This window comes from Streptomyces sp. NPDC002181 (genome assembly GCF_042890485.1).
Lineage (GTDB): Bacteria > Actinomycetota > Actinomycetes > Streptomycetales > Streptomycetaceae > Streptomyces.
Genome location: NZ_JBIASC010000010.1, coordinates 113404 through 169300, shown reverse-complemented (window position 1 = coordinate 169300; position 55897 = coordinate 113404). Strand labels below are relative to the sequence as shown.

Sequence of the window (55897 nt, the reverse complement as noted above, 5' to 3'; positions counted from 1 at the left end):
CCGCGCCGGTCGCGTTCTGCGCCGAGTTGACCTGGAGGTGGACCGGCCCCCAGGTCCAGCCCGGCACGATGGTCGCCGCTGCCTCGCCGGCCAGGCCGTACGGGTCCTGCCCCTCGAAGTACGCCGTGTCGAACAGCTTCGCGGCCTCGGCCCGCATCTCGGCGTTGGCCGGCAGGGCGCTGCTCGGCGACTTCAGCGAGCTGAGCCGTGCCTTGACCGCCTCCGGGTCGGTGGTGACCCACGTGATGAACTCCGCCGCGGCCTTCGTCTGCTTGCTGCCCTTCGGCACGATGTACGAGGTGCCTCCGTACATGCCGGTCGCGGGCTTCCCGTCCCAGGTCGGAAGGGGTGCGATGCCCCACTTCCCCTTCAGGTCCGGGTAGTTCGCAAGGAACGTGCCCGCCGTCCAGGCGGCTCCGATGACGGTCGCGACCTGCCCGGATGAACGTTCCTTCGCCTCGCCCTCGCCCCACAGCGGGGTCTTCGACGCCAGCCCGGAGGCCATCAGGCCGTTCCAGTACTCCGCCACCTTCCTCGACGCGGGGTCGTTGATCGCCACCTTCCACTTCTCGCCCTCGGTCCCGTACCACCGCGCGCCCGCCTGCCAGGACAGGCCCGCCAGCACCGCCGGGTCGCCGCCGCCGAAGTTCGTGATCTTCACCGAGGGGTCGGCCTGGTGGATCTTCTCCGCGGCCGCCTTGTACTCGTCCCACGTCTTCGGCACGGCCACCCCGTGCTTCTCGAAGATGTCCTTCCGGTAGAAGAGTTCGAGCGGGGTGACGTCGAACGGCACGGCCCACGTCCTGCCGCCCAGCTTCACCAGTGACTGGACCGCCTCCGGGAACTTCTCCGAGACCAGCTTCCCCGAGGTCCCGCTCAGGTCCTCCAGATTGCCGCCGCTCGCGAACTCCGGGAGCGCCGAGTAGTCCATCGTCGCCACGTCCGGCGCGTTGCCGCCCTTGACCGCGTTGGCCAGCTTCGCCGCCCCGTCCGGGCCTCCCGGCACCGCCGAGAACTTCACCTGGATGTTCGGGTGCGTCCGGTTGAACGCGTCCGCCGTCTGCTGGGCCCCCGCGGACGAGGACCAGTAGGTGACGGTGACCGGCTGGTCCGGGGAACCGCCGGCCGCCCCGGCCCCGCCCGGCTCCCCGCCACACGCGGTGGCGAGCAGGGCCAGGGAGGCGACCGAAGCGGTCAGGACGAATCGGGGCATGCGGGAGGAAGGTGATCTGCGTGACATGGAGTGGCTCCTACGGACGACCGCGGACGGCGGCGGATGGGAGAACGCGGCCCATCTTTTGCGCGAACAGGCACACCGTCAAGAGCGAACGCGCAACTCGATCGAAATGATCGCCCCGGAGGATCCGTTCCTGTTCCTTATGAGCGGATCGTCAAGCGCGGGAGCAGCTCCAGGTGCTGCCGCGGTCCGTCGCCCGCCCCCTGCCCCCCGCCCGGCGCGGTCAGCCGCTCCAGCAGCAGCCCCGCCGCCCGCGCTCCCACCTCGCGCTTGGCGGGCGCCACCGCCGAGAGGGGTACGTCGGCCAGCCCGGCCACCTCATCGTCGTACGTGATCACCGCGAGGTCCTCCGGCACCCGCACCCCGCGCGCCTGGAGCCGCGGGATCAGCATGATCGCGTCGGTGTCGCTGTGGATCAGGGCGGCGCTCACCCCGCCCGCGGTCACCGCCTCGCACAGGTAGTCCAGCGTCCGCGCGAACAGGTCCGCGTCCGAGAAGGGACCCGGCCCGGCCGCCGGCCACGGCGGCGCCGGCTCCAGGCCCAGCGCGGCCACCGCCGCCTCGTACCCCGCCCTCAGCCGCGGTGTCGTCGGGGTGGCGCGCCCGGCCAGCGCGATCCGCCGGTGCCCCCGCTCCATCAGGTGCTGCACCGCCGCCGCCGCGCCGTGCGCGTGGTCGGAGGCCACCCGGTCCAGGGCCGCCGCCGGATGTCCGGGCGGGGCCCACCGCTCCACGAGCACCGTCGGAACCGGCAGCTCCGCCGTCCACGCCCCCTCGCCGGGGCCCGGCGAGCCGGCCTCCCAGTTCGGGGTGAGCAGCAATCCGTCCGCCCCGGTGGACAGCAGCCGGTCGGCCTGCGTCCGGTCCTCGCCCGGCAGGTACCGGGTCAGGCCCACGGTCAGCCGTGCGCCCCAGGCCTCGACCACCTCGCGGGCTCCGCGCACGACATCGGCGTAGTAGTACTCCGTGGTCGGCACGACCATCCCGACCACGAGCCCCTCGGCCCCCGCCCGGCTCTCCGCCGGGGCCGCAGCCGCAGCCGCGCCCGTCCCCGCGCCCGCCGCCGCACCCGTCGCCCCGGCCGTCGGAGCGCCCGGCCGCCCGGCCTCGACCCGGCTGATCACCCCGTGCATCCGGTGGATCTCGCCCCGCGCCGCCATCGCCTCGATGTCGCGCCGCAGGGTGACCGGCGAGACGCCCAGCTCCCGCGCCAGGTCCGCCACGCGCACGCTGCCCCGCGTCCCGACGAGCGCGAGCACCTGCGCCTGGCGCTGGTCCACATGTGGTCTCACGGATCTCCTACCCCCTGCGGTCTTCCGACGGCATCCCTGTCCGAGCCGTGTCCTCGCCATCATAGAGAACCAGATCGATCGATTCGATCGATTCCGATCAACCGGTCATTGACGGGGTGCGCGCGGCGTTCATATATTCGGCGGCGTCCCGCACCTCACGGCATCACGACCCTCTCCCGGGAGTCAGCGCATGCTCACGTACGACCAGGACGGATTCCGGCGCGCAGGGCGCCCCCACCGCATCGTCTCGGGGGCCCTGCACTACTTCCGGGTCCATCCGGACCTGTGGGAGGACCGGCTGCGGCGGCTGCGCGCCCTCGGTGCCAACACCGTCGACACGTACGTCCCGTGGAACTTCCACGAGAGCGCCCCGGGCAAGGCCGACTTCACGGGCCCGCGCGACCTCGGCCGCTTCCTGCGCACCGCCCAGGACCTCGGCCTCGACGCCATCGTCCGCCCCGGCCCGTACATCTGCGCCGAATGGGACTTCGGCGGCCTGCCCGCCCGGCTCCTCGCCGTCGACGGCCTCCACCTGCGCTGCTCCGACCCGCGCTTCGAGGCCGAAGTCGACGGCTGGTTCGACCTCGTCGTCCCCGAGCTGCTGCCCCTGCTCGCGAGCCGCGGCGGTCCGGTCGCCGCCGTCCAGATCGAGAACGAGTACGGCTCGTACGGAAACGACACCCGCTACCGCGCCCACGTGGAACAGGCGCTGGTCGAACGCGGTGTGGACTGCCTCCTGTTCACCGCCGACGGTCCCGAGGACGCCATGCTCCAGGGCGGCACGGTCCCCGGCCGGCTCGCCACCGCCACCTTCGGCGCGCGGCCCGCCGAACGCCTCGCCCACCTGCGCCGCTACCAGCGGAGCGGCCCGCTCGCCGCCATGGAGTTCTGGATCGGCTGGTTCGACCACTGGGGCGGGGACCACCACGTCAGGGCCGTCGACGACGCGGCGCGGTCCCTCGACGAACTCCTCGCCACCGGCGCCTCCGTCAACCTCTACATGGCCCACGGCGGTACCAACTTCGGCTTCTGGGCCGGCGCCAACCACACCGGGTCCCGCCCCGGAGACCCCGGCTACCAGCCCACCGTCACCAGCTACGACTACGACGCCCCCATCGGCGAGGCCGGCGAACTCACCCCCAAGTTCCACGCGTTCCGCGAGGTCATCGGCAAGTACGTGCCCCTGCCCGACGGCCCGCTGCCCGAGCCGCCGCCCCGCATCACCCCGGCCCTCGCCGTCCCGGACGGCACGGCCGCGCTCCTGGACCACCTCGACGTGCTCGGGGGCGAGCCCGCGGCGCGCCCCGCCCCCGAGTCCATGGAGAAGCTGGGCCAGGCCCACGGCATGATCCACTACCGCACGACCGTCACCGGACCGCGCCCCGCGATGCCCGTCCGGATCGACGGCCTCGGCGACCGCGCGTACGTCTTCGCCGACGGCGAACCCCTCGGCGTCCTCGACCGCAACCGGCCCGACGAGGGGCTCGACCTGGCCGTCGGCGAGGCCGGGGTGGTGCTCGACCTCCTCGTGCGGGCCCAGGGGCGGGTCAACTACGGACCGCTGCTCGACGACCGCAAGGGCATCTGGCGCGGCGTCCGGCACGGCCATCAGCAGCTGTTCGAGTGGGAGATCCGGCCGCTCCCGCTGAGCGACCTCACCGGTCTCGGCTGGTCGCCGGAAGCCGCGGGAACCCCGGACGGCGCGCACCGCCCGGCCTTCCACCGCTTCACCCACACCCTCCCGGGCGCCTCCGCCGACGGATTCGTCGACGTCTCCGGCTGGAGCACCGGCCTCGTCTGGCTGAACGGCTTCCTCCTCGGCCACTACGACACCCCGCGCGGCCCGCAGCGCACCCTCTACGCCCCCGCCCCCCTCTGGCGGGCCGGCCGGAACGAGATCGTCCTCCTCGAACTGGAGCGTCCCGGGGCCGACCTGCCGTTGCGCGACCGCCCCGACCTCGGGCGCCCCACCGTCGTCACCCTCGACTGAACCGGCGGCCCGGCGGCGTGCCGAGCGCATCCCGACGGCATGCCCAGCGCGTCCCGACCGCATCCAGGCGGACCCCGGAGAGCCCCCGCGAGCCCCCGCGCACGTCCCGACCCTCCCCTGAGAGAAGCTCTTCCCGTGAAGCGAACGAGCACCCGCCTGGCCGACGGCCGCGAGATCCTGTACTACGACGCCGACGACGGCGCGGCCCGCGCCGTCCCCGACACCCGCCCCCTCGACGCGTCCTCCACCGCCTCCGAGGTGCGCCGCGATCCGCTGCTCGGCGACGCCGTCGTCATCGCCTCCCACCGCCAGACCCGCACCTACCACCCGCCCGCGGACGCCTGCCCGCTGTGCCCCTCCACCGAGGGGCGCGCGAGCGAGATCCCGGCCCCCGACTACGACGTCGTCGTCTTCGAGAACCGCTTCCCCTCCCTCGCCGGCGACACCGGCCGCTGTGAGGTCATCTGCTTCACCCCCGACCACCGGACCTCCTTCGCCGAACTCGACGAGGAGCGTGCCGCGCTCGTCCTGGCCGCGTGGACCGACCGCACCGCGGAGCTCTCCGCCCACCCCGGGATCCGGCAGGTCTACTGCTTCGAGAACCGCGGCGCAGAGATCGGCGTGACCCTCGCGCACCCGCACGGCCAGATCTACGCCTTCCCCTTCATCACCCCGCGCACCACCCGCATGCTCGCCACCGTCGCCGCCCACCGCGCCCGCACCGGCGGCAACCTCTTCGAGGAGGTGCTCGCCGCCGAACGGGCCGAGGGCACCCGGGTCGTCCTCGAAGGGGAGCACTGGACCGCCTTCGTGCCGTACGCCGCGCGCTGGCCGTACGAGGTCCACCTCCATCCGCACCGCCGCACCGCCGACCTCACCACCCTCGACGACGCGGCCCGCGCCGAGTTCCCCGGGCTCTACCTGGACCTGCTGCGCCGCTTCGACCGGCTCTTCGGGTCGCCAGCACCCACCCCGTACATCTCCGCCTGGCACCAGGCCCCGGTGTCCGGCGAGGGCCGCGCCGACTTCGCGCTCCACCTGGAACTCTTCACGGTCCGGCGCACCGCCGACAAGCTCAAGTACCTGGCGGGCACCGAATCCGGGATGGAGGCCTACATGAACGACGTCCGCCCCGAGGACGCGGCCGCGCGGCTGCGGGAGGTGGCGGGCCGATGAGCACGGCCGCGGACGGATTCCACCGGCTGTACGGATCCCCGCCCGAGGGGGTCTGGGCGGCCCCGGGCCGGGTCAACCTGATAGGCGAACACACCGACTACAACGACGGCTTCGCCCTCCCCTTCGCCCTCCCGCACCGCACCGAGGTGGCGGCGGCCCGCCGCCCCGACCGGATCCTGCGGATCCACTCCGCCGACGTCCCGTCGGGCGCGGTCACCGTCCACCTCGACCGCCTCGACCCGGCCCGCCCGCCCGCGGGCCCGCAGAGCTGGGCCGCCTACCCCGCCGGAGCCGCCTGGGCGCTGCTCGACGCCGGACTGCCCCTCGGCGGAGCCGACCTGCACATCCGCTCCGACGTGCCCACCGGAGCCGGACTCTCCTCCTCCGCCGCCCTGGAGGTGGCCACCGCCCTCGCGCTCACCGACCTGTACGGGATCCCGCTCGCCCGGCCCGAACTGGCCGCGCTCGCCCGCCGCGCCGAGAACGCCTACGTCGGCGTGCCCTGCGGGGTGATGGACCAGATGGCCTCGGCCTGCGCCACCGCGGGCCACGCCCTCCACCTCGACACCCGCACCCTCGAACAGCAGCACATCCCGTTCGACTGCGCCGCGGCCGGACTGCGCCTGCTGATCATCGACACCCGCGTCAAGCACACGCTCGGCGACGGGGCGTACGCCGACCGCCTAGCCTCCTGCCACGGCGCGGCCGCCGCGCTCGGGCTGCCGGCGCTGCGCGACCTCCCGTACGAGGACCTGGAGCCCGCGCTGGCCCGCCTCGGCGATCCGGTCGGGCGCCGACGGGCCCGCCACGTGGTCACCGAGAACGAACGGGTCGTACGGGTGGAGGAACTGCTGCGCGCCGGACGGCTGCGCGAGACGGGCCCGCTGCTGACCGAGGGCCACGCCTCGCTGCGCGACGACTACGAGGTGTCCTGCCCGGAGCTGGACCTGGCCGTCGCCACCGCCGGGGCGGCGGGCGCGTACGGCGCCCGGATGACCGGCGGCGGCTTCGGCGGCTCGGCGCTGGCCCTGATCGACGCGGACGCCGAGGCGGCCGTGGCCCGGGAGGTCACGCGGGCCTTCGCCGCGGCCGGGTACGCACCGCCGCACGTGACGGCCGCGGCCCCGGCCGCCGGGGCGGAGCGCATCCTCTGAGGAGCGTGCGGCGGTCCGCCGGGGCCGCCCTCGCCGGCGGGCTCCCGGAGCAGGGCCCGCCCTACAATCGTCACTTCGCCGATCACGTGCCGACGACTGCGGAGGAACCACACGCATGCGCTACATCCCGCTGGGCAGTTCAGGTCTTCAGGTCTCCGCCGTCGGCCTCGGCTGCAACAACTTCGGGGGCCGCCTCGACGCACAGGCCACCCGCGCCGTCGTCGACGCCGCCCTCGACGCGGGGATCACCCTCCTCGACACCGCCGACATCTACGGCGGACGCGGCGGCTCCGAGCGCCACCTCGGCCAGGCCCTCAAGGGCCGCCGCGACCAGGTCGTCCTCGCCACCAAGTTCGGCTACGCGGGCATGTCCATGGAGTACGGGCCCGCCGCCGGATCCCTCGGCGGCCGCGCGTACGTCCGGCGGGCCGTCGAGGAGTCCCTGCGCCGCCTGGACACCGACCACATCGACCTCTACCAGCTGCACAGCCCCGACCCGGCGACCCCCGTGGCCGAGACGCTCGCCGCGCTCACCGAGCTCGTCGCCGAGGGCAAGATCCGCTACATCGGCCACTCCAACTTCAGCGGGTGGCAGCTCGCCGCAGCCGCCCACGTCGCCCGCGAGACCGGGGCGGCGCCCTTCGTGTCGGCGCAGAACGAATGGTCGCTGCTCCAGCGGTCCGCGGAGCGGGAGCTGGTTCCGGCCGCCGTGCACTACGGCCTCGGGGTGCTCCCGTACTTCCCGCTCGCCAACGGCCTGCTGACCGGGAAGATCCGCCGGGGCGCGGCCGTCCCGGCCGGCTCCCGGCTGGAGGGCCGCGACGGCTACGTCACCGAGGAGCGGCTCGACACCGTCGAGGCCCTGGCCGCCGTCGCCGACAAGCACGGCCGCAGCATCCTCGAACTCGCCATCGGCTGGCTCTCCGCGCAGCCCGGTTGCTCGTCCGTCATCGCCGGCGCCACCTCGCCGGAGCAGGTACGGGCCAACGCGGCCGTCGGCGACCGCCCGCTGGAGCCCGAACTGCTGGCGGAGATCGACGCGATCGCGGGCGCCGCGGCCTGATCGGGACTCAGGCGGGGGCGCCCGTCAGGACCTCGACCCTGCCCGTGTCCAGCGAGTAGTACGCGCCGACGACGCCCAGGGAGCCCTTCTCCACGAGGGGCCCCAGGTCGGCGTTGGTCCGCAGACCGGCCGCCGTCACCTTGATCTGGTGGTGGGTCATGGTGGAGACGGGGTCCGTGCCGGGGTTCTTCGCCGTCAGCTCGTACGCCGGCACCATCGCCTTCGCGAGCGCCTCCAGGTTGCCGGGCAGCGGCTTTCCGGCCTCCAGCGACTTGTACGCGGCCTCGACCGCCCCGCAGCGCTGGTGGCCGAGCACGATCACCAGCGGGGTCCCGCCCGTCATGGGCCCGTACTCGACGGAGCCCGTCACCACCGGGCCGATCGCCTGCCCGCCCGTGCGCAGGACGTACAGGTCCCCGAGCCCCGTGTCGAAGATCAGCTCGGGCGCCACCCGGGAGTCGATGCAGGACAGGACCACCCCGAAGGGGTCCTGCGCCTCGGCGACCAGCTCGCGCCGCTCCGGATCCCGGTCGGGGTGGTCGAGGTTGCCGCTCACCCAGCGCCTGTTGCCCTCCATCAGGCGGGCGTACGCGGCCTGCGGGGTGGCCGGCCGCGGCTGCGGGGCCGCGGTCGTCACCTTGCGCACGGGTGCGGCCGAGCACCCCGAGAGGGCGCCGGCGGCGGCCGCGAGGCCCGCGGTGAGCACGGCCCTGCGAGCCGGAAGTCCTGCTGTGCGCATCGGTCGTACCCCTCGGTGCCGCGCAGACGCGTCCGTACGTCGTGACGACCGCGATTGTTCAGCGCACGGGGGCGACGGGGTGGCAGGCGCACGCGCCCGCCGCCCCGAATGCCGCAGACGGCCCACCCTCACGGCCCACCCTCACCGCCCCCGCCCGCGGCCCGCGCTCAGGACACGATGTCCTTGCGCGAGAACCCGCGGAACGCGAGCGCGAACAGCACCAGGGCGTACGACACCGACACCGCCGTCCCCTTGATCATCCCGCCCCACTCCAGGTGTGGCTGGAGCGCGTCCGCCCACGCGAACTGCCAGTGCGCGGGCAGGAACTCCCGCCACGAGCCGAGCGCCGTGACCGCGTCCAGCACGTTCCCCACGATCGTGAGGCCGACCGCCCCGCCCACCGCGCCCAGCGGCGCGTCCGTCCGCGTCGACAGCCAGAACGCCAGCCCGGCGGTGACCAGCTGCGAAACGAAGACGAACGCCACGACCAGAGCGAGCCGCGGCACGCTCTCCGCGGCCGTCAGCGAGCCGCCCGTGGGCAGCTTCAGGGGACCCCAGCCGTACGCGGCCGTGCCCGCCGCCAGCGCCACCACCGGCAGCAGCACCATCGCCGCCAGGCTGAAGCCCAGCGCCACCACCAGCTTGCTCCACAGCAGCCGGGCCCGCGGCACCGGTGAGGCCAGCAGGTAGCGCAGCGAGGACCAGCTCGCCTCCGAGGCCACCGTGTCCCCGCAGAACAGCGCCACCGGCACCACCAGCAGGAACCCGGCCGACACGAACAGGCACGTGGCAGCGAAGTTCGCCCCCGAGGCCGTCGCCGTGTCGATGAGCGTGATCCGCCCGTCCCTGCCGCCCCCGCCGTCCTGACCGCCGCCCACCGCGAACGCGATGATCATGATGAAGGGCAGTGCGGCCAGCACCCCGCCCATCACCAGCGTCCGCCGCCGGCGCCACTGCCGCAGCGCCTCCACGCGCAGCGGCAGCGTACGGTTCGCCCGGTAGCCGGGGGCCACCTCCGTCACGGTGCTCACCGTGCTCATGCCGCACCTCCGATCAGGGTGAGGAACGCGTCCTCCAGCCGGCGGTGCGGACCCACGGCGCTCACCGGCACCTCCAGCCGTACCAGCTCGGCGATCAGAGCGGTGGCCGTCGCGCCCTCCAGCCGTACGAGCAGCCCGTCATCGGCGGCCGTCACCGCACCCACTCCCTCCAGCGCGGCGACCTTCGCCACGGTCCCTTCGTCCACCGGCCCGGCCAGCGCCACCAGCAGCGTGTCCCCGCCGCCCGTGATCTCCTCGACCTCGCCCGCCCGTACCAGCCGCCCGCGGTCCATGACCACCAGGTGCGTGCACGTCTGCTCGACCTCCGACAGCAGGTGGCTGGAGACGATGACCGTCCGCCCGCCCGCCGCGTACCGGATCATCACGTCCCGCATCTCCCGGATCTGCGGCGGGTCCAGCCCGTTCGTGGGCTCGTCGAGGATCAGCAGATCGGGCATGCCGAGCATGGCCTGCGCGATGGCGAGACGCTGCCGCATGCCCTGGGAGTACGTGCGCACCGCGCGCTCCAGCGCGTCGCCGAGCCCGGCGATCTCCAGGGCCTCCGCCATGTGCGCGTCCCCGGCCGGGCGCCCGGTGGCCTGCCAGTACAGCTCCAGGTTGGCCCGTCCCGACAGGTGCGGCAGGAAGCCGGCCCCCTCGACGAACGCCCCCACCCGCGACAGCACCGGCGCTCCCGCCCGCACCGCGTGCCCGAACACCCGGATCTCGCCCTCGTCCGGCGAGATCAGCCCCATCAGCATCCGCAGGGTGGTGGTCTTGCCGGCGCCGTTGGGCCCGAGCAGGCCCAGGACCTGCCCCTTCTCGACCCGGAACGACAGGTCCCGCACGGCGTACCGGTCCTGTGCCCTCGCGTATTTCTTCGTCAGCCCGGAGATCTGAAGTGGTACGTCGGCCAGCGCCGGGTCGGGCTGCGGTGCGCCGGCCCGCGCCCCCGCACCCTCCCGGCCGGTCCTCCGGATCCCCAGCAGCGCCGCGGCCAGCAGCGCGGCGCCCAGCGGCAGCCCCCAGGTCCACGCCGGCAGCCCCGCCGAGGCCGTGCGGACCCCGCCGGCCACCGGCACGGCCAGGGCGCCCCGCACCGAGACCGTGTACGTGGCGGGCGCGGCCGGCGAGGCGTAGCCGAGGTCGGTGGCGGCGACGACCAGCCGCAGCCGGTGCCCCGCCTCGACGGCGTGGTCGACGGCGGGGAGCCGCAGCTCCACCGCGGCCCCCTGCTGCGCGTTCTCGACCCGCACCGGGGCGACCAGCTGGCTCGGCAGCACCTGCTGCCGCCCGTCGGGCCCGACGTCGTACACCTTGCCGAACAGGACGGCCGAACCGTCCGCGGCCGTCGACCTCACGTTCAGGGTCACGGTCGGGGTCCCGGTGATCCGCACCTCCTCGGCCAGCGGCTCCGAGTCGAACCGGGCGTACTGCCCGGGGAAGTCCAGCGACAGCCCGGCCCCGACGGCCGCCAGCTGCCCGCCGATCCCGGGCAGGGAGGACAGCGCGGGCGGGGCGCCGCCCGCCGGATTGGCGAAGCTCTGCTCCCGGCCGCCCAGGGCGAACTCCCGGGGACCGGCCGTCAGACCCGGGTAGCGCTCGCCGCTCGCGCCGCGCAGCTGCACCGCGCCGTCGGTGGAGTCGATGCCGCCGGAGCGCGAGACGCGGAAGACCGGACCGGTGTCCGCGCCCTTCTCGTCCTTGAGGTAGCGGTCGAACCAGGCGGCCACCCGGTCCTCGACCCGGCCCGACTCGCGCATGCCGCCGTCGTGCCCGCCGGCGGCCCAGTCCACCGAGACGGGGGCGCCGTTCGCCGCGATCGCCTTCGCCATCGCGTCGGCCTGGTCCAGCGGGAAGAGCGAGTCCTCCTGGCCCTGCACGATCAGCGTGGGCACCTTGATCCTGTCCCCGACGGCCGACGGACTGCGCGTCTCCAGCAGCGCGCGGGCCTCGGCGTCGGGCTTCCCGGCCACCGCGACCCGCTCGTACATGGCGCACAGCTCGGGCTGGAACCGCCCGCAGGCCGCGCCGCCCGCGGCGGCGGCTGCGGAGGAGGAGCCGGGGCTTGCGGCGGGAGCCGGGGCCGGGTCGGGGGCGGTCGCCGTGCCCGGCACGCCCCCGGGCTGCATCCCGTCGGCCGAACCGGTGGTGAAGAACAGCCCCGCCCACAGCTTCTTGAAGACGCCCTGCGGGAAGAGGGCGTCGGCGAGGTTCCAGTACGTGATCTGCGGGGCGATCGCGTCGACCCGCTTGTCGTATCCGGCCGCGAGCAGCGAGATCGCCCCGCCGTACGAGGCCCCGGCGACGCCGACGCGCGGATCGCCGTCCTCGTCGAGCCGCACCTCGGGCTGGAGCGCGAGCCAGTCGACGAGCCGCGACACGTCCTTGACCTCGTGCTCGGGGTCGTTCAGCCCGATCCGGCCGCCGGAGCGGCCGAAGCCGCGCGCCGACCAGGTCAGGACGGCGTACCCGTCCCGGGCCAGCCGCTCGGCCTGCGCGCGGACGTCGTCCTTGCTGCCGCCGAAACCGTGCCCCAGGAGCACCGCGGGCCGCTTCTGCCCGCCCCCGGCCGTGAAGTACGAGGTGTCGATGGCCGCGCCGGGCATCTCCACCATGCGGTCCTGGCGGTGCACGGCGGGCGCCTCGCCGGACGCGGCGGCGGTCCAGGTACCGGCCCCGGCGACGACGGCGAGCGCGGCGGCCCCCGCGAGCAGGCGGGTGCGGCGGCGCCGTGGCAGCCGGGGCTGCGGCAGTCGGAGCTTCATACCGAAACCCTAGACGCCGGGCCGCCGCGCCCCGAGCGCCCCCGGGCGGAACCCCCCACCTCCTCCAGGAGTACCCGGGCGGCCCCGGCATACCGCACCTGCGGTACCCGTACCCGACCTGCGGCACGCGCCGGGCGGCGGGAGGATGTCGGCATGCTGCTCGCCGAGGTCGCGTGCGTGTCCCGGGAGGTCGCCGAGACCTCCGCCCGCTCCCGCAAGACGGCGCTGCTCGCGGAGCTGTTCTCCGCCGCGCCGCCCGAAGAGGCCGGCCTGGTCATCTCGTACCTCTCCGGGCGCCTGCCGCAGGGCCGGCCCGGCATCGGCTGGCGTGCGCTCGCCGGGGAGGTCGAACCCGCCGACGCTCCCACCCTCACCGTCACCGCCGTCGACGCGGCGGTGACCGAGTACGCCGCCGTCGCCGGAGCGGGCGCCCAGGCCGGGCGGCGCCGGATCCTCGACGCCCTGCTCGGCGCCGCCACCGCCCCCGAGCAGCGGTTCCTGCGCAGCCTGCTGTCCGGCGAGGTCCGCCAGGGCGCCCTGGACGCGGTCGCCCTGGAGGGGGTCGCCGCGGCCGCCGGGGTACCCGCCGCCGAGCTGCGCCGCGCCGCGATGCTCGACGGCTCGCTGGCCCGGGTGGCCGCCGCCGTACTGGCCGACGGCGCGGCGGCCCTGCGCGAGGTCACCCTGCGCGTCGGGCAGCCCGTACAGCCGATGCTGGCCAACACCGCCAAGTCGGTGGCCGAGGCCCTGGCCGCGCTCGGGCCCTGCGCGGTGGAGGAGAAGCTCGACGGGATCCGGGTACAGGTGCACCGCGACGGGGACGAGGTACGGGTCTACACCCGCTCCCTCGACGACATCACCGGCCGGCTGCCGGAGGTGGCGGAGCTGGCACGGGCGCTGCCGGGGGAGCGTTTCATCCTCGACGGAGAGGTGATCGGGCAGGGGCCGGACGGCCGGCCCGTGCCCTTCCAGGAGGTCGCGAGCCGGGTCGGATCGCGGATCGACGTCGAGGCCGCCCGCCGGACCCTGCCCGTGGCCCCGTACTTCTTCGACGTGCTGGCGTCCGGGGACGAGGTGCTCCTCGACCTCCCCGTGCGCGAACGGTACGCCGCGCTCGCCGCCCTCGTGCCGCAGGAGCGCCGGGTGCGCCGGCTCGTCGTCGAGGATCCGGGGGAGCAGGCGGCGGCCGCCGAGGAGTTCTGGGCCGAGACCCTGCGCCGCGGGCACGAGGGGGTCATGCTCAAGGGCCTCGACTCCGTCTACGCGGCCGGGCGGCGCGGCAAGCACTGGCTCAAGGTGAAACCGGTCCACACCCTCGACCTGGTGGTGCTCGCGGTCGAGCGGGGCCACGGCCGGCGCACCGGACTGCTGTCGAACCTGCACCTCGGGGCCCGGGCCGCCGACGGGACGTACGCCATGCTCGGCAAGACCTTCAAGGGGCTCACCGACGAGATGCTGCGCTGGCAGACCGAGCGGCTGGGCGAGCTGGCGGTGGAGGACGACGGCTTCACCGTGCGGGTGCGCCCGGAACTGGTCGTGGAGATCGCCTACGACGGCCTCCAGCGCTCCCCCCGCTACCCGGCGGGGGTCGCGCTGCGCTTCGCGCGGGTGCTGCGGCACCGCCCGGACAAGCGGGCGGACGAGGCGGACACGGTGGAGACGGTGCTCGGGGGAGGATGACGGGGCGGGTCACGGCCCGACCGGGCGGGGCACGGCCACCCCCAACCGGTTTTGCCTCAGAGGCAACGGAAATTGCCAGGGAGGCAGGTTTCTGGCTCAATCGGGGCATGACAACCGGTCCTGCCCCCGGCCCCGAGGGCTTCGACGCCGGCCCCGAAGCCGACGAGCTGCCCTCCGTGGCCCCGCAACTGCGCGACCTGCGCCGCCGCGCCGGCCTCACCCTGGAGGCCGCCGCCGCGCGGGCCCGGCTCTCGCCCGCGCACCTGTCCCGGCTGGAGACCGGGCGGCGCCAGCCCTCGCTGCCGCTGCTGCTCGGGCTCGCCCGCACCTACGGTACGACGGTCTCGGAACTGCTCGGCGAGACCCCCGCCGTCGCCGATCCCATCGTACGGGCGGGCGGTCCGGGCGCCCGCGAGGCCGACGGGTGGACGTACTGGCAGGCCGGCGGCTCCGGCCGCGGGATGCAGGCGCTGCGCGTGCACGTCCCGCACGGCCGCAGCCAGGGCGAGCTGGTCCGCGTCCATCCCGGCGAGGAGTGGCTCTACGTCCTCAAGGGGCGGCTGCGGCTGCACCTGGGCGAGGCCGAGCACCTGCTGGAACCGGGGGACAGCGCGCACTTCGACTCGCTCACCCCGCACCGGATCGGCGCGGCCACGCCGAGCGGCGCCGACCTGCTGTTCGTCCACACCCTGCTGCAGAGCAGCCTCGCCGGGCTGTGCCTCGGCGGCGGCGCCCCCGGCACTCCCGCGCACCACTGACAACGTCCAGCCCAGGAGCCCCACCATGAACATCCAGTCCAAGTTCCCGCGCGGTCTGGTGATTCGGCTGATCGCCTACTTGTTCGTCGGTCACCTCTTCGCGTTCTTCGTCTACCTCCTCTTCGTCCTGGGCGGCCAGAACCAGTAACGAAGGCCGGGGCCCGCGACTCTGGAAACGTGCAGGTCCTGTCGCTACCCTCCGCGCATGATTTCCACGGTTGTCTGGGGTACCGGCAACGTCGGCCGTTTGGCCATCCGTGCCGTAGAGGCCCATCCGGCGCTGAAACTGGCCGCCGTCATCGTCCACCATCCCGACAAAATCGGCCGCGACGCCGGCCGGCTCGGCGAACTCGACCACGACACCGGGGTCCTGGCCACCGACGACATCGAGGCGGTCCTCGCCGCCCGGCCGCAGGCCGTCGTCTACGCGGCCTCCGGCGACACCCGCCCCGACGACGCGCTCGCCGACATCACCCGGGCCATCCGCTGCGGCGCGGTCGTCGTCAGCCCCGCCCTCTACCCGCTCTACGACCACCGCAACGCCCCGCCCGAGTTCCGCGATCCCGTGGCCGCCGCCGTCGCGGAGGGCGGCGGCTCGCTGTTCGCCTCCGGGGTCGACCCCGGCTGGGGCAACGACGTACTCCCGCTCCTGCTCAGCGGGCTCGGCAGCACCATCGACGCCATCCGCTGCCAGGAGATATTCGACTACTCCACCTACGACCAGCCGGACTCGGTCCGCTACTTGGTCGGCATGGGCCAGCCCATGGACTTCGAGCCGATGATGCTCATGCCGTCCGTCCCCACCATGGTGTGGGGCGGGCAGATCCGCATGATGGCCCGCGCCCTCGGGGTCGAACTCGACGAGATCCGCGAGACCGTGGACCGCCGCGCCCTCGACACCACCGTGACCACGCGCACCATGGGCGAGTTCGCGGCCGGCACCCAGGGCGCCATCCGCTTCGAGGTGCAGGGCATCGTCGAGGGCGAACCCCGCCTCGTCATCGAACACGTCACCCGCATCCACGCCTCCTGCGCCCCCGACTGGCCGTGCCCGCCCGACGGCGGCGACGGCGCCCACCGCGTGATCATCGAGGGCCGCCCGCACATCGAGGTCACCGTCGAGGCCACCGACGAGGGCGAGAACCGCTCGGCGGGCGGCAACGCCACCGCCGTCGGCCGCCTGGTCGGCGCCATCGACTGGCTGGTGGAGGCCGAACCGGGCCTCTACGACGCCCTCGACGTCCCCCTGCGCCCCGCCATCGGCAAGCTCGGAAGGAAACAGCCATGAGGATCGACATACCCGAAGGCCAGCACCCGATCGAGTACGTGTGGGGCGACATGGTCCCCGGGATCGGGATGGCCGCCGCCAACTTCTCCCTGTCGGTGTACGCCCACACCACCCTGGGGCTGCGCGAGTTCGAGGCCGCGCGGCTGCGCGTCGCGCAGATCAACGGCTGCGTGTTCTGCCTCGACTGGCGGACCGAGCGGGACGGGGAGAAGGTCGAGGAGGAGTTCTCCGACGCCGTCACCGAGTGGCGCACCACGGACCGGTTCGACGAACGGACCCGGCTGGCCGCGGAGTACGCGGAGCGCTACACGCTCGACCACCACAACCTCGACGAGGAGTTCTGGGAGCGGATGACCGCGCACTACAGCCAGTTGGAGATCGTGGAGCTGACGATGAGCATCGGGTCCTGGCTGGCCTTCGGCCGGCTCAACCACGTGCTGGGCCTCGACAGCGTGTGCGTACTGCCGGGGCACTGAGGCCCGTCACGCGGGCCATGGGTCCGGGGCCGGCCGGTGTGTCCGACGGCCCCGGGTCTGCGTACGGATCGCCTACAGGTCGGTGGCGATGATCTTCTCGATGTTGCGCTCGGCGAGCGCCGTGATGGTGACGAACGGGTTGACGCTGGTGTTGCCGGGGATCAGCGCGCCGTCGATCACGTAGAGGCCGGTGTATCCGTGCAGGCGGCCGTAGTTGTCGGTGGCCTTGTTCAGGACCGCGCCGCCCAGGGGGTGGTAGGTGAGGTGGTCGCCCCAGATCTTGTTGAGGCCGAACAGGTCCGTCCGGTAGATCGTCCCCTCCTTCGAGTTGATCTTGTCGAAGATGGTCTTGGCCATGTCGATGGACGGCTGCTTCCACGCCGTCTGCCAGTTCAGCTCGACGTTGCCCGAGGCCGCGTTGTACGTGAACTGGGCGCGGTTGGGGTTCTTGGTGATCGACAGGTAGAAGGAGGCGTAGGTCTCTATCCCCGTCGGCAGCGGCGCCACCTCGGCGAACGCCCCGCCCGCGTCCCAGTTGTCGATGCCGCCGCAGGGGATCGACGCCTGGACCTTGCCGGTCGGGTCCCACAGGTGGTTGGCCCGCCCGCACATGACGTTGCCGTTGTCCCCCCAGCCCTTGCCGATCTCGCCGTTGAGGGCGGGCAGTGCGCCGGTGGCCTTGAGCCTGACGAGCAGCTTGCTGGTGCCGACGCTGCCGGCCGCGAAGAACACCTTGTCGGCGACCACGGTCTTGGTGGCGGTCGTGGCGCCGGTGGTGTCGATCTGCTCGATGACGACGGTGTAGCCGCCGCCCGGCGCGGGGGAGACGGAAGTGACCTTGTGCAGCGCGGAGATGGTGACCTTGCCCGTGGCCCTGGCCTGTGCGAGATAGGTCTTCTGAAGCGACTTCTTGCCGTAGTTGTTGCCGTAGAGGATCTCCCCGGCCACCGCGGACTTGGGGACGGTGCCCGCCGCCTCCTGCTTCATGTAGTCCCAGTCGTAGACGTCCGGTACGAAGACGAACGGGAAGCCGGAGCGCTGGGCGTGCTTGCGGCCGACGCGGGCGAACTGGTAGCAGTCGACGGTGTCGAACCAGGCCGGGTCGACCAGGCCGACGCCCAGTCCGGCGTTGGCCCGGGGGTAGTAGGTGTTGTACATCTCCTCCGCGTCCACCGACGGGAGGATGGCGCCGAAGTTCGCTCGCCTCGGGGTGACCGCCATGCCGCCGTTGACCAGCGAGCCGCCGCCGACTCCGCGGCCCTGGTAGACGATGATGCCGCCCATCTCCTCGGCGTCCAGGATCCCGGTGTAGCGGGGGATGTCCTTGTCGATCGGGAAGCCGAGGAAGTTGCTCAGGGGCTGCTTGGTCCTGGTCCGCAGCCAGAACGAGCGCTGGTCGGGCGTGGTCGTGTTGCAGAAGATCTTGCCGTCGGAGCCCGGGGTGTCCCAGGCCATCCCCATCTCGATCATGTGGACGTCGACGCCGGCCTGGGCGAGCCGCAGGGCGGCGACGGAGCCCCCGTAGCCGGTGCCGATCACCAGGGCCGGTACGTGAGCGCCGTTGCCGATGGGGCCGGCGTCCGCTGTTGCCGGGGCGGCCGTTCGCGCCTGGGCCGGGGTGATCTGACCGGCGAGGGCCGCGGCGCCAAGAATAGAACTTGTTCCAGCCATGAATCCACGGCGTGAGATTCCATTGGAGCCGGATTTGTGCAGGGCTTTGTCACTCATGTGACGTTCCTCACTCTCGGCGGAATGGGAACGAGTTCTACTGCCGGTCGCATGGGAAGTCACTACATACGTCTAGGTAACTTTCGGCCTGTCACGTCACAGAGCCGGCCGGCGGCGGGCGCCGGACCCACCCCAGGACCAGCAGTGAAGCGACCGCCGCGAAGGCGCACCAGGTGGAGGCGAATTCCAGCCGCCACAGCGCTGAGCAGGCCAATGCCCCGACGGCGAGCACCGCGCCGAGGAGCCGCAGCCGCCGGTCGCCGGACAGCAGCAGGGCCCCCAGCGTGGCGAACAGGTAGCCCGCGAGGAAGAGCGGCATCCACGGAACCTTCACGCCGTATCCCATGGTGTGGCCCCGGATCTCGGCGACGGCGGGCCGCGTCGCGAGGCAGTACGCGAGCACGGCGGCGGTGGCGAGCCCGGCGGCCGCCGGCCCCCACAGGCGCCGCCGGTCCCCCGGAGCGATCGCGAGCAGGACCCCGAGCGGCACCCAGACCGGCAGCATTGGTAGGGCGATCACCACCCAGGCCGTGGTGGCCGGGCCGCAGCCGCCGCCCGCGCGCCATACGGCGGCCTCCACCAGCTGGTGGACACCCAGCAGCAACGGCAGTGCGGCGACCGGCAGATCGCGGGCCCGGCGTACGCGCGCCACGCACACGATCCCGACGGCGGTGATGACCGCACCCGCCGTCAGATCGGCCGTGGCGTTCCAGCACATGGCACCCCGCCGGTCAGGGTTTCGCCGCCCTCGGGGGTTCGAGCGGGGGAGAGGTCGTCGCGCAGTAGGTGCGGCACTCCGGGTGGCACCCGGCTCCGGGCACGGGCTTGCGTACGGTGGCCCAGGCGAAGGCGGCGCCCGCCACCAGCAGCCCCGCGCACCACAGCATGGCCCGCCCGAACGCGGCGTCGAACTCGGACGCCGAGCGGTACGCGTCCGGCCCCATCCCGGCCAGCAGCGGCAGCGCCGCCACCGCCAGCAGCCCGGCCGCCCGCGCGGCCGCGTTGTTGATGCCGCTGGCCAGGCCCGCCCGGCCGGGGTCCACTGAGGACAGCACGGTCGCCGTCAGCGGAGCCACCAGGGCCACCATGCCCAGGCCCATCACGATCAGCGCCGGCAGCACGTCCCGCACGTACGAGGCGTCCGGCCCCACCCGCAGCATCAGCAGCAGTGCCACCGCGCACAGCAGCGGCCCCACCGTGAGCGGGATCCGCGGCCCGATCTTCTCCCCGAGCGCCCCCGAACGGGCCGACAGCAGCAGCATCAGCGCGGTCGTCGGCAGCAGGGCCGCCCCCGCGCCCAGCGCCGAGTAGCCGGCCACCACCTGGAGCTGGAGCACGAAGAGGAAGAAGAACCCGCTGAAGGCCGCGTACACGAACAGGGTGACCACGTTGACGGCGGTGAACTGGCGGGAGGCGAAGATGTCGGGCGGCAGCATCGGATCGGCCCGGTGCCGCTCGACGTACACGAACGCGGCGGCCAGCAGCACGCCCCCGACGGCCGAGGCGATCACGAGCGGGGACCCGGACCGGGCCTCGATCAGCGCGTACGTCAGCAGGGCCAGGGCGGCCGCGCCCAGGAAGGCGCCGAGCACGTCGAACCGCCCGTGCGCCTGCGGGTCACGCGACTCCGGTACGTGCCGCAGGGCGATCGGCGCGCACACCGCGGCCACCGGCACGTTCAGCAGGAACACCCAGCGCCAGCCGGGCCCGTCCACCAGCCAGCCGCCGAGGAACGGCCCCACGGCCGCGCCCACCCCGCCGAACCCCGACCACAGCCCGACGGCCCGGGCCCGGTCCTCCGCGGCGATCGAGCCCTGGATCAGCGCGAGCGAACCGGGGGTCAGCAGCGCCCCGCCGATGCCCTGGAGGGCCCGCGCGGCGATCAGGACTCCCGTGTTCGGTGCGATCCCGCACAGCAGCGAGGCGCCCGCGAACCACACCACCCCGAGGACGAAGATCCGGCGCCGCCCGAAGCGGTCCCCGAGCGCTCCGCCGACGAGGATCAGTCCGGCCAGGGTGAGCATGTAGGCGTTGGCGGTCCACTGGAGCACGGCCATGTCGGCGTCGAGGTCCACTCCGATGGTGGGGAGGGCGACGTTGACGACGGTCGAGTCGAGCATGGCCATGGTCGAGCCGAGCACGGTGGTCAGTACGATCCACCGGCCCCGGGCCGACGCCAGCGGCACGCCGGGCCCGGCCGGATCGCGCTCTTGCGTGCCCGGCGCTGGATCCGTCATGTCTTCAGGCTGACCCGCCGGGGCCGCGATGGCCACCCCAGGCGCGAGGCGTACGGCTCATGAGGCCCTCTTGTAATGTCCATGACCCTTCCTTCACCATGACCGCGCACGTCGCGCACGCCCTTCCCGCACAACCTGCACACGGCGTCCGAGGAGGACCACACGTGGCCCAACGCAACAGGCGACGATCATTACGCGCGGCGCTCGCCGCTCTCACCACGGCCCTGCTCCTGCCCGTGGGAGCGGGCGTGGCGGCGGCAGCGCCGGAACCCGGCCCCACCCCCGGAGCGGCCGAGCGCAAGATCGAGCCGAAACTCCGCACCCAGCTCGACGACTCCGGCAAAGCCGTCTTCTGGGTCTACCTGGACAGCGCCGCCGACCTGACGGCGGCGGGGCGGCAGAAGACCCGCGCCGCCAAGGCTGAAACGGTTCTGCGCACCAAGCGGGAACACGCCGCGCGCAGCCAGGCCGAGGTGATCAAAGCCCTCGACGGGGCCAAGGCCGAGTACACCTCGTACTGGATCGTGAACGCCGTCCGCGTCGTCGGCAGCCAGAAACTCGCCGGCACCCTCGCCGAGCGCCCCGAGGTCGCCCGGATCGACGCCGACGACAAGGTCACCCTCCCCAAGCCCGCCGAGGGCAAACGGGAGAAGGCCGGCGCCGACGCGGTCGAATGGAACATCGACAGCATCAAGGCCCCGCAGGTCTGGGACCAGCTCGGCGTACGCGGCGAGGGCATCGTCGTCGCCAACATCGACAGCGGCGTCGACTACACGCACCCGGCCGTCAACGGCCAGTACCGCGGCAGGAACGCCGACGGGTCGTACGACCACAACTACAACTGGTTCGACCCGGCGGGTGTCTGCCCGACCGCCGCCCCCTGCGACAACAACGACCACGGCACCCACACCATGGGCACCATGGTCGGCGACGACGGCGGAGCCAACAAGATCGGCGTGGCCCCCGGCGCCAAATGGATCGCCGCCAAGGGCTGCGAGACCAACTCCTGCTCCGAGGCCTCCCTCCTCGCCGCCGGCCAGTGGATCGTCGCCCCGACCGACCTCAGCGGCCAGAACCCGCGCCCCGACCTGGCCCCGCACGTGGTCAACAACTCGTGGGGCAGCGCGACGCACGACGACTGGTACCAGCAGATCGTCGACACCTGGCGCGCCGCCGGCATCTTCCCCGCCTTCTCCAACGGGAACTCCGGCCCCGGCTGCGCCACCAGCGGCTCGCCCGGCGACTACGCGAACTCCTACAGCTCCGGTGCCTTCGACATCAACGGCGCCATCGCGTCCTTCTCCTCGCGCGGAGCCGGCCCCGGCGGCATCGTCAAGCCGAACATCGCGGCCCCCGGCGTGAACGTCCGCTCCTCCGTCCCCGGCGGTGCGTACGAGGCCTTCTCCGGCACCTCCATGGCCTCGCCGCACACCGCTGCCACCGTGGCCCTGCTCTGGTCCGCCGCCCCCGCCCTCGAAGGCGACGTCGCGCAGACCGAGCAGCTGCTCAACGGCACCGCCCAGGACACCGACAACGGCCAGTGCGGCGGCAACGCCGCCGACAACAACGTGTTCGGCGAGGGCAAGCTCGACGCGCTCGCCGCCGTCTCGGGCGCCCCGCGCGGGGCCATCGGCGCCGTCTCCGGCACCGTCCGCTCCGCCGGCGCGCCGGTCGCGGGCGCCAAGGTCACCGCCGCCGGCCCGATCGGCCGTACGACGACCACCGCGGCCGACGGCACCTACACCTTCCGCTCCCTGTCGGTGGGCGAGTACAACCTGACCGTCTCCAAGTTCGGCTACGGCCAGCAGACCTCGACGGCCACCGTGACCGAGAACGCCACCGCCACCGGGGACTTCACCCTCACCCAGGCCCCCTCCGGCAAGCTCACCGGCACCGTCACCTCGCCCGCCGGCCCCGCCGCGGGCGCCACCGTCACCGTCACGGACACCCCGGTGACCGCGACCGCCGACGAGCAGGGCCGCTTCGAGGTCACCCTGCCGCACGGCACCTACGAGGTACGGGCCGCGCACTCCTCCCGCTGCGTCACCGGCGGCAGCGCCCGGACCACCGTCGCGGGCGACACCTCGGTCGCGGTCACGCTGCCCGAGCGCACCGACGGATACGGCTACGCCTGCGCCACGCCCGGCGGCCGCCCCTACGCGGCCGGGGACCGGCAGCTCGCGCTGACCGGCGACAACACCACCGAGCGCGTCGACCTCCCGTTCCCCGTCCCGATGTACGGAAAGACGTACGGCCAGGCCTGGATCGGGACGAACGGCACCGTCAGCTTCGGCGGCAACAACACCGGTGACATCAACGGGGACCTCCCGAGCACGGCCACGCCCAACGCGGCGCTGTACCCGTTCTGGGACGACCTGGTCGTCGGCGCGGCCGGCAGCGGCTCCGGCGTCTTCACCGGCGTCACCGGCACCGCCCCGCACCGGACGTACGTGATCGAGTGGCGCGAGGTGTCCCACTGGTCGGCGCAGACCGACAAGTTCTCGTTCTCGGCGGCGATCGGCGAGGACGGCACCGTCGTCTACACCTACAAGGGGACGGGCGGCACCGGCATCAAGGGCGGCTCCTCGGCCACCGTCGGCGTGGAGAACGCGACGGGCACCGACGCCTTCAAGTACTCCTTCAACCAGGCGGGCATCACCGACGGGCTCGCCATCGCCTTCAAGACCACCAAGAGCGGCGTGGTGGCGGGCAAGGTGCTCGACGCGAACGACGGCAAGGGCGTCGCGGGCGCCACGGTGACCGTCGGAACCGGCGACACGGCGGTGTCGGCGACCACGGCGGCGGACGGCGGGTACGTCGTCCAGAGCCCCTCCGGTGCGCGCGCGGTGTCCCTCACCGCCCCGGCGTACGAATCCGCTGCCGCGACGGTGGACGTCAAGGCGGCCGACGTCACGAGCGTGACGCAGTCCCTGCGCACGGGCCGGGTGACCGCCGCCAAGACGGCGGTCGAGGTCGTCCTGCCGGCGGACCAGAAGCGGACCCGCACCCTCGACCTCACCAACCCGGGCCTGGGCACGGACTTCACGGTGACCGAGGACGCGGCCTGGCTGACGGCCACCCCCGGGACGGGGAACCTCCCGACGGGCGGCAAGACCACGCTCGACCTGGCCGTGGACACCAAGGGCCTGGCGGCCGGGACGGTCCTGACGGCCGACCTGAAGATCGCATCGGCGAGCGGGCGGGCCCCGGTCCTCACCGTCCCGGTCAAGATCGTGGTCCCGCGCTACCAGGTGGCCCTGGACGCGGGCTCGGACTCCGCGGCCACGGACACGCTCGGGGACGGCTGGTCCCCGGACCGCAAGTACACCGCCGGCTCGTACGGCTACCAGGGCAGCTCCTCGACGCACTCCACCGGGCGCACCATCGCGGGTACGGCGGACCAGAAGCTGTTCCGCAATGCCCGTGAGGGCATGTACGAGTACCGCTTCGACAACGTCCCGAACGGCACGTACACCGTGGAGCTCGGCTTCGCGGAGCTGTCGTCGACGAAGCCGAACAAGCGGGTCTTCGACGTGATGGCGGAGGGCACGCAGGTGCTTCCCTCGCTGGACATCGCGCTGGAGTCGGGCGGCTCGTACACGGCCCTGACCCGGACGTACACGGTCACGGTCACCGACGGCGTGCTCAACGTCCGCTTCGTCGCGCACGGGGGGTACGGCAAGCCGCTGCTGAACTCCCTGCGGGTGACGGACCGCCCCGACAAGAGCTGACGGGCACGGGCACCGGCAGATGACGGGGGCGGGTCGCCGGAGGGCGGCCCGCCCCTTCCGCGCACGGCCACCACGGGAACGCTCCGGCCGCGTGTCGGCGTCGGCGTCGGCGTCGGCGTCGGTGTCGGTGTCGGGACGGCCGCCGGCCGCCGGCGGCCGGTGATCGAGGCCGACGTCTTCCGGAGCCGGGGCCGGGGCGGGCGCCGGTGGGCGCCGCTGGCATTCGGGTGGCCCGGGGCGAATCCGCGCCACCCCGGGGCGCCGGACCGGCGGGCCCCGCCGGGCGGTGGCTAGCGTGGAGCCCATGACGCTCCAGAGCGACCGCGCGGACGCGGCCGATGCAGCCGGCGTGGAAGTCCGGATCCGGGCGGTGGTCCAGGCCGCCGACCCCGACGCGGTGTGGGCCGTCGGCGGGCCGGACGGGCCGCACGCCGGGTCTGCGGACGAGGCCCCGGCCCTCGACGTGGGCGGGCTGAAGCCCGTACTCGCGCTGTGGCCGGTGATCGGGAGCCTGGTGGCCGAGGAGGCGCTGCGGCTGCACACGCCACTTGCGGCGTACGGGGTCGAGGCCGATGCCGGAACCACGGCCCACCACCTGCTGAGCCACTCCACCGGCCCCGAGGCCCACACCACCCTCACCCGCCTCGCCGAGCACCTCACCGGCCTCCCCCTCGCCGAGCTCGCCGCCACCCGCGTCTGGCACCCCCTCGGGATGACCGGCACCGCCTTCGCCGACGACACCCTGCACGCACCGCCGGCCGACCTCGCCCGCTTCCTGGGCCACCTCCTCTCCCCGGCGGAGCACCCCCTCACCCGTGCCTGGGTCACCGAATCCCTCCGCATCCGCACGGGGGAGCTGACCCCGGCCCGCGGCCTCCTGTGGCACCCGGCCCCGCACGGCACCTGGTCGTACGGCGAAACCCCGGCGGTCTGGCTCTCCCCCCGCCTCCCGCGCTGGGCCTTCCTCCTCCCCACCCACCCCCCGGGCCCCCTCCGCACCACCTTCCGCGAAGCGGCCTTCGCGCCAACTCCCTATCCTTGAGCCGATATCGGCATGACGGGGGGAGTGGGACCGGGATGCGGAGAACCCGACAGAGAGACCGCGAGTGGCCCGGCCCGCAGTCCCCCTGGGACGAGATCGTGCCCCGCCTCTGGATGGGCGGTCACCACTGGACCGACCCCGCGGGGGAGCTGCGTCCCGTCGTGGCCGGCTCCGAGTTCGACCTCGTGATCAGCCTCTACAGCCGATCCGGGCACGGCCCCGACGCCCACGTGGATCACCTGGTCAGGGAGATGCCCGACGGGCCGCTGACCGCCGCCGAGCTGCACGGGGTGGAGGACCTTGCCCGGACGGGCGTCTCGGCACTCGACAAAGGACTCACCGTCCTCGTGCGCTGCCATTCCGGCTACAACCGCTCGGGACTCGTGATCGCCCAGATGCTGATCGAACGGGGGCTGCCGGCCGGTGAGGCCGTGGCGCTCGTACGGGAGCGGCGGTCGCCCGCAGCGCTGAGCAACGAGGCCTTCACCTCCTACCTTTCCGCCGGGCTCGGCGTGGCCGCGCTGCTCGTCGGGTTGGAGCCACCCGGCTAGGCCGTGTCCTTCGCCCCGGGCCCGCCATGATCCGAAAGACACGGCCCAGTGCTCGGGGCGCGGGTGGGAGCGGGGGGACGTACGGTGAGGTCGATGTCACCGACCGTTGGTTTCCGGCCGCGCGCGGAGGTACCCGGATGCGCACGCTTCACGAGGCCGCCCCGGGCGTCCCGCCGGAGGACCTCGCCCCGGCGGCCCGATCCCAGGGAGGTGGTGCGGCCATGACCGGTCCCGGTACGACGCAGGCCGCCGTCTCACGCGGGCAGCAGGCGCGGGCCGGCCGCGCCGGGTCCGTCCGGTTCGCCGCCGGCCGCGCCCTTCCGCTCTTCGTGCGCGGCCGGGGCTCCGGCGGCGCCCGGCCGGCCTTCTCCGCCGACGCGCTGCGCGCCCTGCGCGCCCGCCACGGCGGGGCCCCCGTTCTCGTACGCGGGCTCTCCGGAGCCGTCCTCGTCCTGCTCGACCGCCAGGAACTCCGGCAGTTCTACGAAGCCGAACCCGGCACCGCCCCCCGGCCCGGCCCCGGCGCGGTCCACTCCCGCGCCGCCGTCCGCGCCGTCATCGCCGAGGAGGCCCGGCACCTCACCGCCGCCGCCACCCTCGACCTCGTCCGCGCCCGGCACGCCGTGGCCCGCGCCGCCCGCCGGATCGGGCTCGGAGACGGCGCGGACGCCGGGGACGATCACCCCACCGGGCTGCTCGGCCGGTTCCGCCGCCGCGGCGCACCCGACGGGCACGCGCTGCCCGGCCGCTCCGCCGCGTACGCCGGCCGGGCGGAACAGGCCCTGCGGGCCGTGGACGGCATCCCGGCCACGGTGCTCCGCACCCTGCTCCTCCTCGGCACCCACCCGGCCGAGCAGGACGCGGCGGCCGCCGAAGCAGCCGGATCCGGCGCCCCCGAGGACCTGCCCCGGCTGCGGGCCTGCGTACGGGAGTGCCTGCGCCTCTACCCGGCGGTGCCCGACCTGGTCCGCGTCACCCGTACCGAGACCGAGTGGCGGGGCGTACGCCACCCCGCCGGCACCACGGTCCTGCTGCCCGCCCACTTCCACCAGCGCGACCCGGAGCACGTGCCCGCCGCGCACGTCTTCGTACCGGGCCGCTGGAAGACCCCCGGTGCGGAGGAGGACATCCGGATGGCCCCCTTCGGCCACGGCCCGGGCCGCTGCCCGGGCGACCGGCTCGGCCTGCTGATCACCACCGCCCTGTGCGCCGAGGTCCTGCGCCACCGCCGGATCACGGCCACCCGGCCGTTGCTCGACCCGCCGGGACCCCTGCCCGTGGCACTGGACCCGCGCGGCATCCGGCTCACCCTCACCCGCCGCTGACCGACGCCACTCGCCACTCGTCACTCGTCGCCGACCGAACCCGCCGACGCCACCCTCCCCACCGACCTCCCGCGAGGATCCCATGTCCGACGCAGCGACCTCCGCGCCCACCGACCCGGACGCCGAGTTGCTCGACGCCCTGTGCCGCGAGCTCGCCGAGGCCGCCGACGCGGTCGGCGAGGCCGCCCGGCACGCCTCCGAACTGGCCCTCGGCACCCGGCTTCCGGCCGTCGCCCTGGGCCGGCGCCGCGCCCGCTCCCGCAGCGGCTGGCGCACCCTGCTGCGCACCCTCACCGATCCGGCGGGCCTGGGCTGGGCCCCGCGGGGGCGGGGTGTGGCGCGGGCCGGCTGGTTCGCCGGGATCCTCACCGGCCGCGAGAGCCTCGCCGTCAGCCTCGCCGTCTGCGGTCTCAAGGCCCGGATCCGGGCGGCGAGCGCGGAGCGGCCCGATCTGCTGGACGATCCCGAGTGCGCGGCGATCCTCCGGGCCGTGGACGAGGACCGGCAGGCGGCGGCCGCACGGGTGTTCCGCCGGCTCGTGCGGGACCGGGGCGCCGAGCGGGCGTTCGCGCTGCTGTCCCCGTCCTTCGCCGACCTGTTCGCCTGGAACGCGCTGACCGACGCGAACCCCTTCAACGACCACGCGGGCTGGCAGGTGGCCACCGGCCGGGCCGTGCCCGCGGAGCCCCTGCTCGGACTCGGCGCCGCCGTCCGGGCGTTCTTCGACCCGGACCGTGACCGGGACCGGGACCGGGACGGTGACCGCGACCGGGACCGTGACCGGGATCGGTACCGAGACGGGGGACAGGGCCGATGTCCCGCCACGACCGCCCCGCACAAGGGCTGCGGCCACGCCATCGGTCTCATCGGCACCGGCGGCATCCTCCTCGTCCAGCCCTGGCGCAGCCGGTGAGCCCCGGACCCCGGCGGCAGCGGCCCGGCCCGCCGCACCCCGCCGACGGCCTGCGCGAGCACTCCGCCACCCTGCGCTCCCACGCGCTCCGGCTGCACGCGGCAGCCGAAGCGCTGGACTGGCGGGGCCCGCGGGCCGACGCGTTCCGCGCCGAGGTCGCCGCCCTGGCCGACCGCTGCGCCACCGCCGCGAACGGCCTCGCCGTGGCGGCCGCCCAACTGGAGGACACGCCGTAGCGGAGCGGGGCTACAGGACGAGTGACAGCAGCAGGACGAAGCCCAGCCCGGCCACCGAGATGATGGTCTCCATCACCGACCAGGTCTTGACGGTCTGGCCGACGGTCATCCCGAAGTACTCCTTGACCAGCCAGAACCCGGCGTCGTTGACGTGGCTGAAGAACAGCGAGCCCGATCCGATCGCCAGCACCAGCAGGGACGTCTCCGTGGTCGACATGCCCGCGGCCAGCGGAGCCACGAGCCCGGCCGCCGAGATCGTGGCGACCGTGGCCGAGCCCGTCGCGAGCCGGATGGCCACGGCGATCAGCCAGGCCAGCAGCAGTGCGGGGACGGACCAGCTCTCCGACAGTTCCAGGACCATCCGGCCGACGCCCGCGTCGATCAGCGTCTGCTTGAAGCCCCCGCCCGCGCCCACGATGAGCAGGATGCCCGCGATCGGCGCCAGCGACTTCTCCACCGTCGTCGAGAGCCGTGCCTTCGTGAACCCGGCCGCCCGCCCCAGGGTGAACATGCCCGTGAACACCGCCGCGAGCAGCGCGATCAGCGGGGATCCCACGACGTCGGTGACCCGCTGCAGCCCGTTCGCCGGATCGTCGACAACGATGTCAACCAGCGCCTTGACCAGCATCAGACCCACCGGCAGCAGCACCGTGAACACGGTTGCCCCGAACCGCGGGCGGTGCTCCGACTCCGCCGGCGGCCGCTGCGGGATCATGTTCTCGGGAGCCGGGATGTCGACCCAGCGGGCCGCGTACCGGGAGAACAGCGGCCCGGCGATGACCACGGTCGGGATCGCCACCACCACGCCGAGCGCGAGCGTCACGCCGAGGTCGGCGTGGAGCGCGTCGATGGCGACGAGCGGGCCGGGGTGCGGCGGGATCAGCCCGTGCATGACGGACAGGCCGGCCAGCGCCGGGATGCCGATGCGCATCAGCGAGTAGTTGCCGCGCTTGGCCACGAGCAGCACCACCGGGATCAGCAGCACGATGCCGACCTCGAAGAAGAGCGGCAGCCCGATCACCGAGGCGATCAGCACCATGGCCCAGGGCATGGCCCGGCCCTTGGCCTTGGCGAGGATGGTGTCGACGATCTCGTCCGCGCCGCCCGAGTCGGCGAGCAGCCGGCCGAGGATCGCACCGAGCGCGATCAGTACGCCGACCCCCGCGACCGTGGCGCCCAGTCCGGCCGTGAAACTCGCGATGGTCTTGTCCAGCGGGGCGCCCGCGAACACCCCGAGGGCGAGCGAGCCGACCGTCAGCGCGAGGAAGGCGTGCAGCCTGAGGCGGGTGATGAGCAGGACGATGACGGCGATGGCCGCGAGGACGGCCACGCCCAGCCGGGCGTTCCCGGCCGAGGTGATCGGTGCGGGCGCGGCCGCCGCCAGTATCTCGACGCTGAGACCTGTCACGGTGGGGGTTCCTTAGCTTTCTCGGGAGGGAGCGGCGTACGGGCCCGCACCGGGCAGCGCGGACAGCGCGGCCAGGGCCCGTTCGGTGATCTCCTCGGGTGATCCGGACACGTCGACGACGACGCCGAGTTCGTCCTCCTGGAGCGGCTCCAGCGCGGCGAACTGCGAGTCCAGCAGCGTGGCCGGCATGAAGTGGCCCGTACGCTCCGCCATGCGCCGCTCGATCAGCGCACGATCGCCGGCCAGGTGTACGAACACGGCGTCCGGCGCGGCGCTGCGCAGCCGGTCGCGGTATGCGCGTTTGAGTGCCGACGAGGCCAGCACCGCGCCCTGTCCGGCCGGGCGGGCGCCGAGCCAGGCGCCGATGGCGTCCAGCCAGGGCCACCGGTCCGCGTCGTCCAGCGGGATGCCGGCGGACATCTTGGCGACGTTGGCCGCCGGGTGGAACGCGTCGCCCTCCACGTAGGGGAGGCCGAGCGCGTCCGCGAGCAGCCTGCCCACGGTCGTCTTGCCCGTGCCGGCCACGCCCATCACCACCAGCACGCGCTGGGTGCCGCTCACCTCGTACCTCGCTGCCTTCGTCGACATCGGTTCGTGCGCCCTCACTGAAGCCCATTAAGTAGTACTTATTCAAGAGTCTGCGGCAAAACATCACATCTTTTGTCCGCCGGGAGGTCACCGTACGCTTACGCCATGACCACAGAAGGCCAGGGACTCCACTCCCACGTGCTGGACACCCTCGGCCTCGCGATCACCGCCGGCGAGCACCCGCCCGGCAGCGTCCTGCGCACCGACGAGATCGCGGAGCGCTTCGACGCCTCGCGCACCGTGGTCCGCGAGGTCGTGCGCGTCCTGGAGTCCATGCAGCTGGTCGAATCCCGCCGCCGGGTCGGCGTCACCGTGCGCCCCGCGCAGGAGTGGAACGTCTACGACCCGCGCGTCATCCGCTGGCGCCTCGCCGGCGCCGACCGCCCCCGCCAGCTGCGTTCGCTGACCGTGCTGCGCTCCGCGATCGAGCCGGTCGCGGCCGGCCTCGCCGCCGTCCGGGCCACCCCCGGCCAGTGCGCCGCGCTCACGGAGGCGGCCCTCGGCATGGTCAGCACCTCGCGCGGCCACCAGCTCGACGCGTACCTGCGCCACGACGTCGAATTCCACCGGATCGTGCTGAACGCCTCCGGCAACGAGATGTTCGCCCGGCTCGGCGACGTCGTCGCCGAGGTCCTGACCGGCCGTACGCAGCACGCGGTGATGTTCCCCGACCCCGACCCGGCCGCCGTCACCCTCCACGTCCAGGTCGCCGAGGCCGTGCGGGAGGGCGACGCGGCCCGCGCCGAATCCCTGACCCGGCAGATCGCGGTGGGCGCCCTGGAGGAACTCGACGTCCTCGCCCCGGCGCCCACCGGTCCCTGACCGGCCCCTGAAGCGCGTTCACCGACGCGGGTTCACCCAGGGGCCGTTGACCTGCGGTTCGTTCAGACCGCGGTCCCCACCGGCGCGGTCTCGAAGCCCGCGTAGTAGGCGGCGGCCATGTCCTCGTCGGCGTGGCCTCCCGCCGCCGCGCGCTGCATGCGCGCTCCCGTGGCCCGGGCCAGGTCGACCGCGACCCCCGCCCGGTCCGCCGCCTCCGCGATCAGACCGGTGTCCTTCTCCGCCCCGTACACCGTGAAGCTGGGCGCGAAGTCCCGTTCCAGGACGGCCTTCATCTTCGCCTGGAGGTACGGGTTGTCCATCGGGCCGCCGGTCAGCGCCTGCGCGAACAGGCCCGGGTCCACCCCGAGCCCCTCCGCCAGCGCGAGGGCCTCGCCCACGGCCGCCGTCAGGGTGATCGCGTACCCGACCGTGGTCAGCTTCAGCCGGGTCGCGGCGCCCGCCTCCGCCCCCGCCCACAGCGTCTTGGCGCCCACCGCGCCGAACACCGGCTCCAGCCGCGGATCCGCCGGCCCGGAGGCCAGTACGACCAGCGTCCCCGCCTCGGCGGGCTGCCGGGTGCCCTGCACCGGGGCGTCCACGAACACCAGGCCGTGCTCCCGCGCGAAGCCGGCCAGTCCGTCGAGCGCGACCACGCCGACCGTGCTCATCTGCGCCCACACCTGTCCCGCGCGCAGCCCCGGCGCGGCGGCCGCCATGGCCTGGGCCACGGCCTCGCCGTCCGTCAGCATGGTCAGCACCACGTCGGCCCCGGCGACCGCCTCGGCCGGGGTGTCCACGACCACCGCGCCCTCCGCGGCGAGCGGTTCCGCCTTGTCCCGGGTCCGGTTCCACACCCGCAGTCCCAGCCCGGCCCGCAGCAGGTTGCGGCCCATCCCCGAGCCCATGATCCCGGTGCCCAGCAGTGCGACAGTGTTCACGGCGTCACTTCCCTTCCGGATACGTCCAGTCCGTCCCCTCCAGTCTCGACGCCGCACCCCCCTCAAGGGGTCATTGCGCGCCCGGCGCCGTCGTGCGCGGCGTCGTCTGCTGGACCGCCCAGCCGTTGCCGTCCGGGTCGGAGAAGTAGACGAACGAGCCCCACGGCATGTCCTGGACCTCCGTCACCTCGATGCCCCGGCCGCGCAGGTCCTCGTACGCCTCCTCGATGTCGGTGACGACGACCTGCATGTTGTCCAGCGAGCCCGGGGCCATCCGGGTGAGCCCCTTGCCCAGGGCGATCGAGCAGGCCGACCCGGGCGGGGTCAGCTGCACGAAGCGGATGTCCTCGCTCACGGTGACGTCGTGGTCGGCGTGGAAGCCGACCCGCTCGTAGAAGGCCTTGGCCCGGTCGACGTCGGTGACGGGGACGGCGACCAGCTCCAGCTTGATGTCCATGGGTGCTCCACGTGCTCCACGGTCGGTGCTCGGCGGGGGGCCCGCGGCTCGCGGGCCCCCCGGCATCATGCTCCCGCGGCCGGTACGGCGCCGCCCGGAGCGGCTTCCCGTGCCGTGTCCGCCGCCGCGAACTGGGTCCGGTACAGCTCCTCGTAGCGGCCGCCCGCCGCCAGCAGCCCGGTGTGCGTGCCGCGCTCCACGATCCGGCCCTCCTCGACCACCAGGATCAGGTCGGCCGCCTGCACGGTCGACAGCCGGTGCGCGATCACCACGGCGGTCCGGCCGGCCAGGGCCTCGGCCAGCGCCTCCTGCACCGCCGCCTCCGAAGTGGAGTCCAGGTGCGCCGTCGCCTCGTCCAGGATGACCACCCGCTGCCGGGCCAGCAGCAGCCGTGCGATCGTCAGCCGCTGCCGCTCGCCGCCGGAGAGGCGGTAGCCGCGTTCACCGACCACCGTGTCCAGGCCGTCGGGCAGCGAGGCGACGAGCCCGTCCAGCCGGGAGCGCCGCAGGGCCTCCCAGATCTCCTCCTCGTCCGCCTCCGGCCGGGCCAGCAGCAGATTGGAGCGCACCGACTCGTGGAAGAGGTGCCCGTCCTGGGTGACCATGCCGAGCGTCTCCCGGACGGAGTCGGCCGTGAGGTCCCGTACGTCGACCCCGCCGAGGCGGACGGCGCCCGCGTCGGCGTCGTACAGCCGCGGCAGCAGCTGGGCGATGGTCGACTTCCCCGCGCCGGAGGAGCCGACGAGGGCGACCATCTGTCCGGGCTCGGCGCGGAAGGACACCTCGTGCAGGACCTGCGTACCGCCCCGGGCGTCGAGGACCGCGACCTCCTCCAGCGAGGCGAGCGAGACCTTGTCGGGGGAGGGGTACCCGAAGGAGACCCGGTCGAACTCCACGGCGACCGGCCCCTCCGGCACCCGGACGGCGTCCGGCTTCTGGGCGATCAGCGGCTTCAGGTCGAGGATTTCGAAGACCCGCTCGAAGCTCACCAGGGCGCTCATCACCTCGACGCGGGCGCCGGCGAGCGAGGTCAGCGGCGCGTACAGCCGTGTCAGCAGCAGGGCGAGGGCGACGACGTTCCCGGCGTCCAGGGCGCCGCTCAGGGCGTAGTGGCCGCCGAGCCCGTAGACGAGCGCGAGCGCGAGGGCCGAGACCAGCGTGAGGGCGGTGATGAACGCCGACTGGGCCATCGCCGTGCGGATCCCGATGTCCCGTACGCGCGCCGCCCGCGCGGCGAACTCCGCGGACTCGTCGGCGGGCCGCCCGAACAGTTTGACGAGGGTGGCTCCGGGTGCGGAGAAGCGCTCCGTCATCTGCGTGCCCATCGCCGCGTTCAGGGTCGAGGCCTCCCGCTGCATGGCGGCCATCCGGGACCCCATGCGGCGGGCGGGCAGCACGAACACCGGCAGCAGGACCAGGGCCAGCAGGGTGATCTGCCAGGAGATGCCCAGCATCACGGCCAGCGTCAGCACCAGGGTCACCGTGTTGGCGACCACCCCGGACAGCGTGTTGCTGAACGCGCGCTGGGCGCCGATGACGTCGTTGTTGAGCCGGCTGACCAGCGCGCCGGTGCGGGTACGGGTGAAGAAGGCGACCGGCATCCGCTGCACGTGGTCGAAGACGGCCGTCCGCAGGTCGAGGATCAGCCCCTCCCCGAGGGTGGCCGACAGCTTGCGGGTGAGCAGCCCGAGCCCGGCCTCCGCCACCGCGATGACCGCGATGAGCAGGGCGAGCCGAGTGACCGTACCGCCCTCCTCGCCGTCCACGATGGCGGTGACCACCCGGCTGGCGAGGACCGGGGTGGCCACCGCGAGCAGCGCGGTCACGACGCTGAGCAGCAGGAAGAGGGTGAGCCCGCGGCGGTGCGGGCGGGCGAATGCGGCGACCCGGCGCAGGCTCTCCCGGGAGAGCGGGCGCCGGTCCTGCCGGGCGTTCATCGCGCTGTGCAGCGACGTCCAGGCGGTGACTTCCATGTCCATACGGGGAACGCTAGGACCTCAACCAAACTTGAGGTCAAGGAATCGCCCGGATCGATGCCGAACCACCGCTCGAACGAGGGGTGTTCGGCATCCTGCGGACTGTCGGTGGGGGGTGCCATCATCGGAGGATGACCCAGGGACCGCCGCAGGGATCGACGCAGGAACCGGGGCCCGGCCGCTCCGGGCGGACGACCGCCGACACCGTCCTGGACCTGTTCGAGCAGCAGGCACGGGACACCCCGCGAGGCCATGCCGTCATCGCCGGCGCGGACAGCCTCACCTACGGGCAACTTGACGTCCAGGCGAACCAGTTGGCGCACCACCTCATGGCCGCTGGACTGCCGCCCGGCGCCGTCGTGGCGATCGGTACCGCCCGCCGGCCCCAGATCGTCGTCGCCCTCCTGGCAGCCCTCAAGGCCGGCGGGTCCTACGCCGTCATCGACGTCGAGGTCCCGTTCACCGGGCAGCGGCAGCTCGCCGCCCTCACCCCGTACGTCCTGGTCACCGACGCCGCCCACCACGCGCGACTGGACGACGGCAGCGCACGGCGGGTGATCCGCCTCGGCGCGGAAGCGCCCGGGATATCGGCCCGGCCCACCGAGGCGCCGGCGCGGCCGGAGCCCGGTGCGACGGCCGCCGTCCTCTTCACCGGAGCGTCCTTTCCGCGCGCCGTCCCCGTCGGGCACGCCCGGCTGCTCGCGGCGCACGAGGCCTGGACGAAGGTCATCCGGCCGGTCCCCGAGGACCGCCACCTGATCACCCAGGGCCCGGACCTCACACCGTTCGCCGCCGGCTGGACCAGAGCCCTGTGCTCGGGCGGCGCCCTCGTCGTGCCCGCGCGCACGCCCTGGACGCCCGAGGGGATCCGCCGGGCGGTCGAGACCGAGCAGGTCAGCATCGTGCACACCGATCCGGCGGGTGCGACCCGGCTGCCCGTCCGGGACACCGGGGCCGCCGGACCCGGCGCGGGCCCCGCGGGCGGCGGCGCGCGCGGCCGCCGCGAAGTCGACCCGGCCCTGCGGTGGCTGCGACTGGTCACGGTCACCGGCGACCGGTTCTTCCTCGACGAGCAGGACGCCCTGCAGTCGAACCTGCGGGCCGGAGCCCGGGTGCTCAACGCGTACGGGCCCACCGAGGCGGCGGGCGTCGGAACCTGGTTCGAACTGTCCCAGCTCTCCCGCCCGTTGGACCACCCCGAGCGGCTCTCCCTGATCGGCACCCCCTTCCCCGGCTGCGGCGCCGAAGCCCGCGACGGGCAGCTCCACCTCACCCCGCCCGACGGCGGCGACCCCGTCCCCACCGGCGACCTCGCGCAGTTCCGTCCGGACGGGCTGTGGGAGTTCCGGGGCCGCAGACGGGACCGGATCGCCCTGAACGACGGCGCGTTCGACCCCCACGAGCTCGAAGCCGTCATCCGCAGCCACCCGGACGTCGGCGCCGCACTCGTGGCCGAGATCCCGCAGGACGAGAGCGGCGCGCGCCGGCTGGTCGCCCACGTGGCACCGCCCGCCGACACGCGGTCCTGGCCCCCGGCCGCCGACCTGCCGGACGCCGGGGAGCTCCGCGAACACCTCGCGGGGAAGGCCGGCCCCGCACAGCTGCCGCAGGTAGTGATCCGGCTGCGCGCCCTGCCCCGCAACCGCGGCGGGCAGGAGAACCGGGAAGCCCTGCCCCAGCCCGTGCTCACCGGCAAGCAGGGCCCGGGCGGCGCGGGCGGCTCCGGAAAGTACACCCCCACCGGGAGCGGCACCCCCACACCGTTCGGGATCGTCGGCTGCGGCATCCCGTTCCTGATCGGCACCGGCCTGATCTTCTTCATCCTCTCGAAGATCTTCTGGCCCGGCTCGACCGACCTGAACGGTGTGCCCAGCCCCTGGGCGTTCCTCTTCTTCGTGCTCTACCTGTTCGAAGGAGCCTCGTTCGCCGCCGGGCTGGTCTTCCTCTTCGGCGGCCGCGCGATGATGCTGCGCCACGGCCCCGGCGCGGGCCCCGACCAGAGCCCCGGCCTGACCAGGGCCGCGCACCTGGCGGTGGTCTACCTGCTGATCGCCTGGTGGCCGCAGGACAACTTCTACCGGCTCGCGGCCAAGCACGACTGGCCGGTCCAGGCCGCCCTCGTCTACGTCTTCAACATCCCGCTGATGCTCGCCGCCGTCCTCCTCGCCTTCTACGTCACCCGGAAACCGCCCTCGCCCTTCGACTTCGAGGCGGCCGGCGACCGCGACGGCACCTCCGTCCGCTGACCTCCGGAGAACGCCGCCCCCACGGCGAGCGCCTCCGCCCGCACCAGTGCCTCGGCCGCGTCCAGCGCCTCCCCGCTGTGCGCGGCCACCAGCACGCCCAGCCAGGGTGCCGGGTCGAAGGCGGCCGTGGGGATCGCGGGCAGGAACACCGCCCCGAGCTCCGCGCAGCCCCGCTCCAGCGCCTCGCACAGTTCGTCGAGCGCCGCGTCGGGCAGTCGGGCCCCCAGCTCCACCCGGTCCGCGATCCGTACGAAATGCCCCGCACCCCGGAGCGCGTCGAGCCGGGCCGCCACCATGAAGGCGATCGACGGTCCGGTGAGCCGCAGGTTCGTCTCGGTCGGCGCCAGCCGCCCCGACCCGTCGGCGACGAAGTCCACGTCGAACCAGCCCCGGTAGCCGGCGGCCGAGAGCTCCCGGCCCACCGCCTCCCCGAACGCGAGCAGAGGCATCCGCGCCCATGCGGGCACCACCCCGGGGCCCACCGTCGCCCCGCGGTACCCGCCGCCCGCCACGTCCATCACCGCGCCGCCCACCTCGTGCACCCGGCCCGCCCCGTCCACGAACCCGTCGTACGTGAGGTCGCGCGGCTCCCGCGGATCGGCCGGGCCGGCCACGTACTCCTCCACCAGCAGGGGCCCGCGCGGCAGGGTGCGCAGCACCGCGCGGGCGCCGCCCGCGGCCCGGACCCGCTCGGGGTTCACCACGGTGGTGCCCGAACCGCCCACTCCGTACTCCGACTTGAGCACCGTGCTCGCGCCCGCCCCGGCCCGGGCGGCCAGCAGCCTGGCCGCCGCCCGCCGGGTGGGGGCCGGCCACTGCCCGGGGAGCAGGATCCGGGGGTGCCCGCCGCCCGCCAGGATCCGCGCGAACAGGCCGTGCGCCGCCGACTTCGACTCGTACCGCAGCTCGCGGGGCCGCCACGGCCGGCCGGACAGCCGGGCGAAGCCCGCCGTCAGCCCCCACGGTACGAAGGGCAGCCCGGCCCCGACCAGCCGCCCGGCCAGCGCCGGCCTGGCCCGTACGGCATCCGACAGCCCGCCGCCCGCGGGCAGGCCGGAACCCCCCTGCGCCAGGCCGTCGTACACCTCCACCCCCTCCCACTCCAGGAGGCGCCCGACCCGCCGGATCCAGTCCGGCGGCACCGCCCCGGGCAGCACCAGCGCTCCCGGCGACGGGCTGTAGAACGCGGCCAGGCAGGCGTAGTGCCGCGCGGCCCGCTGCCCGGGGTCGAGGGAGGCGTCGCCGAACTGGGCGTTGTACTCGCCGACATTGCCCACGTGCACGGCCCGAACGCCGCCCGTCCAGGCCCGCGCCCAGGCGGCGAGCGGCGCGGGCACCGCCTCGAACCGCACCAGACCGGCGGGCGGCTCCTCCTCGCCGCCCGCCGCGCCGGGTCGCGGTGGACCGAGGGCGCCCATCGCCCGGTAGAACCCGGCGGCGTACGGATCGGAGTCGATCAGCAGCCTGCGGCAGCCCAGCCCTGCCGCCCGGCGCAGCGCGTCCCGGTACAGCCGCCGCCCCACGCCCCGTCCGATGGCCTCCGGCTCCACGAACAGCAGTCCCAGCCGGGCCACCGGCGGCCCGCCCTCCAGAGAGGCGAGCCCCAGCACCCGCCCCTCGCAGGCTTCTTCGGCCACGACGATCCGGCGCTCGGCCACCTCCCCGTCCCGGATGCGCAGTTCCGGCGCGCACGAGGCCAGGAACTCGGCGTCGTACCCCCAGTACGCCTTGGAACGCAGCACGAGAGCGCCGAGTTCCTCGGCCTCACCGGGCCGTGCCGCTCTGAGCTTTACCATTCCCTGACCTCCCCATGGCCTGCCGGGAGGCCGTGCGATAGATTCGGCCACCCTGAGCCCCCCTGACGGGAGGTGTCCCGTCACGTACGGCAGGTCCTTCCTACCCCCGCGGAGAACGGCTTCTCAATGAGCGACATCATCAACGGACTTGGCCGCACCAGCGCCTACGGCGCCCTCGGCCTGGTCCTGCTGATCCTCGGCATCGTCCTGGTGGACGTGCTGACGCCCGGGAAGCTGCCGAAGCAGATCTGGGAGGAGCGCAACCGGAACGCGTCCGTCATGCTGAGCTCCGCGCTCCTCGGCGTCGGCGGGATCGTCTTCACCTCGATCTGGACCACGTACGACGACTTCGGCAAGGGGCTGCTGTCCACGGCCGCGTTCGGGCTGCTCGGCCTGGTCCTGATGGGCGTCGCGTTCCTGGTGCTGGACTGGGTGACCCCCGGCAAGCTCGGCGCGATCGTCGTCGACCCGCAGCCGCACCCGGCGGTCTGGGTCACGGCCTCCTGCAACCTGGCGGTGGCCGCGATCGTCGCCGCCTCGATCGCCTGACCGGGCTGATCCGCCCGCCGCGCGGACACGGCGAGAGCGCCGCCCCCTGCGGGGAGCGGCGCTCTCGCCGTACCGGCGTGCGCACGGCCTATGCCAGGCCCAGCGCGAACACCGCGAACCCGGCCGCCAGCACCCCCGCCAGCGTGCGCCGCACCGCCGTCGCCCGGGTCCACGGCTCCTCGAACCGGCGGGCGTACCGGGCGATGCCCGCCAGCAACACCGCGAACACCGGCATCCAGGCCAGCCGGGCCGCGATCCAGCCCAGCGTCTGCGGAGCCGTCGTCAGCCCCGTCAGCCCGCCCGCGAACGAAGCGGGTACGGCCGCCGCCAGCATGGCCGTCTGGTGCCAGCACAGGATCGTCATCGCGCACAGGTTGATCACGACGACCGGGGCCCACAGCACCGGCCGGGCCAGCAGCCTCGCCAGCCGGTCGCGCAGCAGCATCGCCGCCCCCGACTGCGCCGAGGCCAGGGCCACCACCAGCAGCGACGGCGGGTGCGAGTTGGTGCGCGCCTCGCCCGGCACGCCGACCATCGACGCCGGGTAGTGGAACACCGCGAGCAGCGCCGCGAACAGCACGGTCCCGCCCGCCAGCAGCAGCCAGGCCCCGCGTCGGCCGATCCGGCCCTCGCCCCAGCTCACGCCGAGCTGATAGGCGAACAGCCAGCCCGGCAGGATGTTCACCACCGCCAGCCACGAGGGCACGGACCCGGCGAACGGCCCGTACCGCAGGAAGTCCACCACCGCGACCGAGGCGAGCAGCGGGACCGCCGCCCGGCCGCCGAGCCGGCGCGCCGCCGCCACGCAGTACGGGGTCAGCGCGGTCACCACCACGTACACGCCCACGAACCACAGCGGCTGGATCACCAGCGTCGCCCCGGTGCGCAGCGTGGCCTCCGGCACGCCCGCCGCGTACAGCACCGGCGCGGCCAGCGCCCACACCGCCGTGACCCCGAGCACCGGCCGCCCCAGCCGGACGATCCGGCCCTTCAGCCACTGCCCGGCGGACCCCTTGCGGCGGTGGTAGGAGAGCACCGAGGCGTACCCGCCCACCAGGAAGAAGATGCCGAGCATCTGGAGGACCCAGCTCGCCGGGGCCAGTTCGCCGAACGCGGCGAGCGGGCTCGCGTTGTGCAGGCCGCCCTCCGCGTCGCGGGTGAACCCGCCGAGCAGCCAGTGGCCGGTCGGCACGGCCAGCAGGGCGAGGGCGCGCAGTCCGTCGACGGCCCGGTCGCGGTGGGCGGGGGTCTGCCGCTCGATCCGGTCGGCGGCCCTCTTGAGCGCGGTGAGCGTGGTCGGTGCGGCCGGCGTGCTCATCGGACCTCTCCCCTCGCGATCGCGGCGAAGGCCGCCAGGGACTGGGTGCCGGGTACGAGGTAGCCGGTGTGGCCGTGCACGTCGGAGGCGGGCACCTTGCGGGCCCCGAAGGCGGCGGAGGCCGGATCGGCGCCGTGGCCGATCCCGGCGAACCGCACGTTCGGCACGTCGCCGATCCAGTCGGAGGGCCCCCGGGCAGCCCAGACGCGGGCTCGGGTGTGGAGCCCGGCGGCGGTGTCGGCGCGCATGCCGGGCGAGCCGAACACGACGATGTCGCCGGCGTCCGTACGACCGGCCGCGAGGCCCCCGACCACCGAGCCGTAGCTGTGGCAGAACAGCACCGGGTCGGGTGCGCCGATCGCGTCGAGCCCCGCCGTGAACCGGGCCAGCCGCTCCGCGCCCGCCTCGGCCAGCCGCCCCGAAGCCGCGTCCAGACCGACCCCGACGGGGGTGGTGTAGCCGGTCCAGGCCACCACCGCCACGTCCTCGCCGGCCGCGGCGCGCAGCGAGCGGGCCATCCCGGCCGGGCCGGTGTACGGCGCGCGCTTCGCGTCGTACGTGGTGGCGTCGCTGTCCGAACCCGGTACGACCACCGAGACGTGCGCGGCCCGCCCCAGGTCCCCGAACACCTCGACGACCTGGCCGCGCCCGCGCGGATCGAAGGCGAGGATCTGCCGGCCCGGCGAGGCGAGCGAGGCGTAGCGCGCCTCGCCCGTCGCGAGGACGGCCAGCCGGTTGGCCTCGTACCGGAGGGGGACGGGGGCGCCGTCGAGGTTGCCGACCACCAGCGGGTGGTCGCGTACGAGCTCCCGGCGCTCCGCGTCGTCCAGCCCGGCGAAGAACCGGGCGACGTCCCGCGGCGAGGTGCCCGCCGGGTCGGGCAGCGGCCTGCCGGACACGGTGTCGGCCCGCCAGGCGGCGGTGCCGGGCGGCGGTCCGGTGACCGCCTGCTGGCTGTCGCCGGAGGCCCATCCCGCGGTCCCCCCGACCACGGCCACGGCCAGTGCGGCCGTGGCCAGGGTCCTTCCGAAGCGGCGCATGCCCCTTCTCCTCTCCTCGTGACGGGGAGAAGGTAAGGAGAAGGTGTCGGAGTGGACGTCGGACCGTGGAGCCAAGTCGGAGTTCATACCCCGGTAGGGGGTGGAGGAGACGCCCCGCGTCAGGCCGGGCCCGGCATCAGTCCGAGTCGCCGGGCCGCACCAGCCCCGCCTCGTACGCGAAGATCACCGCCTGGGCCCGGTCCCGCAGGTCCAGCTTGGCCAGCACCCGCCCGATGTGCGTCTTCACGGTCTGCTCGGCCAGCACGAGGTGCCCGGCGATCTCCTGGTTCGACAGCCCGCGCGCGATGAGCTCCAGCACCTCGGTCTCCCGCGGGGTCAGCCCCTTCAGCCGCAGCGCCGGATCCTTGCGCGGCGCCGGCCGCTGCTGGACGAAGTCCGCGATCAGCCGCCGGGTCACCGAGGGCGCCAGCAGCGCCTCGCCCGACGCGACCACCCGGACCGCCGCGATCAGATCGGCGGGCGGCGCGTCCTTCAGCAGGAACCCCGAGGCGCCCGCGCGCAGCGCCTCGTACACGTAGTCGTCGATGTCGAAGGTGGTCAGCATCAGCACCTTCGGCCGGTGGACCACCCCCGGCGGCGGGCCGAGCAGCTCCCGGGCCGCCGACAGCCCGTCCATCTCCGGCATGCGCACGTCCATCAGCACCACGTCGGGATGCACGGTCCGCGCGACCTGGACCCCCTGCCGCCCGTCGGGGGCCTCGCCCACCACGTCGATGTCGGCCTGCGCCGACAGCAGGGCGGCGAACCCCGCCCGCACCATGGCCTGGTCGTCGACGATGATCACACGGATGGTCAACTGGGTTCCTCGCTGGCGTCGTTCAGGGGCAGACGGGCCGCGACCCGGAAGCCGCCGTCGGGCAGCGGGCCGGTGTCCAGGGTCCCGCCCGTCAACCGTACGCGCTCGTGCATGCCGACCAGACCGTGCCCGGTGCCAGAACCGCCCGGCTCCACCGCCGCGTCCCGCGCCGCCGGGCCGTTGACGACGAGCACGAGCACCTCCCCGGCGTCGTACGTCACGGAAACGCGGGTCTCGGCTCCCGGCGCGTGCCGCACCACGTTCGCCAGTGCCTCCTGCACGATCCGGTACGCCGACAGGTCCACGGCCGGCGGCGCCGCCCGCTCGGCCCCGGCCGCGAGCGACGCCTCCACCGGCTGCCCCGCCCGTACGGTCGCCTCCACCAGCTGCTGGATCCGGCCGATGCCCGGCTGCGGGGCCAGCTCGCCCGCTCCGCCCGGAGCCGGGCCGCCCCCGTTCCCGTCGCTGCGCAGCACCGTCAGCAGCCGCCGCATCTCGCTCAGCGACTCGCGCGCACTGGCCGCGATCGCCGCGAACTCCTCCTGTACCGGCCCGGCCATGCCGGGCAGCCGGTACGGCGCGGAGTCCGCCTGCACGGTGATCACCGACATGTGGTGCGCGACCACGTCGTGCAGCTCCCGGGCGATCCGCGCCCGTTCCTCCAGCAGCGTCCGCCGGGCCCGCTCCGCCTCGCTGATGCTCTCCTGCTCGGCGATCCGCTGCTGCGCGTCGCCGATCCCGCGCAGCGCCCCGGTCACGGCGAGGACGCTGCCGCTCAGCACGAACAGCAGCGCGCTCGTGGTGGTCACCCCATCGGGCTCGAAGAAGCCGAGCACCACCCCGACGGCGCCCGTGACCAGCCACACCCCGATCAGGGTCCGGATCGACTCGCGCAGCCCCAGACAGACCATCAGCACCAGGTAGCCGACGATGGACATCGGGGTCCACGGCCAGGTGTGCCCGGCGACCCGGTCGGCGTGGGTCAGCACCACCGCCCCGAGCGTGTCCGCGGCCAGGACCAGCGCCCACGCGGACAGCGGCCGCGTCACCGCCAGCAGCAGCGGTACGGTCTGGGCCACGCCCAGCGCGCCCGCCCAGCCGCCGCCCGCCTTGTAGTCGTTGGTCAGCACGGCGATGGTCGTCGGCAGCAGCGACAGCACGAAGACGCCGACGACGGCGTACGGCAGCATCCGCTGCCAGGCTTTCGGCGCCTGCGCGAACAGCGGTTCGGCCGCCCGGGCGGGCGTACGCAGCACCGCCGTGAACCGCACCGGCGCCCGCGCCGGGGCCGGCGTACGAGGTCGGCCGGGGCTGCGGGGGCGGGCTTCATCGCGATCGCTCATGATCGGTCCAGCCTATGCTCCGGAGTTCCTCCAGGAAGGCAGGAGTACGCTGCTCGCTGTCGATCACAGGGGGAGCCGGTACACATGGGCACGGCAGCGGCACTAGAAAAGCTCGTACCGGTGCTGCTGGCCTTCGGCGGAGGTGTGCTGCTCGCCCGCCGCAAGACCGTCCCGGCCGAGGCCTCCAAGGTCTTCGCCGACTACGCCTTCCTCTTCGCCGTCCCCTGCTACCTCTTCGGCAACATCTACGCCAGCGACCTCGGCGCCCTCTTCAACTGGCACGCGATCGGCTCCTACGCCGCGGCCGCCGCACTCGCCGTACTCCTCATAGCCTTCGCCTCGGGCGCCCGGGGCCTGCGGGATCCCCGCGACGTGGCGCTGCGCGTCATGGCCGGAGTCCAGGTGAACACCGCCTACTTCGCCGTCCCCGTGTTCATCACCTTCTTCGGGACGGCCGCGCCGATCTTCCCCGTCCTGCTCTTCCAGGTCTGCGTGCTCTCCCTCGTCGTCATCTCCATCATGGAGCTGGGCCGCGCCGGCGAGACCTCCGGCACTCCCGCGCAGCGCCTGTCGAGGGCCGTCGGCGCCTCGCTCGCCACCCCGGTGGTCCTGGCCTGCAATGCCGGGATCGTGCTCAACCTCCTCTCCGTGCACCTCCCGAAGGTGGTGCTGGACGGGGCCTCCTTCGTCGGCGACAGCGCCTCGCCGATCGCCCTGTTCGCCCTCGGACTGCACCTCGGCGGCGTCGGACTGGACGTCCGGGGCACCTCCCGCGAGGAGATGGCCCTCATCGCCTTCAAGTGCCTGGCCTTCCCGCTGCTCGCCTGGGCGGTGTGCGGACTGCTGTTCGGCGTGCGGGGCGAGTGGCTGACGTACCTCGTCCTGATCGCCGCGATGCCGACCCCGCAGAACCTGTTCGTCTTCGCCCAGCGCTACGACGTGGGCGTGGACCTCTCCGCCTCGCTGGTGATCAAGAGTTCGGTGGTCTCGCTGCTGCTGCTCCCGGTCTGGCTGCAGACGGTGGCCGGCTGAGGGGGCCGAACAAGCGGCGCGACGTACGTTCCCCGCGGCGGCTTCGGTCGTTGACCCGGCATGGAGCTGCTGCCGACCATCGCGGCGCCGGGCGTCGGTGAACGGGCCGACGCCGCGGCCGATGCCGCCTGCCACCTCTACGACGCCGTCGCGCCGTGGAGTTCCGCCGAGCCGGGCGGCTGGAGCCGTACGTCGGCCGAGGACGCCGCCGAGACCATCGAGACCACCGCGCACGCCCTCGCGTACGCCCATCCGCGGGCCGAGGTGCTCCTGGCTCCCGTCCACGCCGCCCTCGCCGACCTGCGCCGCCAGCTCGGGCTCCCGCCGGCCGACCAGCTGACCGCCGACGGGATTCCCGCGACGCCGCGCACGGTGGGCAACCCGAGGCGGACCCGCTGGGTACGGGTGCTCACCCCGCCTTTGCCCCGGCAACCGCCTGCTCGTACAACTTCTTGACGTCCGCGCCGAAGTACGAGCTGTACGAGGTGTCGGCGGTGTCCCCGCCGGTCTTCCAGCCGCCGATGACCCCGACCACGTCCCCGGTCTCGGTCACCTTGTCGTAGTTCTTCAGGAAGGGCCCGCCGCTGGTCCCGCCCGGGTACCCGGTGCAGTCGATCCGCAGGAACGATCCGGGGATCCCCGGATCCTTGCTGGTGAACTTGGTCGTGCGGTTCACGCACAGCCGCGGGCGCGCGGCCGAGGCCGGATGGCCGATCAGCGACACCTTCGCGTGCTCGTAACCGGCGCCGGTGACCAGGCGGTTCCCGCCGACCACGTCCTCGACGGGGAACCCGTCGGCGTCCGGCCCGACCTGCGCGAAGGCCACGTCCAGGGTGGCCCCCTTGTCGGCCCCCAGGCTCTTGTAGCGCGGGTCGATCCACACCTTGGACTTCCCGTCGGAGGTCCGCAGCACCGGGAACATCCCGTACGGCTGCGGGTTGGCCGCCGTGTACAGCGGTACGAAGGCCACCTGGCGGGCGTCGGTCCCGAGCAGGCAGTGCGCCGCGCTGAGCACCAGGTCGCGGCCGGGGGAGGAGACCACGCTCGCGGTGCAGAAGTACGCGCCGCCGCCCTTCATCACGAACATCCGTCCGACGACCGGGATCCCGTCGAAGTCCTGCCCGGTGCCGGGATCCGTGGCCGCGACCGCCGACGCGGGCGTCATGGGGGCCGCGTGGGCCATCCGTTCGGCCGTCCAGAAGGTCTGCGCCTCACGGGCGGACCACCGGCCGGGCGGAGCCATGGCGCTCCCGGCCTCGGCCACCGGCAGCGGCCCGGCGGGCAGCAGCAGGGCGGCCGTCGCCGCGGCAACGGTCAACGTACGTCGCATGTCGAGCTCCTCTGGACGGCTGGACGGTCAGATGGCCTGCGGGAAGCGGAACAGCCGGTCCGGGTCGTAGGCGCGCCGGACCTCTTCCAGCCGGGCGAGGTTCGGCCCGTAGTACGCCTCGCGCCAGGCGGGCAGCTTCGGATCGATGTAGTTCTGGTACGCCCGGCCGCTCGCCCAGGGGCGCAGGTCCTGCCACAGCCCGTCGAGCCAGCCCTGGTGCGCGGAGACCTGCGCCGGCGTGGCCGAGGCGGGCCAGTAGGCGAGGTACTGGGTGAGGAAGGCGCAGTCGCGGTGCACGAACGCGGTGTCGGCGGGCGCCGTCCGGTTCACGGCGCCGCCGAGCTCCCCGGCGAACTGGACGACCCCGAGGCCGCCGGCGGGTACGGCCCGCCCGTAGCGCCGTACGGCGGCCAGCACGGCGGCGACGCCCGCGTCGGGCAGTCCGGCGGCGCCCCAGAAGTCGCTGCGCCCGGCGTACGAGTCCCGGCCGATCCGGCCTTCGGGGGTCCGGCCGGGCAGGGTGCCCGGCAGATGGCACTGCGCGGCGCTGCGCTCCAGGCAGCCCGACATGGCCCGCAGGGTCTGCTCGTGGTCGCGTACGACGATCCAGCTGTCCCGCGGCGGCCGGCCCACCAGATCGGCCAGCCCGGTCAGCCGGCGCTCCAGCTCGGCGCGGCCGTCGGAGCACAGGACGCGTACGGCGGGGGCCGCGGCCGGGGCCGGGCCGGATTCGACCAGGAACTCGACCTGGCTCCAGAACGGGTCGGGGAGGGTGATCAGCCAGCGCTGCCAGCCGCGCAGCAGGGCGGCGGAGTCGGCTTCCGGCCAGTGGAGTTCGGCGTAGGCGCAGTCGGTGGCGGGGTGGGTGCGGAAGCGGAACTCGGTGACCACGCCGAAGTTGCCGCCCCCACCGCCGCGCAGGGCCCAGAACAGGTCCGGGTCACGGGTGGAGTCGACCTCGCGCACGACGCCGTCGGGCGTGACGACGGTGGCGCCGGTGAGGGCGTCGGACGTGGTCCCGTGGGCGCGGGAGGCGAGGCCCAGCCCGCCGCCCAGGGTGAGCCCGGCGATCCCCACCGTGGGGCAGAGCCCGGTCGGCAGGGCGAGGCTCCGCGCGGCGAGACTCCGGTTGACGTCGCCGAGCCGGGCTCCGGCGCCGATGCGCACGCCCGTTCCGTCGACCGTCAGCCCGGCCATCGCGCCGACGTCGACGACGAGCCCGCCGGCGCGGGTGGACCAGCCGGCGTAGCTGTGGCCGCCGCCGCGCGGGACGACGGGGACGGCGGAGCGGCGGGCGAAGTCCAGGCAGACGGCCACGTCGGCGGCGTGCGCGGGGTAGGCCACCGCGCCCGGCGCGATGGCGTCGTAGCGGGGCTGGAACAGCTGCCGGGCCTGCGGGTAGTCGCCGTCGCCGGGCAGCACCACCCGCCCGTTGGTCCCACGTGCGAGCGCCGCCCAGTCGGGGGCGCGGGCGTGCGCCCCGGTGGCCCCGAGGGCGGCCAGCACGGCTGCGGGTGCGGCGCCCAGCAACCGACGGCGATGGAGGCTCATGCCTCTTTCCTGCCATCGCCCGGCCCGATCACGGCGAAGGCGGGGCCACGCCCGGGCCGTTGCCCCCCGAACGGCCCACGGCCGGCGGGCGGAGCCGCCACCGCGGAAACCGCCTCGCGTGCGGGGGCGCGGCCGGGAATCATCTCCGCCATGGGGACGGACATACACGGGATCATCGAGTGCCGCTGGGACAACTGGCTGGATGAGGACGACCGCAGCTGGTTCGAGGCGATCGACCTCGATCATCTGTACAACGGGCGCTCCTACATGGCGTTCGGCGCCCTGTTCGGGGTCCGTGACACCACGCTGTTCCGGCCGCTCGCCCCCGATCGCGGGCTGCCGCCGGACGTGACGCGGGACGCCCGCGCCGCCTACGAGGGGTGGAGCGTCGCCCACAGCGGGTCCTGGATCACCTGGGCCGAGCTGAAGGCGGCGGACTGGGACACGATCGCCCTGGAGGAGACCACCTGGTACGACGGGAACCTCGACCGGATCGGCAGGCCGACGCGGAGGCAGGCCGTGCGGGACGAGGAATGGGGACCCGTCTGGGACGTCATGCGCACCCTCGCGCGCCTCCACGGCGACGAAGGGGTGCGGCTCGTCGTGTGGTTCGACTGCTGACCGCGGTGCCGGTTCGGGCAGGCCGGCGGGGGTGCGCGAGGGTGTCGTTCGTACCCCTTGGCTGCAAGGGGGGCGTGAGATGAGTACGGTCTGCCCATGCAGATCGACGGAGCCGGCAGGCAGCAGCGGGGGCATGTACTTCTCATAGCGGGCGACGCCGCCCTGCGGCGGCGGGCCGTTCAGGTCGCGCCCAGTGCCAATCTGGCCGCGCTCGGAGTGCTGCCCGTGTCGGCGCTGTTGAACAGCCACGCCCCCAGTGACACCACGTACCTCGACGGCGCCCGGGACCCCAACACCGTGCTGATGCGGCTGCGCGCCGCCGCGGCGACCCCGGGGCCGCTGTTCGTCTACCTCTCCGGCCGGCTCACGCTCGACCGCCGCGGCCAGGGCCTGCACCTCGCGCTCGCCGGGACCACGGCCTCCACCGTCCGCTACACGGCCCTGCCGTGGGACTGGCTGGGGACCGAGCTCGCGGCCCGTCCCACCGGCCCGACCACCGTGGTGCTCGACCTTGTCGCCGACAAGTCCGCCTGGCCGGTGCTCCAGGAGTACGGGAGCCTGCCCGCCTCACCCTCCGCCGAGGTGTACGGGGTCGTCGTCCCGCCCGCCTTCGCCGGCGGGCCGCACCAGGTCAGCGCGTACACCCGGCACTGGATCGACCAGCTGCGCCGCAGCCCCACCCGCCCCGCCAACCTCCAGCTGCACGCCTTCGCCGTCGGAGCGGCCGCCCTGCCGCCCGGCACCCTCGTCCTGCCCGCCACGCGCGAACTCAGCGCCACCGCCGCCCAACAGGCGCCACGCGCACCGCACATGCCGCACACACCTCAGGAGCCGGCCGCCGACCCGCGCCCGCACATCCACGCCCTCGCCACCGGCGGCCGGCACCAGGAGGCCGCCACCCTCGCCCAGGCCTGGGAGCAGCACGTCCTGCAGACCCACGGGCACACCTCGCCCGAGGCGACCCACTGGGCCGAGATCCGGGCCGACCTGGCCCGGATGGCCGGGAACTACGGTTCGGCGACCCGGCTCTGGACCAACGCCGGGCACACCCGCCTGGAGCACCAGCCGCCGGACGCCCCCGAGGTCCTCGCGGCCGCGGCGGGCGCCCTGTACTGCTGGACCCAGCTCAAGGACCAGGCGGCGGCCAGGGATTCCGGCCCCGAACTCGTCCGCCTGCTGCGCGCCCTGCCCAGCCTGGAACCGCGCCTGCTGAGGCTGACCCAGCAGCGGCTGGAGGTGCTGGAGGGCGCGGTCGGCACTCGCTAGGGGTTACGGCGTCCGGGGGCCGGCGGCCCGGGCCGGATCCCGGGCCGGATCCCGGCTCGAACGCCGGCCCGGGGCACGCTCGGGACCCCGGGCCGGACTCCTGCGGACTCGGTCAGGAGCGGTTGGCGTTCGACGGGCCGAAGAACTCGATCTCCGCGATCGCGACCTGCTTGTCCGCGGAGGACGCGTGCGAGGACTCGACGGTGAAGCGGACCTTCGTGACCTCGCCGACGCGGAACGGGAGCCGCTGGCCGCCCGCCCCCTGATCCAGGGTCAGCCGGCGCGTGGTGACCTTGCCGTCCTTGCCCGTGATCGTCGCCGTGACGCGGTGCGGCAGGGCCGACTCGCCGATCTTGTCGGCCCGCCCCGAGACGCCGGGGGTGATGATCAGGTCCAGCAGCCGTGCCGGCTCGCTGAAGGAGGCCTCGATCCACTCGCCCTGGCCGGACTGCGAGACGCCGGGCCCCCACCAGGTGTTGCTGCGTTTGTCGAAGGCGATCTCCGGCTGGTGGCCGGCGTACGAACGCGAGGCCGCGATCCGGTCGGGGGCGACCGGGGCACGCTTGGCGAAATGGTCCTGGGTGGCCCGTACGCCGTCGGGCAGGTACACGACGCCGAGGGCCGCCAGGGCGACGACCGCGGCGAGGGCGATCCAGGTCCCCGCCCGGTCGAAGACGCGGCGCAGCCGCGGGCGGTCGCCCGCCCACGGGGTCTCGCCGTGCCGCCCGCCGAAGAGGCGGCGCCACCAGGGTGCCCGCCGCCCCGGGGCCGCGGCCCCGCCGGTCTCGGCCAGCGGCATCGCGCAGCGCACGCAGTAGTGGCGGTCGGGCCGGTTCGGCGTCGCGCACCACCGGCACGGCGGGCCGCCCTCGATCCCGGGTTGCCCGCCCGGGGCGCGTACGGCGGGCCGCTCGGCCTCCGGCCGGCCGGGGAGGACGGGCACGACGGCCGCCGGTGCGGGGTCCGGCGCCTGCGGGTCCGCCACGGGCACCAGGAGGGAACGTGCCCGGTCGGACATGGTGTCGCTCAGTGTGTGCGGGGCCCGGGCGGCGGGGACGGCCGCGGTGGGCGCGGTGTCCTGCGGCGACGGCGCGTCCGGACGCGCCGGAACGGGCCCGGACGGCTCCGCACCACCGGCGGCTTCGGGCCTTCCCCCGGCGTCCGCACTCCCGGCGGTTCCCGCGCCCTGCGGGCTCTGCGGCCCCCCGGACTCCGGTGCCGGTCCCCGCACACCGGAGGAGGCGGGCGCCGCGACGGGTCCGCTGCCCGGGGCGGCGTCCGGGCCGCCCGGCATGCCTGCGCCCCGGTCCCAGCCGAGCACGGCGCCGCAGGCGTCGCAGAACGACTGGCCCGGTTCTGCGCGCGTTCCGCACTCGGGGCAGTTCTGCGTGGTCATGTCTGCGGGGTCCTTTCGACGGCGGTCACTTCGACCGTGTAGGGCATGTGGGCGGGGCGGGCGGCGGCGACGAGCGAGTCCAGGCGGTGGGTGTCGGCCGGAGTCGGGTCGGGCAGCCGGAGCGTGACGTGCAGACGGGGGCGCGGGGCGCCGGGGAAGGGGCCGAGCGGGCGGGCGCTCCAGTCGGCGCCGCCGCTCTCGGTGATCTCGGGTGCGACGCCGAAGGCCAGCCGCACCGCCTCCGCGAGGCCGAGGCGGGTGCCGCGGACCCGGTGCAGCGCGACCGCGGCCGCGACGGCGGCCCGCAGCCGGGGCTCGGGCTCGCTGCCGTCGGTCTCGGCGCCCACCCAGCCGGCGAGCCACCGCGCGAAGTCGGCCGGGGTCAGCGCCGGGTCGAAATAGGCGTCCAGGCAGTCCAGGACGTTCAGGATGGGCGCGAGGACCTCGTCGAGTCCGCCGACGAACCGCTGGGCCAGGTCGTCGTCGGCGAACACGGCGGGGAGCATCGTGCCCAGCGGGAGCGAGGACCCGAGGCCGTCGACCGAGCCCCGGTACGGCGTGGCCGTCATGCGCCGTCCCCGATCACCCGGACACGGTGGTCGAAGGAGAAGACCAGCGACGGCCGCCCCAGGTCGATGCGGTCGGTCGCGTCGCCGCGTTTGCCGGTGAGGGGGTCCGCGGGGTGCAGCACGACCTGGTCGACGAGTTCCACCCCGGGGACCCGTTGCAGCACCGCGAACACCTCGCCGGTCTGGACGGGGCGGCCGAAGGGCCAGCCCCGGCCGTCCGCCCCGCCGGTCAGCGGGTCGAGGTGGCGGTAGAGCGCGTCGTGCGCCTGGCGGCGCACCCGGTCGGTGTCGACGCCGCGGAACGCGTGCACCGTGGCGACGACGGTGACGCCCTGGTAGTACGGAGGCCCGACGGCCAGCCGGGTGCCGATGAGACGGCGCTCGTCGAGGTGGCGGGTGATCCTGCCCAGCAGGGCGTCGCCCGGCACGAGCTGCTCGAAGCGCAGCCGCCCGCCCGGATCGGGGACGGCCTGGGGGACGACGAGGACCCGGACCGCGTAGGCGCCGTGCTCGCCCTCCTCGCCCTCCAGGCAGGCGATGCGCGCGGTTTCCGGTGCGGCGCGGCGCGCGAGCTCCTCGTAGTCGCGCAGGGTGACGGCACGGTCCTGGGCGCGGAGGGTGATCGGCGCCCGCAGCTTGGCCTCCTCCACCGTCTCGCCGTCGACGCCGCCGCGCGCCGCCTCGCGGTTGACGACCTCGGCGACGTACGGGACGGAGGTGCGCAGCACCTGGACGGCGCCGCGCGCCACGTTGCCGCCGCGGCCGCCCCCGGTGCGGTAGCGGTGGGCCCGGATCACGGCGCCCTTGGGGGCGACCGCCCCGTACTGGCGCAGCGTCCCGTCCGGTTCGCGGACGGCCGGGCCGAAGGCCGTCTCGCCCGTGGCGGCGTCCAGGGTGACGTGGTGGTCGCCGGGCCCGGAGCCGGCGAAGTGCGGGACCACCTGCCAGTCCCGCCAGCCGTCGTCGGCGGAGCTCTGCAGGAGCAGCGGCGGGTCGTCGGCGACGACGGGGGCGTTGGCGAGCCGCAGCCGCTGTCCGGGCAGTCCCGTGGCTTCGCCGAGCGTCTCGTCGTGGACGGTCTCGGCGTGCACGGCGCCGGTGGTGCCGCCGATGGTGTAGGCCTCGACGGAGCGGATGCTCGGCGAGGTGGTGTAGAAGGGCTGGCCGGGCGCCGGTTCGGTGACCCGGCAGCGGACCCAGCCGGCCTCGTGTCCGCCGCTGCGCGAGAGCACGTGTCCGCCGGGCAGGTGCAGGACGACGTCGCCGGGCCGGTTGAGACCGCCGGTGCCGTCCCGGTCCACCTCACAGGCCTGCCAGCCGTCCTCGGTCCACGCCTCCCACAGCAGCGGCGGCTGGCGGGGATCCACCCCGACGCCGTCGACACGGCTGTCGAGCTCCAGCGCGAGCGCGCAGTGCGGAGCGGCCGCGGTCAGACCGATGAGCATGCAGTCGCCGGGGCCGGGGGCCTCGGCGAAACACAGCACGTCCCTGCCCTCGAACAGGTCCGTCGTACGGTCCGTGACGGACTGCCCGCGGTGCTGCACCACCAGGTGGGACAGCGAGCACGGTACGACCGCCAGGTCGTGTTCGGTGGCGAAGACGACGGCGTCCTCCCGTTCGGTGCGCAGCGTGGCGACCTCGGCCCCGGCGGGGACCAGGATCACGTCCTCCTGGGGCGCGGACAGCCAGAAGGTGACGTCCGTGCGCGCCGCGGACGGCGGGAAGAGGGTGATGCCCACCAGGTCGAGGAAGGCCAGGTGGTTCTTCTCCGGGACGCGGTTGAGCCGGTAGACGATCTGGTCCGCCATGTGCGCGACCGTCTCGACGAGCGTGACGCCGGGGTCGGAGACGTTGTGGTCGGTCCACTCCGGGGCGCGCTGCTGGATGTAGCGCTTGGCGTCGTCGACGAACTGCTGGAAGCGCCGGTCGTCGAGATTGGGGGAGGGCAGGGACATCAGAGGTCGCTTTCCAAGGAGCCCGGAGCACCCGGCTCGTCGTGGGAGGGGATGACGTAGAAGGGGAAGACGAGACTGCGCGGGTTGTTCGTCCCGCGGATGGAGTAGCGGACGTCGATGAACAGGACGCTCTGGTCGGTGCCGGTGGAGACCTCCACGTCGTGGACCTCGATCCGGGGTTCCCACCGGTCCAGGCTCATGTGCACCTCGTGCTGGATGCGGCCCGCGGTCTGCTCGTTCACCGGGGCGAAGACGAGGTCGTGGATGGCACAGCCGAAATCCGGGCGCATCGGCCGCTCGCCCGGGGAGGTGGCCAGGACGAGCCGGACGGCCTCCTCGATCTCGCGCTCGCCGCTGACCAGCGCGATGCCCCCGGTGGGCCCGATGCGCATGGGGAACGCCCAGCCGGAGCCCACGAACTGTTCGGCCATCAGGAGGCCACCTGCCTTCCGGTCATCCGAAGGGGTACTTGACGGTGTTGACGAAGAGCGCCCCCATGAGGTCGACCCTGAGGGCGCGGACGCCGACGTTGGCGATGGAGTTGACCTGGACCGTGCCGCCGGAGGTGATCATCGTGGCGCCGATGGACTTGAGGCTGAGGGCGCCCATCGCGTCGACGCTGACGGCGCCGGCGAGGGACTTGAGGTTGACGATGCCGCGGCCCTGGATGTCGAGGAGGCCGCCGCTCTTGATGGTGAGCCGGCGCCGGGCGCTGAGCGTCAGGTCGGTGCCTGCCTCGATGGACACCGAGCGGCCGCCCTTGATGGTCACCGACCCCTTGCTGTCGACGGTGATCTCCGTCCCGGTGCGGTCCAGGTCGATGGTCAGCCGGTCGTCACCGCTGGCGATGCGCACGCCCTGCTTGCGCCCGCCGGTCCGCTGGCTGAGCAGGTCGACGCGGTTGCCCTGCCGGTCGGACAGGGTGTGCCGGGCGGCCTTGCGCTTCAGCCCGTCGTGCAGGGGCACGTCGTCGACCCGGGTGGGCAGGTCCCGGCCGTTGTAGAGACCGCCGATCACGAACGGGTGGTCGAGCGCACCCCGGTCGAAGGCGACCAGCACCTCGTCCCCGACGTCCATCGGGAAGACGCCGCCGCCGCCCACACCGCCGGACTGCACGCTGCGGGCCCAGTCGCTCACGTACGTGTCGTCCAGCCAAGGGAACCGGAGCTTGACCCTTCCCTGCTTCAGCGGGTCCTGCACGTCGGTGACGATCGCGTTCGCCACGCCGGGCAGCCGGGTGGCGCCGGCGGCGTCGCCGCCCCCGCCCCCGCCCGACGCCAGCCCGTACAGGGAGCGCCACTGGCGCCCGCTCACCGTGATCCACGACTCGTAGTGCTTCCCGTCGCCGAAGACGTGCCGCACGGAGGTGACGGTGTACTTGCCCTCGAAGGGCTTGCCCACGTCACCGAGGGCCACCGGCACGCCCGGCCGGAGCGCGGGATTGCCGTACACCGCGACCTCCAGCTCCGCGAACGACGAGGTGACGTCGGAGGCCAGGGCCTTGGCGGCCTGCTGGACCTCGTCCTGCCGGTCGTACGGGACGGCGGTCTCGACGAGTTGCGCCGGCGCGAACTTCCCGGCCGCCTGGCCCGGGGTCAGGCCGATGGAGATCCCCGGGTCGGTCGTGGCCGGGGCCGTCTCGACGATCTTCTTCTTGGTGGTCACGTTCCAGCCGCGCGACTCGACCGTGCCGACCTGGTCCGCGGCGGTGACCGCCGCCCGCAGCCGGAGGATGTCGTGGCCGGCCTGGAGCACGAAGGGGCTCTTGTCACCGTCCGTCCGCGGGGACGGCGCGCCGGCCGACGGCGTCGGCGCCACGAACCGGAACTTCCCCCTCGCGTCCAGGGACATCACCATGTTGTTCTCGTCGGCGAGCCGGGAGAGGAAGTCCCAGTCGGTGATGTTGGGCTGGCTGATAAACCCGTACGCGCCCTTCGTCGGCTGGATCCGGCCGATCGGTACGCCGTCCAGGGCGGCGAGCTTGCGGGCGATGTCGGAGGCCTTCTGGTTGCGGTAGGCGGCGACGCGGCGCCGGCGCATCATCCGGTGCCCGAGGTCGTAGCCGCGGATCACGGTGAAGCTTCCGGTGCCGTCGTAGTCGGCCTCCAGCGCGGTGACCTCGCCGGTCAGCAGCGGCTTTCCGGCGCCCTGGCCGTCGGATATCGGTGTGAGGACCACCCTCGTGCCGAAGGTGGCGCCGAGCTTGCCGAGGACCAGCCGGTACGGGTCGCGGAAGGTCAGCCGGAACGCGGCGGGCACGCCGACGCCCTGGTCGACCCAGCCCTCGACGAGCAGCGGGGCGATGTCGTCGGGGAGCTTCGCGCCGCCGATCCGGACCTGCATGATGCTGGAGAACGCGGGCTGCACCATCAGCGCGCCACCTCCTCGGGCGCGGGAAGCACCAGTTCCGTGCCCGTCGGCAGCCGGGACGGGTCGTCGATGCCGTTGAGCTCGG

At 74.1% G+C, this 55897-nt stretch carries 48 protein-coding genes (2 of these 48 running past the window's edge); 22 read left to right on the top strand and 26 right to left on the bottom strand.

All coding sequences use genetic code 11. The annotated features are described in order from the left end of the window. Together ACFYXV_RS23945 and ACFYXV_RS23940 are read right to left on the bottom strand one after the other, a co-directional pair. Positions 1–1213 carry the 5' portion of an ABC transporter substrate-binding protein gene (locus tag ACFYXV_RS23945; RefSeq protein ID WP_389383977.1) on the bottom strand. It extends 80 nt beyond the left edge of the window, so only the first 1213 of its 1293 coding nucleotides appear in the window; the start codon lies at positions 1211–1213; its stop codon lies off the left edge, out of view. A gap of 164 nt (positions 1214–1377) precedes the next feature. Beyond that, on the bottom strand, positions 1378–2529 hold the full coding sequence (locus ACFYXV_RS23940) for a substrate-binding domain-containing protein (protein WP_389383976.1): 1152 nt from the start codon (positions 2527–2529) through the stop codon (positions 1378–1380). Between the two features lie 190 nt (positions 2530–2719). On the opposite strand from ACFYXV_RS23940, the gene ACFYXV_RS23935 reads away from it, so the two are divergent. The 4 genes from ACFYXV_RS23935 to ACFYXV_RS23920 all read left to right on the top strand — a co-directional run bounded on the left by ACFYXV_RS23935 (position 2720) and on the right by ACFYXV_RS23920 (position 7912). Beyond that, on the top strand, positions 2720–4519 hold the full coding sequence (locus ACFYXV_RS23935; protein ID WP_389383975.1) for a beta-galactosidase family protein: 1800 nt from the start codon (positions 2720–2722) through the stop codon (positions 4517–4519). A gap of 135 nt (positions 4520–4654) precedes the next feature. Next, positions 4655–5695, top strand: a complete 1041-nt coding sequence (galT, locus tag ACFYXV_RS23930; RefSeq protein WP_389383974.1) for a galactose-1-phosphate uridylyltransferase — start codon at positions 4655–4657, stop codon at positions 5693–5695. Next, positions 5692–6849: a galactokinase gene (gene galK / locus ACFYXV_RS23925; RefSeq protein WP_389383973.1), complete on the top strand. Its 1158-nt coding sequence runs from the start codon at positions 5692–5694 to the stop codon at positions 6847–6849. Before galT ends, galK begins: the two co-directional genes overlap by 4 nt. Positions 6850–6964: 115 nt before the next feature. Further along, the gene (locus tag ACFYXV_RS23920; RefSeq protein WP_389383972.1) at positions 6965–7912 is read left to right on the top strand and encodes an aldo/keto reductase; all 948 of its coding nucleotides are present in this window, start codon (positions 6965–6967) and stop codon (positions 7910–7912) included. 7 nt (positions 7913–7919) lie between these two features. Here the strand turns inward: ACFYXV_RS23920 and ACFYXV_RS23915 are convergent, their stop codons facing one another. The 3 genes from ACFYXV_RS23915 to ACFYXV_RS23905 all read right to left on the bottom strand — a co-directional run bounded on the left by ACFYXV_RS23915 (position 7920) and on the right by ACFYXV_RS23905 (position 12459). Further along, positions 7920–8651: a carbonic anhydrase gene (locus ACFYXV_RS23915; protein ID WP_385465815.1), complete on the bottom strand. Its 732-nt coding sequence runs from the start codon at positions 8649–8651 to the stop codon at positions 7920–7922. A 167-nt stretch (positions 8652–8818) separates the two neighbouring features. Further along, positions 8819–9691 carry an ABC transporter permease gene (locus tag ACFYXV_RS23910; RefSeq protein WP_389383971.1) on the bottom strand — a complete coding sequence of 291 codons (873 nt, stop codon included), beginning with the start codon at positions 9689–9691 and terminating at the stop codon, positions 8819–8821. Further along, entirely contained in the window at positions 9688–12459 is a 2772-nt protein-coding gene (locus ACFYXV_RS23905) for an alpha/beta fold hydrolase (protein WP_389383970.1), read from the bottom strand. The genes ACFYXV_RS23910 and ACFYXV_RS23905 overlap by 4 nt, the downstream gene beginning before the upstream one ends. A gap of 153 nt (positions 12460–12612) precedes the next feature. On the opposite strand from ACFYXV_RS23905, the gene ACFYXV_RS23900 reads away from it, so the two are divergent. From ACFYXV_RS23900 to ACFYXV_RS23880, 5 genes are all read left to right on the top strand, one after another. Next, positions 12613–14139: an ATP-dependent DNA ligase gene (locus ACFYXV_RS23900; protein WP_389383969.1), complete on the top strand. Its 1527-nt coding sequence runs from the start codon at positions 12613–12615 to the stop codon at positions 14137–14139. A gap of 107 nt (positions 14140–14246) precedes the next feature. Then, positions 14247–14897: a helix-turn-helix domain-containing protein gene (locus ACFYXV_RS23895; protein ID WP_385465806.1), complete on the top strand. Its 651-nt coding sequence runs from the start codon at positions 14247–14249 to the stop codon at positions 14895–14897. A 25-nt stretch (positions 14898–14922) separates the two neighbouring features. Beyond that, positions 14923–15045, top strand: coding sequence for a DUF6126 family protein (locus ACFYXV_RS23890; RefSeq protein ID WP_037635127.1), 123 nt, complete (start codon positions 14923–14925; stop codon positions 15043–15045). Positions 15046–15102: 57 nt separating this feature from the next. Then, positions 15103–16185, top strand: a complete 1083-nt coding sequence (locus ACFYXV_RS23885; RefSeq protein WP_389383968.1) for a dihydrodipicolinate reductase — start codon at positions 15103–15105, stop codon at positions 16183–16185. Then, the gene (locus ACFYXV_RS23880; RefSeq protein WP_030296442.1) at positions 16182–16661 is read left to right on the top strand and encodes a carboxymuconolactone decarboxylase family protein; all 480 of its coding nucleotides are present in this window, start codon (positions 16182–16184) and stop codon (positions 16659–16661) included. The genes ACFYXV_RS23885 and ACFYXV_RS23880 overlap by 4 nt, the downstream gene beginning before the upstream one ends. A gap of 72 nt (positions 16662–16733) precedes the next feature. Here the strand turns inward: ACFYXV_RS23880 and ACFYXV_RS23875 are convergent, their stop codons facing one another. The 3 genes from ACFYXV_RS23875 to ACFYXV_RS23865 all read right to left on the bottom strand — a co-directional run bounded on the left by ACFYXV_RS23875 (position 16734) and on the right by ACFYXV_RS23865 (position 20626). Next, positions 16734–18389, bottom strand: coding sequence for a GMC oxidoreductase (locus ACFYXV_RS23875; protein WP_389383967.1), 1656 nt, complete (start codon positions 18387–18389; stop codon positions 16734–16736). 91 nt (positions 18390–18480) lie between these two features. After that, positions 18481–19107 (bottom strand): DUF6629 family protein, encoded by a 627-nt coding sequence (locus ACFYXV_RS23870; RefSeq protein ID WP_389383966.1) that lies wholly within the window; start codon positions 19105–19107, stop codon positions 18481–18483. A 13-nt stretch (positions 19108–19120) separates the two neighbouring features. Beyond that, positions 19121–20626 carry an MFS transporter gene (locus tag ACFYXV_RS23865; RefSeq protein WP_385465791.1) on the bottom strand — a complete coding sequence of 502 codons (1506 nt, stop codon included), beginning with the start codon at positions 20624–20626 and terminating at the stop codon, positions 19121–19123. A 164-nt stretch (positions 20627–20790) separates the two neighbouring features. Here ACFYXV_RS23865 and ACFYXV_RS23860 point away from each other — a divergent pair, with 164 nt between their 5' ends. The 6 genes from ACFYXV_RS23860 (at position 20791) to ACFYXV_RS23835 (ending at position 28424) form a co-directional block, all read left to right on the top strand. Continuing rightward, on the top strand, positions 20791–24357 hold the full coding sequence (locus tag ACFYXV_RS23860; RefSeq protein WP_389383965.1) for a S8 family serine peptidase: 3567 nt from the start codon (positions 20791–20793) through the stop codon (positions 24355–24357). A 304-nt stretch (positions 24358–24661) separates the two neighbouring features. Further along, positions 24662–25399, top strand: coding sequence for a hypothetical protein (locus ACFYXV_RS23855; protein WP_389383964.1), 738 nt, complete (start codon positions 24662–24664; stop codon positions 25397–25399). A 35-nt stretch (positions 25400–25434) separates the two neighbouring features. Then, positions 25435–25950 carry a protein phosphatase gene (locus ACFYXV_RS23850; RefSeq protein ID WP_389383963.1) on the top strand — a complete coding sequence of 172 codons (516 nt, stop codon included), beginning with the start codon at positions 25435–25437 and terminating at the stop codon, positions 25948–25950. A gap of 137 nt (positions 25951–26087) precedes the next feature. Continuing rightward, a complete protein-coding gene (locus ACFYXV_RS23845) occupies positions 26088–27275 on the top strand; it encodes a cytochrome P450 (RefSeq protein WP_385465782.1) in 1188 nt (395 codons plus the stop codon). Positions 27276–27357: 82 nt separating this feature from the next. Continuing rightward, a complete protein-coding gene (locus ACFYXV_RS23840; RefSeq protein WP_389383962.1) occupies positions 27358–28188 on the top strand; it encodes a hypothetical protein in 831 nt (276 codons plus the stop codon). After that, complete coding sequence (locus tag ACFYXV_RS23835) at positions 28185–28424, top strand: hypothetical protein (protein WP_389383961.1); 240 nt, start codon at positions 28185–28187, stop codon at positions 28422–28424. Before ACFYXV_RS23840 ends, ACFYXV_RS23835 begins: the two co-directional genes overlap by 4 nt. A gap of 10 nt (positions 28425–28434) precedes the next feature. Here the strand turns inward: ACFYXV_RS23835 and ACFYXV_RS23830 are convergent, their stop codons facing one another. Together ACFYXV_RS23830 and ACFYXV_RS23825 are read right to left on the bottom strand one after the other, a co-directional pair. Next, positions 28435–29832, bottom strand: coding sequence for a gluconate:H+ symporter (locus ACFYXV_RS23830; RefSeq protein WP_385465775.1), 1398 nt, complete (start codon positions 29830–29832; stop codon positions 28435–28437). A gap of 12 nt (positions 29833–29844) precedes the next feature. Next, on the bottom strand, positions 29845–30420 hold the full coding sequence (locus ACFYXV_RS23825; RefSeq protein ID WP_385465772.1) for a gluconokinase: 576 nt from the start codon (positions 30418–30420) through the stop codon (positions 29845–29847). Positions 30421–30525: 105 nt separating this feature from the next. Between ACFYXV_RS23825 and ACFYXV_RS23820 the strand changes: the two genes are divergently transcribed. Next, positions 30526–31242: a FadR/GntR family transcriptional regulator gene (locus tag ACFYXV_RS23820; RefSeq protein ID WP_385465769.1), complete on the top strand. Its 717-nt coding sequence runs from the start codon at positions 30526–30528 to the stop codon at positions 31240–31242. A 62-nt stretch (positions 31243–31304) separates the two neighbouring features. On the opposite strand, the gene ACFYXV_RS23815 is transcribed toward ACFYXV_RS23820, so the two are convergent. The 3 genes from ACFYXV_RS23815 to ACFYXV_RS23805 form a co-directional block, all read right to left on the bottom strand. Then, positions 31305–32180 carry an NAD(P)-dependent oxidoreductase gene (locus ACFYXV_RS23815; RefSeq protein ID WP_383352813.1) on the bottom strand — a complete coding sequence of 292 codons (876 nt, stop codon included), beginning with the start codon at positions 32178–32180 and terminating at the stop codon, positions 31305–31307. 70 nt (positions 32181–32250) lie between these two features. Beyond that, positions 32251–32637 carry a VOC family protein gene (locus ACFYXV_RS23810; protein WP_383352810.1) on the bottom strand — a complete coding sequence of 129 codons (387 nt, stop codon included), beginning with the start codon at positions 32635–32637 and terminating at the stop codon, positions 32251–32253. 65 nt (positions 32638–32702) lie between these two features. After that, positions 32703–34616, bottom strand: a complete 1914-nt coding sequence (locus ACFYXV_RS23805; protein ID WP_385465763.1) for an ABC transporter ATP-binding protein — start codon at positions 34614–34616, stop codon at positions 32703–32705. Between the two features lie 128 nt (positions 34617–34744). On the opposite strand from ACFYXV_RS23805, the gene ACFYXV_RS23800 reads away from it, so the two are divergent. Further along, the gene (locus ACFYXV_RS23800; protein ID WP_389383960.1) at positions 34745–36859 is read left to right on the top strand and encodes an AMP-binding protein; all 2115 of its coding nucleotides are present in this window, start codon (positions 34745–34747) and stop codon (positions 36857–36859) included. Here ACFYXV_RS23800 and ACFYXV_RS23795 read toward each other — a convergent pair. Beyond that, positions 36784–38655, bottom strand: a complete 1872-nt coding sequence (locus ACFYXV_RS23795) for a GNAT family N-acetyltransferase (RefSeq protein ID WP_389383959.1) — start codon at positions 38653–38655, stop codon at positions 36784–36786. The two genes, ACFYXV_RS23800 and ACFYXV_RS23795, sit on opposite strands and share 76 nt — an antisense overlap. A 126-nt stretch (positions 38656–38781) precedes the next feature. Between ACFYXV_RS23795 and ACFYXV_RS23790 the strand changes: the two genes are divergently transcribed. Next, complete coding sequence (locus tag ACFYXV_RS23790) at positions 38782–39204, top strand: DUF350 domain-containing protein (RefSeq protein WP_383357499.1); 423 nt, start codon at positions 38782–38784, stop codon at positions 39202–39204. Positions 39205–39292: 88 nt separating this feature from the next. Here ACFYXV_RS23790 and ACFYXV_RS23785 read toward each other — a convergent pair whose 3' ends face one another. The 4 genes from ACFYXV_RS23785 to ACFYXV_RS23770 all read right to left on the bottom strand — a co-directional run bounded on the left by ACFYXV_RS23785 (position 39293) and on the right by ACFYXV_RS23770 (position 43722). Beyond that, the gene (locus ACFYXV_RS23785; protein WP_389383958.1) at positions 39293–40522 is read right to left on the bottom strand and encodes an acyltransferase; all 1230 of its coding nucleotides are present in this window, start codon (positions 40520–40522) and stop codon (positions 39293–39295) included. After that, positions 40519–41562 carry an alpha/beta hydrolase gene (locus tag ACFYXV_RS23780; protein ID WP_389383957.1) on the bottom strand — a complete coding sequence of 348 codons (1044 nt, stop codon included), beginning with the start codon at positions 41560–41562 and terminating at the stop codon, positions 40519–40521. The genes ACFYXV_RS23785 and ACFYXV_RS23780 overlap by 4 nt, the downstream gene beginning before the upstream one ends. A gap of 136 nt (positions 41563–41698) precedes the next feature. Next, complete coding sequence (locus ACFYXV_RS23775) at positions 41699–42379, bottom strand: response regulator (protein WP_385476175.1); 681 nt, start codon at positions 42377–42379, stop codon at positions 41699–41701. Then, positions 42376–43722: a sensor histidine kinase gene (locus ACFYXV_RS23770; RefSeq protein ID WP_389383956.1), complete on the bottom strand. Its 1347-nt coding sequence runs from the start codon at positions 43720–43722 to the stop codon at positions 42376–42378. Before ACFYXV_RS23770 ends, ACFYXV_RS23775 begins: the two co-directional genes overlap by 4 nt. Before the next feature lie 84 nt (positions 43723–43806). Here ACFYXV_RS23770 and ACFYXV_RS23765 point away from each other — a divergent pair, with 84 nt between their 5' ends. Further along, a complete protein-coding gene (locus ACFYXV_RS23765; protein ID WP_385476171.1) occupies positions 43807–44754 on the top strand; it encodes an AEC family transporter in 948 nt (315 codons plus the stop codon). A 60-nt stretch (positions 44755–44814) separates the two neighbouring features. Next, positions 44815–45210 (top strand): hypothetical protein, encoded by a 396-nt coding sequence (locus tag ACFYXV_RS23760; RefSeq protein ID WP_383357245.1) that lies wholly within the window; start codon positions 44815–44817, stop codon positions 45208–45210. Here ACFYXV_RS23760 and ACFYXV_RS23755 read toward each other — a convergent pair. Both ACFYXV_RS23755 and ACFYXV_RS23750 read right to left on the bottom strand, forming a co-directional pair. Next, complete coding sequence (locus tag ACFYXV_RS23755) at positions 45164–46084, bottom strand: serine protease (RefSeq protein ID WP_385476168.1); 921 nt, start codon at positions 46082–46084, stop codon at positions 45164–45166. The genes ACFYXV_RS23760 and ACFYXV_RS23755 overlap by 47 nt on opposite strands. Positions 46085–46111: 27 nt before the next feature. Continuing rightward, a complete protein-coding gene (locus ACFYXV_RS23750; RefSeq protein ID WP_389383955.1) occupies positions 46112–47635 on the bottom strand; it encodes an FAD-binding oxidoreductase in 1524 nt (507 codons plus the stop codon). A gap of 150 nt (positions 47636–47785) precedes the next feature. Here ACFYXV_RS23750 and ACFYXV_RS23745 point away from each other — a divergent pair, with 150 nt between their 5' ends. After that, entirely contained in the window at positions 47786–48256 is a 471-nt protein-coding gene (locus ACFYXV_RS23745; protein WP_383357249.1) for a hypothetical protein, read from the top strand. Between the two features lie 96 nt (positions 48257–48352). Beyond that, a complete protein-coding gene (locus tag ACFYXV_RS23740; RefSeq protein ID WP_385476163.1) occupies positions 48353–49522 on the top strand; it encodes a hypothetical protein in 1170 nt (389 codons plus the stop codon). Between the two features lie 112 nt (positions 49523–49634). On the opposite strand, the gene ACFYXV_RS23735 is transcribed toward ACFYXV_RS23740, so the two are convergent. The 6 genes in view from ACFYXV_RS23735 to ACFYXV_RS23710 are tightly spaced (at most 22 nt apart) and all read right to left on the bottom strand, a layout consistent with a single transcriptional unit that may run on beyond the window. Beyond that, positions 49635–50918, bottom strand: a complete 1284-nt coding sequence (locus tag ACFYXV_RS23735; protein ID WP_389383954.1) for an NADase-type glycan-binding domain-containing protein — start codon at positions 50916–50918, stop codon at positions 49635–49637. Further along, a complete protein-coding gene (locus tag ACFYXV_RS23730) occupies positions 50915–51487 on the bottom strand; it encodes a phage tail protein (RefSeq protein ID WP_389383953.1) in 573 nt (190 codons plus the stop codon). Before ACFYXV_RS23730 ends, ACFYXV_RS23735 begins: the two co-directional genes overlap by 4 nt. Continuing rightward, on the bottom strand, positions 51484–53442 hold the full coding sequence (locus ACFYXV_RS23725; RefSeq protein WP_385476157.1) for a putative baseplate assembly protein: 1959 nt from the start codon (positions 53440–53442) through the stop codon (positions 51484–51486). Before ACFYXV_RS23725 ends, ACFYXV_RS23730 begins: the two co-directional genes overlap by 4 nt. Then, positions 53442–53873 (bottom strand): GPW/gp25 family protein, encoded by a 432-nt coding sequence (locus ACFYXV_RS23720; RefSeq protein ID WP_385476155.1) that lies wholly within the window; start codon positions 53871–53873, stop codon positions 53442–53444. The genes ACFYXV_RS23725 and ACFYXV_RS23720 overlap by 1 nt, the downstream gene beginning before the upstream one ends. Before the next feature lie 22 nt (positions 53874–53895). Further along, complete coding sequence (locus tag ACFYXV_RS23715; protein ID WP_389383952.1) at positions 53896–55812, bottom strand: VgrG-related protein; 1917 nt, start codon at positions 55810–55812, stop codon at positions 53896–53898. Then, positions 55812–55897 carry the end of a LysM peptidoglycan-binding domain-containing protein gene (locus ACFYXV_RS23710; protein ID WP_389383951.1) on the bottom strand. The gene runs 637 nt beyond the window's last position, so the window shows 86 of its 723 coding nt (coding positions 638–723); the start codon falls outside the window, past its right edge; its stop codon occupies positions 55812–55814. Before ACFYXV_RS23710 ends, ACFYXV_RS23715 begins: the two co-directional genes overlap by 1 nt.

What these genes read in the sequence shown, in the direction of transcription:
- ACFYXV_RS23935 (WP_389383975.1), top strand. Translation starts at nt 2,720, where the DNA reads ATGCTCACGTACGACCAGGACGGATTCCGGCGCGCAGGGCGCCCCCAC.
- galK (WP_389383973.1), top strand. Translation starts at nt 5,692, where the DNA reads ATGAGCACGGCCGCGGACGGATTCCACCGGCTGTACGGATCCCCGCCC.
- ACFYXV_RS23920 (WP_389383972.1), top strand. Translation starts at nt 6,965, where the DNA reads ATGCGCTACATCCCGCTGGGCAGTTCAGGTCTTCAGGTCTCCGCCGTC.
- ACFYXV_RS23915 (WP_385465815.1), bottom strand. Translation starts at nt 8,651, where the DNA reads ATGCGCACAGCAGGACTTCCGGCTCGCAGGGCCGTGCTCACCGCGGGC.
- ACFYXV_RS23910 (WP_389383971.1), bottom strand. Translation starts at nt 9,691, where the DNA reads ATGAGCACGGTGAGCACCGTGACGGAGGTGGCCCCCGGCTACCGGGCG.
- ACFYXV_RS23905 (WP_389383970.1), bottom strand. Translation starts at nt 12,459, where the DNA reads ATGAAGCTCCGACTGCCGCAGCCCCGGCTGCCACGGCGCCGCCGCACC.
- ACFYXV_RS23900 (WP_389383969.1), top strand. Translation starts at nt 12,613, where the DNA reads ATGCTGCTCGCCGAGGTCGCGTGCGTGTCCCGGGAGGTCGCCGAGACC.
- ACFYXV_RS23895 (WP_385465806.1), top strand. Translation starts at nt 14,247, where the DNA reads ATGACAACCGGTCCTGCCCCCGGCCCCGAGGGCTTCGACGCCGGCCCC.
- ACFYXV_RS23890 (WP_037635127.1), top strand. Translation starts at nt 14,923, where the DNA reads ATGAACATCCAGTCCAAGTTCCCGCGCGGTCTGGTGATTCGGCTGATC.
- ACFYXV_RS23885 (WP_389383968.1), top strand. Translation starts at nt 15,103, where the DNA reads ATGATTTCCACGGTTGTCTGGGGTACCGGCAACGTCGGCCGTTTGGCC.
- ACFYXV_RS23880 (WP_030296442.1), top strand. Translation starts at nt 16,182, where the DNA reads ATGAGGATCGACATACCCGAAGGCCAGCACCCGATCGAGTACGTGTGG.
- ACFYXV_RS23875 (WP_389383967.1), bottom strand. Translation starts at nt 18,389, where the DNA reads ATGAGTGACAAAGCCCTGCACAAATCCGGCTCCAATGGAATCTCACGC.
- ACFYXV_RS23870 (WP_389383966.1), bottom strand. Translation starts at nt 19,107, where the DNA reads ATGTGCTGGAACGCCACGGCCGATCTGACGGCGGGTGCGGTCATCACC.
- ACFYXV_RS23865 (WP_385465791.1), bottom strand. Translation starts at nt 20,626, where the DNA reads ATGACGGATCCAGCGCCGGGCACGCAAGAGCGCGATCCGGCCGGGCCC.
- ACFYXV_RS23855 (WP_389383964.1), top strand. Translation starts at nt 24,662, where the DNA reads ATGACGCTCCAGAGCGACCGCGCGGACGCGGCCGATGCAGCCGGCGTG.
- ACFYXV_RS23850 (WP_389383963.1), top strand. Translation starts at nt 25,435, where the DNA reads ATGCGGAGAACCCGACAGAGAGACCGCGAGTGGCCCGGCCCGCAGTCC.
- ACFYXV_RS23845 (WP_385465782.1), top strand. Translation starts at nt 26,088, where the DNA reads ATGCGCACGCTTCACGAGGCCGCCCCGGGCGTCCCGCCGGAGGACCTC.
- ACFYXV_RS23840 (WP_389383962.1), top strand. Translation starts at nt 27,358, where the DNA reads ATGTCCGACGCAGCGACCTCCGCGCCCACCGACCCGGACGCCGAGTTG.
- ACFYXV_RS23825 (WP_385465772.1), bottom strand. Translation starts at nt 30,420, where the DNA reads ATGTCGACGAAGGCAGCGAGGTACGAGGTGAGCGGCACCCAGCGCGTG.
- ACFYXV_RS23820 (WP_385465769.1), top strand. Translation starts at nt 30,526, where the DNA reads ATGACCACAGAAGGCCAGGGACTCCACTCCCACGTGCTGGACACCCTC.
- ACFYXV_RS23810 (WP_383352810.1), bottom strand. Translation starts at nt 32,637, where the DNA reads ATGGACATCAAGCTGGAGCTGGTCGCCGTCCCCGTCACCGACGTCGAC.
- ACFYXV_RS23805 (WP_385465763.1), bottom strand. Translation starts at nt 34,616, where the DNA reads ATGGACATGGAAGTCACCGCCTGGACGTCGCTGCACAGCGCGATGAAC.
- ACFYXV_RS23800 (WP_389383960.1), top strand. Translation starts at nt 34,745, where the DNA reads ATGACCCAGGGACCGCCGCAGGGATCGACGCAGGAACCGGGGCCCGGC.
- ACFYXV_RS23795 (WP_389383959.1), bottom strand. Translation starts at nt 38,655, where the DNA reads ATGGTAAAGCTCAGAGCGGCACGGCCCGGTGAGGCCGAGGAACTCGGC.
- ACFYXV_RS23790 (WP_383357499.1), top strand. Translation starts at nt 38,782, where the DNA reads ATGAGCGACATCATCAACGGACTTGGCCGCACCAGCGCCTACGGCGCC.
- ACFYXV_RS23785 (WP_389383958.1), bottom strand. Translation starts at nt 40,522, where the DNA reads ATGAGCACGCCGGCCGCACCGACCACGCTCACCGCGCTCAAGAGGGCC.
- ACFYXV_RS23780 (WP_389383957.1), bottom strand. Translation starts at nt 41,562, where the DNA reads ATGCGCCGCTTCGGAAGGACCCTGGCCACGGCCGCACTGGCCGTGGCC.
- ACFYXV_RS23770 (WP_389383956.1), bottom strand. Translation starts at nt 43,722, where the DNA reads ATGAGCGATCGCGATGAAGCCCGCCCCCGCAGCCCCGGCCGACCTCGT.
- ACFYXV_RS23765 (WP_385476171.1), top strand. Translation starts at nt 43,807, where the DNA reads ATGGGCACGGCAGCGGCACTAGAAAAGCTCGTACCGGTGCTGCTGGCC.
- ACFYXV_RS23760 (WP_383357245.1), top strand. Translation starts at nt 44,815, where the DNA reads ATGGAGCTGCTGCCGACCATCGCGGCGCCGGGCGTCGGTGAACGGGCC.
- ACFYXV_RS23755 (WP_385476168.1), bottom strand. Translation starts at nt 46,084, where the DNA reads ATGCGACGTACGTTGACCGTTGCCGCGGCGACGGCCGCCCTGCTGCTG.
- ACFYXV_RS23750 (WP_389383955.1), bottom strand. Translation starts at nt 47,635, where the DNA reads ATGAGCCTCCATCGCCGTCGGTTGCTGGGCGCCGCACCCGCAGCCGTG.
- ACFYXV_RS23745 (WP_383357249.1), top strand. Translation starts at nt 47,786, where the DNA reads ATGGGGACGGACATACACGGGATCATCGAGTGCCGCTGGGACAACTGG.
- ACFYXV_RS23740 (WP_385476163.1), top strand. Translation starts at nt 48,353, where the DNA reads ATGCAGATCGACGGAGCCGGCAGGCAGCAGCGGGGGCATGTACTTCTC.
- ACFYXV_RS23735 (WP_389383954.1), bottom strand. Translation starts at nt 50,918, where the DNA reads ATGACCACGCAGAACTGCCCCGAGTGCGGAACGCGCGCAGAACCGGGC.
- ACFYXV_RS23730 (WP_389383953.1), bottom strand. Translation starts at nt 51,487, where the DNA reads ATGACGGCCACGCCGTACCGGGGCTCGGTCGACGGCCTCGGGTCCTCG.
- ACFYXV_RS23725 (WP_385476157.1), bottom strand. Translation starts at nt 53,442, where the DNA reads ATGTCCCTGCCCTCCCCCAATCTCGACGACCGGCGCTTCCAGCAGTTC.
- ACFYXV_RS23720 (WP_385476155.1), bottom strand. Translation starts at nt 53,873, where the DNA reads ATGGCCGAACAGTTCGTGGGCTCCGGCTGGGCGTTCCCCATGCGCATC.
- ACFYXV_RS23715 (WP_389383952.1), bottom strand. Translation starts at nt 55,812, where the DNA reads ATGGTGCAGCCCGCGTTCTCCAGCATCATGCAGGTCCGGATCGGCGGC.